Here is a 54,795-nt window from a genome sequence, read left to right on the forward strand (position 1 = left end):
CATCAGGTCGGGGTTGTTGGTGACCATGTACGGCCACAGGAAGTTGTTCCAGGAGCTGATGAAGGTGAAGATGCCGACCGCGGCGAGGGACGGGCGGGACAGCGGCACGATGATCGTGAAGAACACCCGCCAGCGGCCCGCGCCGTCGATGAACGCGGCCTCCTCCAGCTCGCGCGGCACGCCCTGGAAGAACTTGTAGAGGATGTAGACCATCGCGGCGGGCGCGCACTGCGGCAGGATCATGCCCCAGTAGGTGTCGACCATGCCGAGCTGCTGCACGGTGGTGAACAGGGGCACGCCGAGCACGGCCGGGGAGACCATCAGGCCGGCCATCACCACGCCCATCAGCACCGCCCGGCCGCGGAACTCGGTGCGGGCGAAGCCGTATCCGGCGAGGGCGCCGACCAGCAGCACGACGGCCGTGACGCACACCGACACCACGAGGGAGTTCACGAACCAGTTGGTGATGTCGCCGGTCTCGAGGACGGCCGTCCACGCCTGGCCGGTCCAGTCCTCGGGCAGCCAGTGCGGGGGCACCTGCACGGCCTCGGTCTCGGACTTCAGGGAGGTGAGCAGCGCCCAGGCGAGCGGCGCGAGGAACACCGCGGAGACGGCCGTGCCGAGCAGGGTGAGGACGATCTGGCCGGGGGTCCAGGGGCGGCGGGGGCGCGGTACGGCGGCGGTGGTCATCGGCCGTCCTCCTCACGGGTGCGCAGCAGCCACATCCGCACGAGGGCGACCGCCGCGATGAGCACGAAGAAGATGAGGGAGATCGCGGAGGCGTAGCCCACGCGGTAGCTGGTGAAGCCCTGTTCGAGGGTGTACTGCACGAAGGTGCGGGTGGAGCCCTCGGGGCCGGGTCCGAAGTCCTGCAGCACCACGGCCTGGTCGAAGACCTGGAGCGAGGCGAGGATCTGCAGCGTCACGACCAGTCCCGTGATGGCGCGCAGCATCGGCAGGGTGATGCGGACCGCGCGGTGCCAGGCGTTGGCGCCGTCCAGGGCGGCGGCCTCGTAGAGGTGCGCGGGGATGTTCTGCAGGGCGGCGAGGTAGAGCAGGAAGCTGAAGCCGACGGTCCACCACAGGGTGGTGACGACCACGGCGAGCATCGCGTACGACTTGTCGGTCAGCCAGGGCGTCTCCAGGCCGAGGACGTGGTTGACCATGCCGGTGCCGGGGTTGAACAGCCACTGCCACAGGTTGGCGGCGACGGTGGACGGCAGCAGGAACGGCGTGAAGAAGCACAGCCGCCACAGCCACTTCCCGCGCTCGATGTGGTGCGCGAGCATCGCGAGGAGGAACGCCAGGACGGTGATGCAGGGCACCACCAGCAGCGTGAAGTACGCGCTGTGGCCGAGGGCCTCCCACATCAGCGGGTCGTCCAGGGCCTCCCGGTAGTTGTCGAGGCCGACGAAGGAGGCGTGGTCCCCGGAGACGTTGGCGTCGGTGAAGCTGAGGTACAGGCCGCGCAGCAGCGGCCAGACGACGAAGAGGGCGAACAGGGCGAGGAACGGGGCGACGAACCAGCCGCCGTGCTGGAGGCCCTGTCCGCGGCGGACGGAGGTGGCGGGGGCGGCGGGGGCGGCGTCCCCGGTCCGGGCCGGGCGGAGGACGGTCCGTGCTCCGGTGGCGGTCATGCGGCGTCACCCGCCTCGGCGGCGGTGCGGCCGTCCATCGGGTTCCTGGAGGCGAGCAGGGCGGCGAGTTCGCTCCTCATCCGGCGGGCGGCGGCGTCGGGCCGGGCGGAGCCGGTGGTGGCGGAGACCACGATCGGGCCGACCCGCTGGGCGAGGATGCCGGTGGAGCCGGCGAACCACACCTTGGGCTCGGTGGCCTGGTGGTCCATCGCGGACACGTACTCGTTCTGCGGTTCGAGCGCGCGGTAGGCGGGGGTGGACAGGGTGGGGGTGTGGGCGGGGATGTGGCCGCCCGCGGCCCACTGCCGGGCGTGCCGGACGATGTACGCGGCGAGCCGGTGGGCGGCCTCGTCGGCGGCCCCGCCCCGGCCCGCCTGGTGCGGCAGCACGAAGGCGTGGGACTCGGCGTGGGTGGCGGGGCGGCCGAAGACCGGCGGCAGGGGGACGGCGCCGTACTCGGCCTTCGCGGAGTCGAAGACCGGCACGGACCAGTTGCCCTCCCACACGAACGGGGCGCCGTTGACGAACTGTTCGGCGCCCGCGCCGCCGCCGTAGCCGGGATCGGCGTACCCGTCGGTGAGGTGGCGGCGCAGGAACTGCAGGACCCGGGTGGCGCGTTCGGTGTCGAAGGTGACGCGCGCGTTGGCGTCGTCGAACCAGGTGCCGCCGAGCTGGGTGTAGAAGGCGACGAAGAACCACCACTGGAAGTTCTGGTCGTTGTGCCACAGGCCGATGGTCTGGAGCCCTTTCCTCGTCGCCCCCCTGGCCTCCCTCAGCACGTCGAACCACTCCTCGGCGGACGTCACCGGCGCCATGCGGCCGTCGGGGCCGAGCAGGCCGGCGCGGTCCAGGACGTCCTTGCGGTAGAAGCAGAGCTGGACGTGGATGTCGAGCGGGAGGGCGTAGAGCCTGCCGTCGACGACGGCGCGCCGCCACAGGTCGGCGTCGAAGTCGGCCTCGCGCACACCGAATCGGGCCAGCAGCTCCGTGTCCCAGGGGTCCAGGAGGCGGCCGGGCGAGAAGCCGGGGACCCGGCCGAGGTGCATGACGCCGAGTTCGGGGGCGCGGTTGCCCGCGGCGGCCATGGCGAGCTTGGTGTAGAAGGGGTTGCCCCACTGGAGCGTGGAGTCCTTCACCTCGATGCCGGGGTGGTGCGCCCGGAAGGCGTCCAGCATCGCGATCATGTTGTATCCGTCGCCGCCGCTGAAGAGGTTCCAGTAGCGCACCCGGGTGTCCGCGCCGGAGGCGAGCGCGTCGGCCCCCGTGCCGAGCGCCGCGAAGCCGAAGCTCCCGGCGACCGTCAGCCCGCCGAGCCCGGCGAGGAGTTGCCTGCGGTTCAGGCCAGGTCGTCCCATTCCCTGCCCCATCTGCTCATCGAGTGTCCGAGGTGTCGCTGTGTCCGAGGTGTCGCTGTGGTCGAGATGCCGCAGTGTGCGGAATGCCGCTGCGTTCGAAATTTCGGATGACGCCCGTAACTTCGAACGGGACCGTAGGTGCCGGGCGGGACCGCGTCAATGCCCCGGACAGAACTCGTCGCCGCGCACGGCCGTCCCGGGCCGTCCGGCGGGCACCGGATCGCGTGACGCGGACACGTCCGGCCGCGTAGGCTCGAACAGCCTGGGGTGCGGCGGTCGCACGGGCGAGAGGACCTGATGGATGGCGCGGGCGCACGGACGCGGGCCGTACGGCTCGCCTCGGCGCTGCGGCGGTCCCGCACCCGCGCCGCCCTGCGCCGCCTGGCCGGCGATCTCGCCACCGCGCTCCGCGCACGGCCCGGTCCCCTCACGGACGTCCGGGCGGTGTGCCGGGTGCTGTGCGAGGAGATGAGCTCGCGGCGCGGAGGACGGCCCGTGGTCCTGCGCTTCGAACGCTTCCCCGACGAGATCGAAGTGACCGGCCTGTGGGTGGAGTTCCAGGACTTCGACCTGGTCATCGTGGAGGAGCGAGCGGAGGCCATGCAGCAACTGGTCATCCTCGGACACGAGTTGTGGCACATGCACGCCGGGCACCGGCACCACGCCCCGGTGACGGCCCAGCGGGTCCTGACGGACGGCACACCGGACTGGGACGCCGCGCTCGCCATGGCCGCCCGCGACGGCTCCCGCGCGGCCGACGAGGCCGAGGCCGACGAGTTCGGGCACCGGATGGCCGCCGCCGTGCGCTCCCTCCTGGACGGCCGGGAGACCGACGCCGGTCCGCTGCAGCGGGCCCTGGGCTACCGCGGACGGCGAGGGACCCACCGGTGAACGCCCCGCTCGCCGCCACGCCCTCGGACGTCCTCGGCGACCTCTACATCTCCTTCTGGATCCCCACGGGCGTCCTCACCGCGGCCCTGATCATCAAACTGCCGACCATCGTCCGTCTGTGGCGGGACCCGCTGCTGCGCGCGGTGGGCGGGCTGCTCCTGCTCGCCTGCGCCGTCTTCGTCTTCGTGGCGCCCACCACCATCGCCCGGGTCAACCGCGTCACGGGGGTGCCGAACATCTCGGCGCCGTGGTGCTACTCCCTCCTCACCGCGTTCTGCGCCTCCTGCCTGCTGCTGATCATCGCCTGGCGCAACGGGCTGTCGGACCGCTCCGCCGCCACCCGGCGGGCGATGCGCTGGGTGATCTCCCTCTACTCCGGGGTGATCGTCGCCCTGTGGGTGCTGTTCTTCCTCGCGGACGCGTCCGTGGAGCGGCTGCGGGACCTGGACACGTACTACGCCACCACGCCGTTCATGCGCGAGCAGATCGTGCTCTACCTGCTCGCGCACACCGTCGCCGTCCTCATCACCTGCCGGCTGCTGTGGAACTGGGTGCAGACCGAGGGACTGGACGCCTTGCTGCGGTGGGGCCTGAAGTTCCTGGGCGTCGGCTACGCGCTGAACCTGGTCTTCGACGCCGCCAAGCTCACCGCCGTCGCCGCCCGCTGGACCGGGAACGACCTGGACTGGCTCAGCACCGACCTGGCGCCCCCCGTCGCCTGCCTGTCGGCCATCCTGATCGCGGTGGGCTTCATCCTCCCGCACGCCGGCCAGTACCTGCACGAGCGCTGGCACGTCCGGCTCGCCCTCCACCGGCTGCGGCCCCTGTACCTGCTGATGCGCTCGGCCAACGGCAGGGGTGTGCCGTTCCTGCTGCGCGCCACCCCGGAGCTGCGCCTGATCCGCCGGGAGACCTTCATCCGCGACGAACTGCTCCTGCTGGCCCGGCACATCGACGAGGAACGGCGTGACCGGACGCGCGAGGCCGCGCTCGGTCTCGGGTTCCCGCCGGAGCGTGCCGGGGCGCTGGCGAACGCCGTGTCGATCCTGGAGGCCGTCGAGGCCAGGCGCCATGCGCCGGACGAGGAGGGCACCCAGGACCCCGACACCACCGACCTGCTGCGGGAGATCGGCGCCGTCTCCCGGGAGCTGCGCCGCCCCCACACCGTGGAGGCGGTCCGTTCACGGGCCGCCGCCCTCGCGGCGGGCCCCCCGGCGGCCGTCTCCCGCGGCGCGTCCCCCGGGCACGGGGAACCGGCCCGGTGACCACCGCGACCGCCCCGCCGGACGGCGGGCGCGGGCCGGGGGAAGCCCCCTCACCGAGAACCCACGACAGGTCAGGAGAACGAAGAGCGTGCCCGCCGTCCCAGAGAGAAAACGTCCGTCCATGAGCGGACGTCCCGCCACCGCCGTCGTGCTCGGCGGATCCGTCGCCGGGCTGCTCGCCGCGCGGGCCCTGGCCCCGTTCGCCCGGGTCACCGTGGTGGAGCGCGACGCGCTGCCCGCCGGTCCCGAGCCGCGGCGCGGCGTCCCGCAGGCACGGCACGCGCACCAGCTGTGGTCGGGCGGGGCGCGCGCCCTGGAGGAACTCGTGCCGGGCGTCACCGAGCGGCTGCGGGCGGCGGGGGCCCACCGCCAGCCGGTCACCACGAACATGGTGGTGCTGTCACCGCACGGCTGGTACCGGCGCTGGGACGAGTCCCACCACATGCTGCTGTGCACCCGTGACCTGCTGGAGGCGACCCTGCGGGCCCAGGTGCTCGGCGACCGGCGGATCGAGCTGCTCGACCGGACCGAGGTCCTCGCGCTCGACGGCGCCCGCACCGCCGTCACCGGCGTCCGGGTCCGGACGGACGACGGCGCCGAGCGCACGCTGCGGGCCGGTCTGGTGGTGGACGCCACGGGACGCGGTTCTCGCACCGCCCGGTGGCTGGCCGACGCCGGGCTGCCCGCTCCCGAGCGCCGGGAGGTCGACACCGGTCTGGTGTACGCGAGCCGTCTCTACCTCGCCCCGGAGGCGGCCCGGGACGGCTTCCCGGTCGTCAACGTGCAGCAGGACCCGCGGGCGGGGGGACCGGGCCGCGGCGGCGTGCTGCTGCCCGTGGAGGACGGGCGCTGGCTGGTCACCCTGTTCGGCACGCGGGGCGGCGAACCCACCGCCCGGGTGGCCGACTTCGAGCGTTTCGCCCGCGAGGAGCTGCGGCACCCGGTGATCGCCGACCTGCTCGGCGAGGCGGTCCCGCAGACGGAGGTGGCGCTCACCCGGGCCACCTCCAACCGCCGTTTCCTGTACGAGCGGATGACGGCGTGGCCGGAGAACCTGGTGGTGGCCGGGGACGCGCTCGCCGCGTTCAACCCCGTCTACGGCCACGGCATGGCGGTGGCGGCGCGCGGCGCGGCGGCGCTGCGCGCGACGGTGCGGCGGCACGGCTGGGGGTCGCCGGGACTGGCCCGCCGCGCGCAGCGCGCGGTGGCCCGGCCGGTGGGAGCGGCCTGGGACCTCGCCCTGGGCCAGGACGTGTTCTACCCGGGGCCGACCCACGACGGCCCGTCCGTGCGGGACCGGTGGCTGGCCGCGTACGTCGGCCGGCTGATGCGCACGGCCACCGGGAACGGGCGCGTCGCGCGGCGCGTCACCGACGTGACCTCGCTGGAGCGGGGCCCGGCGGTGCTGCTGACCCCGCGGATGCTCGTGGCGGCGCTGGCGGGGCCGCTGAAGCCCGCCCTGACGGCCCCGCCGCTGACGGCCGAGGAGCGCAAGGCGGCCGGCCTGTCGTGAGACCCGGCCGTCTCAGCCCGCGAAGGCGGGCTGGGCGACGCCCCGGCCCGCGCCCGGGACCACCAGCAGGGACCCGGCGAGCGGGTGCGGGGCGGCCAGGCCGACACGGGCCGTGGTGAGGTAGAGGTCGGTCAGCCCGACGCCGCCGAAGGCGCAGGCCGTGACCCGCGGGACGGGCAGCTCGATCACCCGGTCCAGTGCGCCGGACGGGGTGTAGCGGCGCACCGCCGACCCGTCCCACAGGGCCACCCAGACACAGCCGTCGGCGTCGACGGTGAGGCCGTCGGGGAAGCCGGCGCCCTCCTCGATCTCCGCGAGCGGGCGGCGGTTCGTGAACGTGCCGTCCTCGGCGACGTCGCACACGTCGACGCGGCGGGTGGGCGTGTCGATGTAGTACAGCAGCCGGCCGTCGGGGCTCCAGCCGGTGCCGTTGCTCACCGTCACGTCGTCGAGGAGCACGGTGACCGTGCCGTCGCCGGTCACCCGGGACAGGGTGCCGCCGCCGGGCGCCTCGTCGTAGCGCATGGTGCCCGCGAGGAGGCTGCCGTCGGGGGCGACGGCGGCGTCGTTGCCCCGGCGGCCGGGGACCGGCTCGCGGTGCAGCCAGCGGAAGGTGTCGTCGGGGTCGAGCAGGCCGATGCCGTCCCGCAGGTTCAGCACCAGGCCGCCGCCCGCGCGGGGCTTGACCGCGCCCACGTGCTGCTCGGTGCGGCGCACGGTGCGCCGGCCGGTGGCGGGATCGTAGGTGTGCACGCGGGAGCCCAGGATGTCGAGCCACAGCAGCCGGCCGGCCGCCGGGTCCCAGGTGGGGCCCTCGCCCAGCTCCGCCTCCGCGCGGACCGCGACGTCGAACGTGTGTGTCATGCCATGCTCCTGTGGCCCAGTCGCTCGGAGAGTTCGGCGGCGCCCTTCACGGCGAGCTGTTCCAGCTCGGCCCGGCGCTCGTCGCTCCAGCGGATCATCGGTACGGAAATGGACAGCGCGGCGACCACCTGTCCGGTGCGGTCGCGCACCGGGGCGGCGACGCACGAGACGTCCGGGTTGGATTCGCGGCTCTCCACCGCCACGCCCCGGGTGCGGATGTCCGCGAGGGCCTCGCGCAGGACGGCCGGGTCGGTGATGCTGTTCGGGGTCATCGCGGCCAGCTCCGCGCCGTCGGGGAAGCGCGCGGCCAGTTCCGGCTCGGGAAGGGAGGCCAGCAGCATCTTGCCGACGGAGGTGCAGTGCGCGGGGAGTCGGCGGCCGGCCGCCGACACCATCCGCACCGCGTGGGTGGAGTCCACCTTGGCGATGTAGATGACGTCGGTGTCCTCCAGGATCGCCACGTGCACGGTCTCGTCGCAGGTCTCGGCGACGGACCGGGCGACCTGCTGTCCCTCGGCGGCCAGGTCCAGGTGCTCGGCGTAGCGGGCGCCGAGCTGGTAGGGCCGTACGCCCAGCCGGTAGCGGCCCGGCTGGCCGGCGACCGGGACGAGGTACTTGCGGGCGGCGAGCGTGGTGACCAGCTCGTGGACGGTGGTGCGCGGCAGTTGCAGCGTGCGCACGATGTCGGGGGCGGAGAGCGTGCCGTCCCCGTCGAGGAAGAGCTCGAGTATGTCGAGCGCCCGGGTCACGGCTGGTACGAGTCGTCCCACGACCGGCCCCTCCTAGCGGTCTCGGCGCCTGCGTTCGAAATACCAACAGACGATCGGCATGACGAACACAGGCTAGCGACAGCCCGTCCGGACGGGCAACGCCCCCCAGGGGCGCGGGAAACCGCGCGGTCACCCGCGTACGCCGCCGCCCACGCACCGCCGCGCCGCCCCTGCCCCACGAGCGGCTCCGCGGCCCGCGCCTTCGCCCCGGACGCGGCGGGCGACCGTCACGAGGGGTCGCCGAGTTCCCCTGGGGCCTGCTCCAGCGGACGGCCGTCAGCGGCCGGCCGCCTCGATGATCCGCTCCACGACGACCGGCAGCGACTCCGGGTGCAGCCACAGGAACAGGTTCGGCTCGACCAGCTCCAGCTCCATCACCCGGGGCCGCCCGTCGTCACCGTCCACCAGGTCGACGCGTGCGTACAGCAGCTCGGGCGCCCCTGGAACGGCGGACAGCGCGGCGTCCGCGACGGCGAGCTCGTCCGCCGTGGGAGTCCAGGCGGTCAGTCCGGGGTGGGCCGTCTTCCGCTGGTCGTAGGGGGTGCCGGGGGCCAGTACCGGACCCTTCCTGCCGGCGTGCAGCAGCGTCCCGCCGAAGAACTGCAGCGCCCGCTCCCCGCCGCTGTCGATGGCCCGCACGTACGGCTGCACCATCGCCGTGAGCCCCTCGTCGTGCATGCGGCGCACATGCCGTACGGCGGTGTCGTGCTCGTCGGGGGTGTAGCGGGCGGCGAACCGGGCGCCGGCCCCGGAGGCCGGTTTGACCACGAACTCGTGGCCGTCCGGGAGGCCGACGGCGTCGCCGGGCGCCAGGTACCGCGTGTCCACCACGGGCACCCCGGCCCCGGCGAGGTCCGCGAGGTAGCGCTTGTCGGTGTTCCACCGCACCACGTCCGCCGGATTGGCCAGCCGGGTCAGCGCGCCGCACCGCTCCGCCCACGCGGTGAACTCGGCCGCCCGCCAGCTGTAGTCCCAGGTGGAGCGGATCACGGCGAGGTCGAACCGGCCCCAGTCGACGCGGCCGTCGTCCCACACCTCGGCGGACGCCTCCGCCCCGGCCTCGTTCAACGCCCGCACCAGCACCGGGAGGTCCCGGTCCTCCGACACGTCGGGCTGAGGCGCACAGGTCACAAGCGCGATACGGGGCACGGGCGACTCACTCCTCGCTCGAACGGCTGATCGACCGAGAGGCTAACAGTTCCGTCTCCGTACGGCGGGCTCGCCGTCGCGGCGGTGCCGGCGGCGGCGCGGCCGGTGACGGCGGCACCCGGCCGGGGGTGGTGAACTGCTGGCGGGTGACTGCGTACAGGCGCGTTCAAGCGTGCGTGTCCGGGCGTGCGGTACGTGCGCTGCGGGAGGCGGGAGCGCCCCCTGCCCACCGGAGTGGCGAGCAGGGGCATCGGACCGCTCGGGCCGCACCGGTGGCCCCGGGGCGTGCGGAAACCCGCCCCCGCGTCCCCGGACCACGGACACGGTCCCCGCGCGCCGGACGCGGAGCGAACGCGGGCGACCAGGACACCCCACACCGTCCGGGGCGTCCGGCTGCGCACGAGCCCCGGCGGCAGGCCCCGCTCCGCTCAGCCTCCAGGAAGGGTAGGACACCCTGGACGCAGCGGGCGGCACCCACCGGCCCCGGCCGCGCCACGGCGGCCGTCCGACGACAGCGACCCAAGGAGAACGACGCGTGTCCTCTCTCTTCCCGGCCCTCACCGACGACCCAGCCGGCCCCTTCGCCGGCCGTCCCGCCCTGCGCTTCGGCGAGCGCTCACTGACGTACGGGGAACTCGCCGCCGCGGCCGGCGCGGTGGCCGGAGACCTCGAGGGGGTGCGCCGGGCCGCCGTGTGGGCCACACCGGCCCTGGAGACGGCGGTCGCGGTCACGGCGGCCCTGCTCGCCGGGGTGGTGGTGGTCCCGCTCAACCCGAAGTCGGGCGAGCGGGAGCTGGGCCACGTCCTCGGCGACAGCGCCCCCGACGTGCTCCTCACCGCGCCCGGCACCCCGCTGCCCGCCGCGCCGGCCGCCCTGCCCCGCGTCGACGTGGACCCGGACCGCGGCGCCGGCCCGGGCTCCGTGCCCGACGACCGGGAGCGGGATCCCGAGGACCCCGCCCTGATCGTCTACACCTCCGGCACCACCGGCCCGCCCAAGGGCGCGGTCCTCCCCCGCCGTTCGGTCGCCTCGACGCTGGACGCCCTCGCCGACGCCTGGCGGTGGACCGACGGCGACGTGCTGGTGCACGGCCTGCCGCTGTTCCACGTGCACGGCCTGGTCCTCGGCACGCTCGGCCCGCTGCGCCGCGGCGGCTCGGTGCGCCACCTGGGCCGGTTCACCACCGAGGGCGTGGCCCGCGAGCTGAACGACGGCGCGACCATGCTGTTCGGCGTGCCGACGATGTACCACCGCATCGCGGAGGCGCTGCCCGCCGAGCCGGAGCTGGCGCGGGCGCTGTCCGGGGCGCGGCTGCTGGTGTCGGGGTCGGCCGCGCTGCCGGTGCACGACCACGAGCGGATCACGGCGGCGACCGGGGCCCGGGTCGTCGAGCGGTACGGCATGACGGAGACGCTGATGAACACCAGCGTCCGCGTCGGCGCCGCGTCCCGCCCCGGCTCGGTGGGCGTGCCCCTGCCCGGGGTCGGGCTGCGGCTGGTCGAGGAGGACGGCACCCCGGTGACGTCGTACGACGGCGAGACGGTGGGCGAGATCCAGGTGCGCGGGCCGAACCTCTTCACCGGGTACCTCGGCCGTCCGGACGCCACCGCCGAGGCGTTCACCGCCGACGGCTGGTTCCGCACCGGCGACATGGCGGTCCGCGACCCCGGCGGCGACGTCCGCATCGTCGGCCGCAAGGCCACCGACCTGATCAAGAGCGGCGGGTACAAGATCGGCGCGGGCGAGATCGAGAACGCGCTGCTGGAGCACCCCGGGGTGAAGGAGGCGGCCGTCACCGGGGAGCCGGACGCCGACCTGGGCGAGCGGATCGTGGCGTGGGTGGTGCCGGCCGACCCGCAGTCGCCGCCCGGCCTGGGGGAGCTGGCGGACCATGTGGCGGCGCGCCTCGCCCCGCACAAGCGGCCCCGGGCCGTCCGCCACCTCGACGTGCTGCCCCGCAACGACATGGGCAAGATCATGAAGCGGGCGCTGGCCCATGGCTGACCGCCCCTCGGCCCGCGAGGCCCTCGCCCTGGTCACCGACACGTTCACCGAACTGCCGCATCCGGAACGGCGGCCGAGGCCGGACGGCCCGCTCGGCTGGCCCGGCTACGACGCCTCCCGGGCCCGCGCCGCCGCACGCACCGGCGAGGACGAGTCGGTGGTCTGCGGGGTCGCGGACGTCGAGGGCACGCGGGCCGTGCTGATCGCGTTCGAGTTCGGCTTCCTCGGCGGCTCCCTCGGCGAGGGCACCGGCGACCGTCTGGAGGCGGCGTACGCGCACGCCGTCGCCCACCGGCTGCCGCTGGTGTCCCTGGTCGCCACCGGCGGCAGCCGGATGCAGGAGGGCATGCTCGCCCTGACCCAGCTGCAGCGGGTGGCGCGCGCGTCGGCGCGGGCCCGGGAGGCCGGGCTGCCCCGGATAGCCGTGCTGCGGGACCCCACGACCGGCGGCGGCTGGGCCACCCTCGGCGCGGGCGCGGACGTCGTCCTGGCCCTGCCCGGCGCGCAGGTCGGCTTCGCCGGCTCCCGGGTCCGCCCGCCGGACGCCGATCCCACGGCGTACACGGCCGAGGCGCAGGTCGCGGCGGGCACGGCGGACGCGCTGGTCCCGCCGGAGGAACTGCGCACCGTCCTCGGCCGCTGGCTGCGGCTGCTGGCCCGCCCCTGCGCCGAACCGGCCCCGCCGCCGCGCGCCCTGGGCGCGCCGGACCTGCCGGCCACCGGCTGGGACGCGGTCCGCCGGGCCCGCTCGCCCCGGCGCCCGCGCGCCGCCGCCTACCTGGACGCGTACTTCACCGCGCGCGTCACGCTCTCCGGCGACCGCTGCGGCGGCGCCGACCCCGACGGCATGCTCTGCGGCTTCGGCGACCACGAGGGCCGTACGGTCGCCTACGCGGCGCAGACCGGCACGGCCACCCGCCCCGCCGGCTACCGCACCGCCGCCCGCCTGGTCCGCCTCGCCGACCGCCTCGGCATACCGGTGCTGACCCTGGTGGACACCCCGGGCGCGGCCAACGGCGCGGAGGCGGAACGGCAGGGCGCGGGGGCGGCCATCGCGGACCTGTTCGACGCCGTCGCCACCGCCCGCACCCCGCTGACCACGCTGGTCATCGGCGAGGGCGGCTCAGGCGGCGCGCTGGCGCTCGCCGCGCCGGGCGACACCTGGGTCACCCCGGACAGTTACTTCTCGGTGATCGCCCCGGAACTGGCGGCGGCGATCCTCAAACGGCCGCCGAAGGAGGTGGAGGCCACGGCGGACGGTCTCCGCATCCGGCCGCAGGACCTGGTGGAGCTGGGAGTGGTGCGGGGGGTCGTGGGCCCGGGGGGAGCTTAGGCGGCCAACTCCGCCTGGGCGGCCGCGTTCTCACCGGGCAGGGGCTTTCCTGAGCGGTTCTTCACGAGTTCGACCTTCTCGACGAAGAGCTGGAAGAGGAGCTGGCTGGGGCCCAGGTCACGCACGGAGCCGTTGGCGCTGCCCTGCGCGATGCCGATGCTGTAGGGCTCCCTGTCCTCGGCCTTCACACCGATGTACCCGCCCAGGGTGCCCTCGTTCTTCGTCGCGTTCTGGTACGTCCCCTCCTTCTGGTTCGCTTGGCGGATCAGCTCGTTCTTGTAGCCCGGGCCGAGTGCCATGTGGTCCGGGTGGAAGAGGAGCTCGTGGGCTCCGGGCTTCAGGATGAACTTGAGCTGGACCGCGTAGGAGTCGCCCTTCATGTCGTAGTAGGCGTCCGCCTGCCCCTGATCGCCGAGATGGGCCCCGATCGTCAGCCCGGTGAACTTCTGCTGCCGGAAGTCCTTCGCCGTGCCGGCTCCGCCCGCTATGTACGCCGTGAGCGCGTCACGCGAGGCCTGGTCGCCCCAGTACGTCAGGGCGCTGTAGGCCTCCTCGTAGCTCATGGAACGGTAGAGCTCCATCCGTCCGGACGTTTCCGGCTTCTTCGCCAGCTCGGCGAGGAGCCGGGGGCCGACGACCGTGATGATGTCGTCGATCCTGCGCACCTTGCCGGCCTTGAAGCCCTTCGCCTTCTTCTTGGCCTCGGTCATCAACTGGTTCTTCGCCGTGGCGGACTTCTTGTCCTTCCCGCCGACCCCCGCCTTGTCCTCCCAGTACGTGTCCGTCAGGAGCTCCTGCTCGCTCCCCGCCCGCTGCACCGGGAGCGCGCCCCCCGCCGCGACGGGTGCCGCGCTCCGCTGCGCCTCCGCGGTCATCGCGGGGCCGGCGGCCATCACCCGCGCCGCGTTGGCCTCCGCCTCCCGCTCGAAGCGGTCCGACGGGTCGGAGACCTTGAGCCCCGCCCCGTTGTCGGTCCCGGCGACCGGCCCCTGCCGCTGCTGGATGACGTGCGTGAGCTCATGGGCGAGGGTGTGCCGGTCCCCGCCGCCGTCGCCGATGACGACATGGCTGCCGGAGGTGTAGGCGCGGGCGCCGACCTCCGCGGCGGACGCCCTGGCCGCGCCGTCGTCGTGGATGCGGACGTCGGGGAAGTCCGCGCCGAGGCGGGCCTCCATGTCGCTGCGGGTGGTGTCGTCCAGGGGACGTCCGGAGGTGCGCAGGACGTCGTGCACCGCCGACCGCTGCACGGGCCGCTCGCCGGCCGGGGCGTGACCGCACCCGTCGGTGTGCCGGTGCCGCTCCTCGTCGCGCAGGTGACCGGCCTGCCGGAGCATCTGCACGACCGCGGCGTTGCCGGCGCTCGCCTGAAGCCCTTTCAGCCCCACGGGCGCCGGGGCCGTACGGGACGTCACGGCAGGGCCGGGGGACAGCAGCGCCTGCTCGTCGGTCTTCTGCACCGAGCGGGGTTTCTTCGGACTCACGGGATCGCCTCTTCAGAACGTCGGGGCCGTCGCCCGTCGTGACCTGGGTTCTGCAGCATTATCAGGAGAGCCGCCGGCGCGGATCCGCCGTTCGGCGCCCGGCGGCCCGGTCTCTGCCCGGACGTCCACCGGGTCGTGCAGCGAACCTGCCCTTTGAGGCAGTTCCGGCCGCCCCGCGTCGTCGCGGACCGACGGGACCCCCGTTCGGCGGCCCCTCGCCTGGCCCCCCAGGAAAGGCGCCCGCCCCCGCCCGGCACACACGATGCTGTCAGGCCCGCCGCCCGGCGGACCTCCGGCCGCGCACTCGGGAGGAACTGCCGTGACCGCCAGTCTGGAGCAGCTGCGCCGCTGCCACTTCGCCGTCGACCTGGGCGCGGCTCGCACCCGGGTGTACGTCAAGGGCGCCGGCCTCGTCGTCGACCAGCCGTCCGTCGCCGCCGTGAACACCCGTACCGGAGCGCTGATCGCGGTCGGTGAGTTCGCCGAGAAGATGACCGGGCGCACCCCCGACTACATCCGCGTCGTCCGGCCCGTGTCCGGCGGCACCGTCGTCGACATCGAGATGGCGCAGCGGATGCTGCGTCAGCTCATCGGCGACCGCACCCGCCGCGCCCTGCGCCGCAGGCCCCGGCTGCGGGCGGCCGCCTGCACCCCCCACGACGCGGACCCGCTCGCCCAGCGCGCCGCGATCGAGACGCTGGTCGGTCTCGGCGCCCGCCGGGTGGAGCTGGTGGACACGTTGATCGCGGCGGCCGTGGGCTGCGGGCTCCCGGTGGAGCGGCCCGAGGCCACCATGATCATGGTGTGCGGCGCGGCGGCCACGCAGGTGGCCGTGCTGTCGCTCGGCTCGATCGTGCGGGCCGAGCGGATCCCGGTGGGCGGCGAGGCGGTGGACGCGGCGATCGTGCAGCACCTGCGCCACCAGCACGAACTGATGCTCCCGAGCCAGTCCGTCCGCCCGCTGCAGCTCGCGCTGGAGGGGAACGGGCTGACCCCGGAGGGGCCGGAGGTCACGGAGATCCACGGCCGGGACGTCGCCACCGGGCTCGCCCGGTCGGTCAAGGTGGACACGGCGGCGGTGCGACGGGCCATCCAGACGCCGCTCACCGCCGTCCTCGACGGCATCGGCAAGGTGCTGCGGGGCTGCCCGCCCGACCTGGTCGCCGACCTCGCCGACCGCGGCATCATGATGGTCGGCGGCAGCGCCCTGCTGCCGGGCCTGGACCAGATGCTGCGCAAGGCGACCGGCATGCCGGTGCACATCGCGGAGCGCCCCGAGCTGTGCGCCGTGGAAGGGCTCGGCGCCATGCTGGAAGGACGTATCGCCCCGATGGTCCTGGACCCGCTGGGCGCCTGAGACGCCCCGCGGCCCCGTGCCCTCCCCTCCCCCGGCCTGCCCGCGTCCGTGCGGGCAGGCCGTCGCGCATTCCCGGTCATTACGGGGCACGGTGTGTGTACCGCGGTCCAGGGCGGGCAGGCGCATCCGCAGCGCAGCAGTACCGTGCGCAGCCTCTCGTGCGGGCGCCGGCGGCGGCCGGGGCCGCCGGGACGGCCGGGCCACCCACGAGCACCGACAGGGCGGTGACATGACTTCCGCGGCATCGTTCCCCCCGGGGAGACAGGAGACCTTGGTCATCAGCGGTCGCATGGACGCGGACCGGGCGCTGCTCACCCCGTGCGGGGAACTGGTCCGCGGCTGCGCCCAGGCGCTGGCCGAGAAGCTGGCCCAGCTGCCCGCCGGCACGGCGCGGGTCGACCTGGACATGAGCGGCGTGCACTTCATGGACACCGCGGGGCTGGAGTTCCTGGAGGTGCTGCGCGACCACGCCCGCCGGCGTGCCATGCCGGTCACCACGGCCCGCTGGAGCGGCCAGCCGCGCCGCATCCTGGAGCTGGCCGGGCTGGACACCGCGGACCCGCTGCGCTCCCCCGCGCCGCGCCCGTCGCCCGCGGGGTCGGCGGTGGCCCTGGAGCGCCAGGAGCGGCTGCGCCTGCTCCAGGAGGAGGTCGAGCAGCTGCGGCAGGCCATCGCCTCCCGCCCGGTCATCGACCAGGCGCGCGGCATCCTGATGGCGACGCACGGCTGCACCTCGGACGAGGCCTGGCACATCCTGCGGGAGGCGTCCCAGCTGTCCAACACCAAGCTGCGCGTCGTCGCCGAGTCGCTGACGGCCTGCGCGGGGGCGGAGGGCGCTCCCCCGCCCCCGGAGGTGCGCACGGCGCTGGCCCGCGCCCTCGCCCGCCGCGCGGCACGGTGACATCGCCGCGCGCGGGGTACCCGTGTCGCCGGACGGACGGGACCCGCGACAGGAAGGCGGCACGATGAGCGAGCACACTCCGTCCCAGGCCGAGGGCGACCGGGACGACAGCGAATGGACCACCCCCGACGTGGTGCACACCACGCCCTCGCAGGCGGAAGGGGAACGCGACCCGTCGGACGCGCCGACGCAGTCCGACGACAACGCCGTACAGGGGACCCCCGGAGCCGGATGACCCGGCTCGGGGGGCGGCGGTTCCGGGGGAACCGTGAGGGGTGGGGCGGGTGGGACTCGAACCCACGGCCGACGGATTATGAGTCCGTTGCTCTAACCGGCTGAGCTACCGCCCCATGGCGGCGTGTCGCGTACATGTGTGCGCGCCGTCTGCCGCAGCATAGCCGCTCATACGATCTCCTGCTTCGGACGGTCGGCTGCGTACGGCCCTGTTGACCATGAGGACCGCGCCGCGCCGCGCGCGGTTCCACCGGACATGAAAAAGGACCCCCACGGGGGTCCTCGTTCAGCATGCTCCCCCGACTGGACTCGAACCAGTAACCTGCCGGTTAACAGCCGGCTGCTCTGCCAATTGAGCTACGGAGGACCGAGCTCCCCCGACTGGACTCGAACCAGTAACCTGCCGGTTAACAGCCGGCTGCTCTGCCAATTGAGCTACGGAGGAATGCCTCGTTCTGCATCGAACGCACCTGCCTGGGTATCCGCCAGGGGGCGCGCGCTCGCTGCGACACATACATTAGCGCAAGCAGGGGGGTGCTCCGCCAATCGGTACTCCCCGGCCCGTCGCCGCGCCGGATACCCATGCAGACTGGAACAACGGGAAGGGTGGCCGCCAATGCGTTACCGGCTCACGTTCGTCGTCGGAGCAGCTCTTGGTTACGTGCTGGGCACGAAAGCCGGGCGCGAGCGCTACGAGCAGATGAAGAGGTCCGCGCTGCGGCTGGCGCAGAACCCCGCGGTCCGCAACACCGCCGAGACCGCGGCCCAGCAGAGCCGTGAGTTCGCCGACAAGGCCTACCACGTGGTGAGCGACAAGGTCGGCGACCGCATGCCCGACTCCGTCGCCCAGCGCGTCCACGCGCTGCGCGAGCGCTCCGCCCACGGCCCGGCCGAGGACGACTGGGGCACGAGCAACACCTGACGCACACCCCATCCCTCCCCATGCGGCAAAATCACCGTATGGGGATAGTCGCCGGGCTGGACAGTGCGCCCGATTTCACTCGCATCGTCGTCTGCGACACGGACACCGGGGCCGTGCTCAGGCAGGGGTACGCCCCGCACCCGGTGCAGGGTCCCGACGGCGGCCGCTCCTCGGACGTCGACCCGCAGGCCTGGCTGCTGTCACTCGGCGAGGCCGCGGGCGGCGGACTGCTGGAGGGCGTGCAGGCCATCGGCGTGTCGGCGCAGGCGGGCGCGCTGGTCCCGCTGGACGCGCAGGGCGGCACGGTCCGCCCGGCGATGACCGGGGGCGACAAGCGCGCCCAGGTCGCGGCGGCCGATCTGGTCGACGCGTTCGGCGGGCGGGAGGCGTGGGCGCAGGCCGTGGGCTGTGTGCCGGGCGCCGCGCAGCCGGTGACCAAGCTGCGCTGGATGGCCCGTACCGAACCGGAGAACGCGGCACGGACGGCCGTGCTGCTGCAGGCCCACGACTGGCTGGTGTGGCAGTTGCTGGGCCGGCCGGTGCGCCGGACCACCGACCGGGGCGGCGCCTCCGGCACCGGCTACTGGTCGGCGGCCACCGGCGGTTACCGGCCCGACCTGGTGGAGCTGGCGCTCGGGCACCAGGCGATGCTGCCCGAGGTGATCGGTCCGGCGGACGCGGCCGGCACCACCCCCGAGGGGCTGATGATCTCCGCCGGCACGGCGGACACGATGGCCGCGGCGTTCGGCCTCGGCATCGGGCTCGGCGACGCGGTGGTGTCGCTGGGCGCGTCCGGCTCGGTGATGGCCGTGCACCCCGAGGCGCTCGTCGACCGCACCGGCATGATCACCTCGCTGGCCGACGCCACCGGCATGCACCTGCCCGTCGTCACCACGCTGAACGCGGTGCGGGCGCTGCGCGGCACCGCGGAACTGCTCGGGCTGCCGGACCTGGAGAGCCTGTCCGACCTGGCGATGAAGTCGACGCCGGGTGCGCACGGGCTGGTGCTGCTGCCGTACCTGGAGGGCGAGCGCACCCCGAACCTGCCGCACACCGCCGGGACCCTGGCCGGGCTGCGGCGGGAGTCGATGAAGCCGGAGCACCTGGCCCGGGCGGCGTTCGAGGGGATGCTGTGCGGCCTCGCGGACGCGCTGGACGTGCTGCGCGGCCGGGGCGTGGAGGTGCGGCGGGTGTTCCTGCTCGGTCCCGCTGCCGAACTGCCCGCCGTGCAGGCGGCGGCGCCCGCGCTGTTCGGCGCGCAGGTCGTCGTGCCGCAGCCCGCGGACTACGCGGCGACGGGCGCGGCCCGGCAGGCGGCCTGGGCGCTCGGGGTGTCGCAGGGCGCCCTCGACCCGCGGACCCCGCCGGTCTGGCCGGGTCCGGTGGCGCAGGTGCTGGACCCGGGCGAGGAGCTGGCGGTGGGTCAGGCCGTGCGCCAGCAGTACGTGGCGGTGCGCGAGCAGACCCACCCGGGGGCGTTCCCGCGGTAGGCGGCCGCGCGGAGGGACGGCGCGCCGGGGCCCGTAAATGACTTGAGGTAACGCCGGTGGAGTGCCCGACGATAGGGGCCACGGGCGACCGCATGGCCCCGCCGTCCACTCCGAGAGAAGCAGCGTGCTCATACGACTTCTGCGTGACCGTCTACGGCCCTACAAAAGACCTCTCGCTCTGCTGGTGGCCCTGCAGTTGCTGCAGACCTGCGCCACGCTCTACCTGCCCACGCTGAACGCGGACATCATCGACAACGGTGTCGTCCGAGGTGACACGGGTTACATCCTCGGTTACGGCGGCCTGATGACCGGCATCTCGCTGGCGCAGGTCGTCTGCAACGTCGGCGCCGTGTACTACGGGGCCCGGACCGCGGCGGCCCTGGGACGGGACGTGCGCGCCGCCGTCTTCGACCGGGTGCAGTCCTTCTCCGCCCGTGAGGTGGGGCACTTCGGCGCGCCGTCGCTGATCACACGGACGACGAACGACGTCCAGCAGATCCAGATGCTCACCCTGATGACGTTCACCCTGATGGTGTCGGCGCCGATCATGTGCGTGGGCGGGGTGGTGCTGGCGCTCGGACTCGACGTGCCGCTGTCCGGGGTGCTGGTCGCGGTGGTGCCGGTGCTGGGCGTCTGCGTGACGCTGATCGTGCGCCGGCTGCGGCCGCTGTTCCGCACCATGCAGGAGCGGCTGGACACGGTGAACCGGGTGCTGCGCGAGCAGATCACCGGCAACCGGGTCATCCGCGCGTTCGTGCGGGACGCCTACGAGCAGAGGCGGTTCCACGGGTCCAACACCGAGCTGACCGATGTGTCGCTGCGCACCGGCAACCTGCTCGCACTGATGTTCCCGGTGGTCATGACGGTGGTGAACCTGTCGTCCATCGCGGTGGTGTGGTTCGGCGCGCACCGCATCGACAGCGGCGGGATGCAGATCGGCGACCTGACGGCGTTCCTCGCCTACCTGATGCAGATCGTCATGTCCGTGATGATGGCCACGTTCATGTTCATGATGGTGCCGCGCGCCGAGGTGTGCGCCGAGCGCATCCAGGAGGTGCTGGACACCTCCTCGAGCGTGGTGCCGCCCTCCGCGCCCGTCACCGAGCTGCGCCGGCACGGGCATCTGGAGATCCGGGGCGCGGGCTTCCGCTATCCGGGCGCCGAGGAGCCGGTGCTGCGGGCGGTCGACCTGGTGGCACGGCCCGGCGAGGTCACCGCCGTGATCGGCCCCACCGGCAGCGGCAAGTCCACGCTGCTGGGGCTGGTGCCGCGGCTGTTCGACGCGACCGACGGCGAGGTGCTGGTCGACGGGGTGCCGGTGGCGGACATCGACCCGGCGCTGCTCGCCCGTACCGTCGGGCTGGTGCCGCAGAAGCCGTACCTGTTCGCGGGCACGGTGGCGACCAATCTGCGCTACGGCAACCCGGACGCCACGGACGAGGAGCTGTGGCACGCGCTGGAGCTGGCGCAGGGCAGGGACTTCGTGGAGCGGCTGGAGGGCGGGCTCGACGCGCCGATCGCGCAGGGCGGGACGAACGTCTCCGGCGGCCAGCGCCAACGCCTGGCGATCGCCCGGACGCTGGTGCGGCGCCCGGAGATCTACCTCTTCGACGACTCCTTCTCCGCGCTCGACTACGCCACCGACGCGGCCCTGCGCGCGGCGCTCGCGCGGGAGACGGCCGAGGCGACGGTGGTGATCGTCGCCCAGCGGGTGGCGACCATCCGCGACGCCGACCGGATCGTGGTGCTGGAGGAGGGCCGGGTCGTCGGCACCGGGCGGCACCACGAACTGATGGCGGACAACGAGACCTACCGGGAGATCGTGCTCTCCCAGCTGACGGAAGCGGAGGCGGCCTGATGGCGGGACCAGGGGGCCGGATGACGGCCGGGGTCGCCCCCGGCCAGCGGTCGATCGACTTCAAGGGGTCCAGCAAGCGGCTGCTCGCCCGCTTCGGGCCGGAACGCCTCACCCTGTACGGGCTGCTGTCCTGTGTCGTGGTGAGCGTGGCGCTCAGCGTGGTCGGGCCGAAGATCCTGGGCCGGGCCACCGACCTGGTGTTCGCGGGCATCGTCGGCCGCGACATGCCGGAGGGCGCCACCAAGGAACAGGTGCTGGAGTCGATGCGGGAACGCGGCGACGGCGACGTCGCCGACATGCTCCGCTCCACGGACTTCACGCCGGGTCAGGGCATCGACTTCACCGCGGTGGGGAACGTCCTGCTGCTCGCGCTGGCGGTGTTCGGTGCGGCCGGGCTGCTGATGGCGGTGGCGACCCGGCTGGTGAACCGGGCCGTGAACCGCACCATGTTCCGGATGCGCGAGGACGTGCAGACGAAGCTGTCGCGGCTGCCGCTGTCGTACTTCGACCGGCGGCAGCGCGGTGAGGTGCTGAGCCGGGCGACGAACGACATCGACAACATCGGGCAGACGCTCCAGCAGTCGATGGGGCAGCTGATCAACTCGCTGCTCACCATCATCGGCGTGCTCGCGATGATGTTCTACGTCTCCTGGATCCTGGCGCTGGTCGCCCTGGTGACGGTGCCCCTGTCGTTCGTCGTCGCCACGCGGGTCGGCAAGCGGTCGCAGCCGCACTTCGTGCAGCAGTGGCGCTCCACCGGCACGCTCAACGCGCACGTCGAGGAGATGTACACCGGGCACGCCCTGGTGAAGGTGTTCGGGCGGCAGGAGGAGTCGGCGCGGAAGTTCGCCGAGGAGAACGAGGCGCTCTACGAGGCCGGGTTCAAGGCGCAGTTCACCAGCGGCGTCATGCAGCCGCTGATGATGTTCGTGTCGAACCTCAACTACGTGCTGGTCGCGGTCGTCGGCGGCCTGCGGGTCGCCTCCGGGGCGCTGTCCATCGGGGACGTGCAGGCGTTCATCCAGTACTCGCGGCAGTTCTCGATGCCGCTGACGCAGGTCGCGTCGATGGCGAACCTGGTGCAGTCGGGCGTCGCCTCCGCCGAGCGGGTCTTCGAGGTGCTCGACGCCGAGGAGCAGCAGGCCGACCCGTCGCCCGCCGAGCGGCCGGAGCGGCTGCGCGGACGGGTGGCGCTGGAGCACGTGTCGTTCCGCTACGACCCGGAGAAGCCGCTGATCGAGGACCTGTCGCTGACGGTCGAGCCGGGCCGCACGGTGGCCATCGTCGGACCGACCGGCGCCGGCAAGACCACGCTGGTCAACCTGCTGATGCGGTTCTACGAGGTGTCCGGCGGGCGGATCACCCTGGACGGCGTGGACATCGCGCGGATGACGCGGGACGAGCTGCGCTCCGGGATCGGCATGGTGCTGCAGGACACGTGGCTGTTCGGCGGCACCATCGCGGAGAACATCGCGTACGGCGCGTCCCGTGAGGTCACCCGGGAGGAGATCGAGGAGGCGGCCCGGGCGGCGCACGCCGACCGGTTCATCCGCACCCTGCCCGACGGGTACGACACCGTCATCGACGACGAGGGCAGCGGGGTCAGCGCGGGCGAGAAGCAGCTCATCACGATCGCGCGGGCGTTCCTGTCCGACCCGGTGATCCTGGTCCTGGACGAGGCCACGAGTTCCGTGGACACCCGTACCGAGGTGCTGATCCAGAAGGCGATGGCCGAGCTGGCGCACGGGCGGACGTCCTTCGTCATCGCGCACCGGCTGTCGACGATCCGTGACGCGGACACCATCCTGGTGATGGAGAACGGCGCGATCGTCGAACAGGGCGCGCACGACAAGCTGCTGGCGGCGGACGGCGCGTACGCCCGGCTGTACCAGGCGCAGTTCGCGCAGGCGGTCGCCGAGGTCGACTGACGCCCCGGGTGCCGGCGGGACCGGCTCACGGTCCCTCCGGCACCCGGGCGATCAGTCGAGGTACCCGCGCAGCTGGTCCGCGTAGGCGTGGTCCCGGAGCTTGTTGAGCGTCTTGGACTCGATCTGGCGTATGCGTTCCCGCGTCACGCCGAAGATGCGGCCGATCTCCTCCAGCGTGCGGGGCCGCCCGTCGGCCAGCCCGTAGCGCAGCTGCACCACCTTGCGTTCGCGCTCCCCCAGTGTGGACAGCACCGCCTCCAGGTGCTGCCGCAGCAGCAGGAACGCCGCCGACTCCGCGGGGCTGGCGGCGTCCCCGTCCTCGATGAGGTCGCCGAGCGCGACGTCGTCCTCCTCGCCCACGGGCGCGTGCAGCGACACCGGCTCCTGGGCCAGCCGCAGCACCTCGCCCACCCGCTCGGGCGGCAGGTCCAGGTGGGCGGCGACCTCCTGCGGCGTCGGCTCGCAGCCGCGCTCCTGGAGCATCCGCCGCTGCACGCGCACCACGCGGTTGATCAGTTCCACGACGTGCACCGGCACGCGGATGGTGCGGGCCTGGTCGGCGAGCGCCCGGGACATGGCCTGCCGGATCCACCAGGTCGCGTACGTGGAGAACTTGAAGCCGCGCGCGTAGTCGAACTTCTCCACGGCCCGGATCAGGCCGAGGTTGCCCTCCTGGACCAGGTCGAGCATGGTCAGCCCGCGGCCCACGTACCGCTTGGCCACGGAGACGACCAGCCGCAGGTTCGCCTCGATCAGGCGGCGTTTGGCCATGCGGCCCGCGACGACGAGCCGGTCCAGGTCGTGCGCGAGCCGGCTGTCCAGGTCGGGGGTGAGGCGCAGCTTCTCCTCGGCGAACAGGCCGGCCTCGACCCGGCGGGCGAGCTCCACCTCCTCGGCGGCGGTGAGCAGCGGGATGCGGCCGATCTCCCGCAGGTACTGGCGGAACAGGTCGGAGGAGGGGCCGCCGGTCTCGGGCCGCACCGGCGGACCGGCCGGCTCGGCCGGCCCCACGACGTCCGGCGGCCCGGCCTCGACGGGATCCTCCGCGGACCGGGGCTCCACCGGCGCGAGCGGCTCCGGACCCGTCCCGGGGCGCTGCCCGGCGCGGCTGCGCGCGGGCATCGCGACCAGCAGATCCGCGTCCGGCGCGGCGCCGACGACGTCGGTGTCGGTCTGGGTGAGGGGCTGGGTGAGGGTCCGGGTCTGCACGGGGGCGACCTCCAGGATGATCGCTGCCTGGGGGTGGGGCAGCGGTTCTTCAGGGGCGGAGTCGACGGCCTCGCCGCTGTCCGTCCCGTACGCGAGGGGCGGAACCGCGGGGGTGTGCGGCCCGTCGCCGACGGGCCGGCCGCGCTCCGAGGACTCAGGCACCGCCCCCAGTGTGGGGTACGGCACATCGTCCTCACGAGGGGCGTGCGATGACTTTTTGCGTCCGCGCCGTCACCGACCGGTCATCCGGGAGGCCGACGGCCCTGGCGGGTGGGCGCGTCCGCGGAGGGACGCGGTGGCTACAGGGCCGCCGCGCCGTGTTCGCGCAGGGCCTGGTCGTACTGCTGGAGGACCCACAACTCGTTCTGCACGGCGGCGAGTTCGCTCGGTTCGCCGTGGTTGCCGAGGCGGGTGAGGCGACTGGTGATGTCGCGGATGCGGCGTTCGACGGCGCGGCGGCGGACGGTGACGAGCTGGGCGCCCGCGTAGGTCTCGTCGACGTCCTTGACGCCCCGGTGCAGCATGATCGCCTCGACCGCCAGCTCCGTGACCATGGCGCGGACCGTGTCATCGGGGGCCGCGTCGCGGACCCGGATCAGATACTCCTGCGGGTCGTGGACGCCGTGCTCGGCGCCGCCCGCGTCCAGGATCGCCTGGCGCACGGCCGCGTAGGGCGGGGCGGTGAACTCGTCGACGCCGTACGCGTCGAAGGCGGGCGAGACCAGCTCCGGGCGCTGGAGGGCGAGCTTGAGCAGTTCGCGCTCGGTGGCGAAGACCGGGTTGCGGAGGTTCAGGGCGGGGCCGCGCGGGGCGGCCGGCGCGGCGGCGTACTGCTGGGGGCCGCCGGCGGGACGGCGGTGCTCGGGGGCCGGGCCCTTGCCGCCGCGGTCGCGGGCCCAGCGGGCGAGCTGGGCGACCCGCTTCACGACGAACTGCGTGTCGAGGATGCCGAGCATCCCGGCGAGCTGGACGGCGACCTCGTGCTGGGCGCCGCTGTTCTTGATCCGGGCCACGACCGGGGCGGCCTCGTCGAGGGCGGCGGCGCGGCCGGCCGGGGTGTCCAGGTCGTAGCGGCCGACGATCTGGCGGAGCGCGAACTCGAACAGCGGGGTGCGCGGCTCGACCAGGTCGGCGACCGCCTCGTCGCCCTTGGCGAGCCGCAGGTCGCAGGGGTCCATGCCGTCGGGCGCGATGGCGATGTACGTCTCGGCGGCGAACTTCTGGTCGTCCTCGAAGGCGCGCAGGGCGGCCTTCTGGCCGGCCGCGTCGCCGTCGAAGGTGAAGATGACGCGCGCCGAGCCGTTGTCCATCAGCAGGCGGCGCAGGATCTTGATGTGGTCGCCGCCGAAGGCGGTGCCACAGGTGGCGATGGCCGTCGTCACGCCCGCGAGGTGGCAGGCCATGACGTCGGTGTAGCCCTCGACGACGACCGCGCGGGAGGACTTCGCGATGTCCTTCTTCGCCAGGTCGATGCCGTAGAGGACCTGGGACTTCTTGTAGATCGCCGTCTCGGGCGTGTTGAGGTACTTGGGGCCGTTGTCCGCGTCGTGGAGCTTGCGGGCGCCGAAGCCGACGACGTCGCCGCCGATGTCGCGGACGGGCCACATCAGCCGGCCGCGGAAGCGGTCGATGGGGCCGCGGCGGCCCTCCTGGGCGAGTCCGGAGAGCACCAGCTCCTTGTCGCTGAAGCCCTTGCCGCGCAGGAAGCGGGTGAGGTGGTCCCAGCCCTGGGGGCTGTAGCCGACGCCGAAGTGCACGGCGGCGGCCTGGTCGAAGCCGCGCTCGGCGAGGAAGAGGCGGCCGGTCTCCGCCTCGGGGCTGGTCGCGAGCTGTTCCGCGTACCACTCGGCGGCCAGCTTGTGCGCCTCGACCAGCCGGATGCGCTCCCCGCGCTGGTGGGCCGGGTTGTACCCGCCCTCCTCGTAGCGCAGGGTGATGCCGGCCTGACCGGCCAGGCGCTCGACCGCCTCCGAGAAGGAGAGGTGGTCGATCTTCATCACGAAGGTGAGGGTGTCGCCGCCCTCCTGGCAGCCGAAGCAGTGGAAGAGTCCCTTGCTCGGGCTGACCTGGAAGGACGGCGACTTCTCGTCGTGGAACGGACAGAGGCCCTTCAGGTTGCCGCCGCCCGCGTTGCGCAGCTGGAGGTACTCGGACACCACGGCGTCGATCGGGACCGCGTCCCGTACCGCCTTCACGTCCTCGTCATTGATCCGTCCTGCCACGCGTAGATTCTACGGGTGCGCCATGACATCCCCGGGGCGCGGAGCGCCCCGGAAGGGGACCGGCACTGTGACATGCGCGGCACGCCCTCACCGGGCGGAGGGCTCGACGCCCTCGCGGGCGGCGCGGTGCCGGACGCCTCGTCCGCGCGGCCGTCGTCGCGGGTCGGTCAGGGGCGTGCGCGGGCGGCCGGGACGTTCAGGCAGAGGGCGATGTTCCGGACCGCGGCGGTGAGTTCCTCGATCACCCGGGCTGCCTGCTCCGCGTTGTGGAAGGCCGGGTCCCCGGCCAGGGACCGGTGCAGTTCCTCCGCCGCCCGGAGGGCCGGATCGGCGGCCTCGGCGGGGGGAGGGGCCGGGACGTGCGCGGACGCCTCGGCCGGGGCGGGCGGGGGCGGAGCCTGCGGGGCGGTCCGGGACGGCACGGCCGGGTCCGCCCCGGCGGTGCCGGACGCCGCGGGTCCGCCGGAGGGGCCGGGGGCCGGCCGGGGGGCGGGTCCGGGGGCGGCCGGAGCCGGGGGGCCGGCCGGCACCGTGCCGTCCTCCCTTTCCCCCGGGCTTTCCCCGGGGGGCCCGTCGGCCTCCCGCCGGTACTCCCTGAGCGGGGTGCGGAAGACGCCGGAGACGCCGGTCACGGAGAAGCAGCCCTGCTGTCCCGGCCGCGCCGGCGCGGCCGGGACAGCAGGGGCGGCGGGGGCAGGGGCGGACGGGGCCGGGCGGGAGTCCTGGGGGAGCCGCTCGACGTGCGGGGTGTGATCGCGGTCCGGCGCGCTGCGCGTCCGGGGCAGCACGATGTGCTCGAAACCCGGGAACGCCAGGGTGGTGGAGCGCGTGGCGGGGCGCGCGTCGTACTCGGTCTGCCACTGCGCGCGGTAGCAGTCGACCTGGTCGGCGCAGGCGGCGCGGGCGTGGAAGACCGCCGTGTCCTCCCCCAGGTTCGGGTACCAGAGGTTCGGCCCGGGGAAGCGCACGGTGCGCATCCGCGGCCTGATCGGCTCGGCGCACCCCATGCAGCAGCCCTCCGGGACCATGAGGGGGATGCCGGCGTTCTGTTCCGGCCGGCGGGGACCGCCCTCCCAGCGGTACTCCCCGTGGTGGCAGGGCGGCAGTTCACCGCAGGCGCGGCAGACCGCGTAGTGCTCCGGGAGGACCTGCCAGTCGTGGCTGGCGGGAGCGCACCAGTGCTTCGGCGTGGAGCGGGGCAGGTTTTCGTCGCGCAGCACGAGGACCACCGGGCGCTTGTAGAACTCGGACCGCTCGGGGGCCGGCTTGGCCGCCCGGTTGTTGGCCCGCAGCAGTCCGTTGGCGTGCCACCACAGTTCCACGTGGTCGCGCCAGGCCTTCTCGTAGCAGTCCGGCCACCGGTCGCCCGGGTAGCCGTTGATCTCCAGGATCCGCCATGCCTGACGGTCCAGTACCACGATGGAGCCGGCCCGCAGTCGCATGTACGTGCCGTCGTCGCCCTCGTCCGGCCAGTCGTGCCGGCCGATCCGAGTGGGCTGGTCTGGGAGCCACCTGCGAACGTGCATGTCATGCTCCTCGGTACGAAACTTCATAGTTTCAACTGGGGCAGTTGACGACATTCTGAACAATCAGGACGTTTACCTCGGTGTAGACACGCGCGCTGTCGGGGTAAGTCGTCCGGAAGCGCCCTTCCCGGCCCCGGTCCCTTCCGGAAACACCGTCGGACCGGGGCTTTTCACTCCCCGGGCCGGCCGGCGCCCGCCCGTGCCGGGCGAGGGGGCGACGGGGTCTCCGGGCCGGTCCGGCGTGTCCTCACACCTCCGTCGCCCGGACGTGCCCGTACCGGTCGCTGCCGCCGTACGCCGGGTCGTGGTCCGGGTCGTGCTTCCACTCGCTCCCGGTGACCTCGAAGTTCGCGCCCGGCATCAGCAGCACCTCCGCCTCGTAGCCCTGGTACTGGTGGAAGGGGTCGATGTCACGGCCGTACTTCCCGGTGAGCGTCAGCTCCAGGAGGATCCGGTGCGTCTTCGTGCCGGAGACCCGCTGGCCGCGCATGAAGTCCAGGGCCACGCCCTTGTCCCTGCTGGTGCTGTCGAAGGAGCTCGTGAAGACGGATCCCGGCCGGTGGTTCGGCGCGGCCTGCTTGCCGAGGCGGTGGACCGACTCGTCCCCGCCGAGGTTCCAGTCGCCCCGGAAGACGGTGCCGGTGACGGGAGGCAGCCGGTCCAGCGCCTCCCTCGTCATGTCGGCGTGCGCCTTGAGCTCCTCGAAGAGCACGGGGGCGAGGACCTCGATCCGCGCCTCGACGGCGTCCATCGCCTCCTTGGCCACCGGGTCCGAGCCCCGGGCGGCCGCGAGCCACGGCCCGATCACCGGATCCTCGTCGAGGGTGGGCACCCACTCCTGGCCGGGGCCGTCGTTCCGGGCGGCCCGGCGGAGCTGTCCCTTGATCTGCCGCAGGGAGACGGCCTCGGCGCCGGCGGTGGCCACGCCGACGGTGCCGTACGGCGCGTACCCGCCGGGCCCTCCGGGCTTTCCGGCCTCACGTCCCCTGCCCGAAAGGGAACTCGCGCCGCACCGGGACCGTCGGCGACCCCGCCGGGCGGATCGTGGCCTCCTAGGCGACCAGGCTCTCCAGCGGCACGTGCGGATCCGCCAGCGCCTCCGTGTCCACCGCCTCCCGGGACCGGATCAGCCGCTGGACCGTGTCCGTGACGTCCCACACGTTCACGTTCATCCCGGCCAGCACGCGTCCCTCGCGCACCCAGAACGCGATGAACTCCCGCTTGCCCGCGTCGCCCCGGACGACCACCTGGTCGTAGGACCCGGGCGGCGCCCAGCCGGAGTACTCCATGCCGAGGTCGTACTGGTCGGTGAAGAAGTACGGGACACGGTCGTAGACCTCGTCGCGGCCGAGCATGGCGCGGGCCGCCGCCGGGCCGCCGTTGAGCGCGTTGGCCCAGTGCTCCACCCGCAGCCGGGTGCCGAACAGGCCGTGCGGGAAGGACGCGACGTCCCCGGCCGCGTAGATGTCCGGGTCGGACGTGCGCAGCCGTTCGTCGACGAGGACGCCCCCGCCGGACGCGGCGTCGGCGATCTCCAGGCCCGCCGCCTCCGCGAGGGAGGTCCGCGGGGCCGCGCCGATCGCGGCGAGCACGGCGTGCGCCGGGTGCTCCTCGCCGTCGTCGGTGCGGGCGGCGAGGACCATGCCGTCCTGGCCGGTGATCTCGGTGAGCGTGGCGCCGAAGTGGAAGCGCACGCCGTGCTCGCTGTGCAGCTCGGCGAAGAGCTGCCCCAGTTCGGGGCCGAGGACCGAGTGCAGCGGGGCCTGCCCCCGGTGGACGACGGTGACCTCCGCGCCGTACTGCCGGGCCGCCGCCGCGGTCTCCAGGCCGATCCAGCCCGCGCCGGCGATCACCAGGTGGCCGTTGTCCCGGCCGAGGGCGGTGAGGACGCCCTTGAGGCGCTCGGAGTGGGCGAGGCGGCGCAGGTGGTGGACGCCCACCAGGTCGGTGCCCGGGACGTCGAGCCGGCGGGGCTCGGCGCCGGTGGCGAGCAGCAGCTTGTCGTAGCGGACGGTGGTGCCGTCCTCACCGAAGCGGACGGTCCTCGCGGCGCGGTCCACGGCGGCGACGGTCTGCCCCAGGTGCAGTTCGACGTCGTGCTGCGCGTACCAGCCGGGCTCGTGCACGAAGACGCTGCCGCGCTCCGCCGAGCCGAGGAGGCACCCCTTGGACAGCGGCGGACGCTCGTAGGGGCGGTCGCGCTCGTCGCAGATCAGTATCACGCGGCCGGTGAAGCCCTCCGCTCTCAGCGTCTCGGCCGCCTTCGCGCCGGCCAGGCCGCCTCCGACGATGACGAAAGTCTGATCCGCGTCGACCACGTGATGCCTCCTTCGAGCGTTGCCACCAGCGAGCCTCCCGCAAGCGGAAGGCCGCGGGAAGGGGGAGTGACCCGATCAGGCCACCTGTTTCACGTCCGGCCGGTGAGCCGGGCGTGCAGGAAGCGGGCCGAGGCATCCGTCAGGGACGCGATCTGGTCCACGACGACCCGCTTGCGGGCGCGGTCGTCCGGCGCCCGGTCGAACAGCCTGCGGAACTGCGGGTCCAGCCCGTCGGGGGCGCGGGCGGTCAGCGCCTCCGCCAGCTCCAGCACGACGACGCGCTGGTCGGCGCGGAGCCGCTCCTGCTCGGCGCGCTGCATGACGTACCGGTCGGCGACCGCCTTGAGGACCGCGCACTCCATGCGCGTGGAGCGCGGGACGACCAGCTCGGCCCCGTACCGGGTGAGGCGGCCGCCGCCCCAGGCCTGCCGGGTGGCGCTCTCGGCGGCGAGGCAGAAACGGCCGATGAGCTGGCTGGTGGCGTCCTTGAGGCGGGCCTGGGCGACGGCGGTGCCGTCGTAGCCGTGCGGCCACCACTCCTGGGCGAGCAGCCGGTCGAGGGCCTCGGCGAGCTCGGCGGGGTCGGTGTCCGCCGGGACGTACCGGCGGGCGGCGACCGCGAAGACGGCCTCCCGCTCCGGGTCGGCGTGCAGGCAGTTGGGGTCGATGTGCCCCGCGTGCAGGCCGTCCTCCACGTCGTGGACCGAGTACGCCACGTCGTCCGCCCAGTCCATGACCTGCGCCTCGAAGCAGGTGCGGGTGCCGGGGGCGTCCTTGCGGAGCCACTCGAAGACCGGCCGGTCGTCGTCGTAGACGCCGAACTTCACCGACGCCGGGTCGGTGGGGTGGGCGCCGCGCGGCCAGGGGTACTTGGTGGCCGCGTCGAGGGCCGCCCGGGTGAGGTTGAGGCCGACGGAGCCCTCGGGGGTGAACCGCTTGGGCTCGATGCGGGTGAGCAGCCGCAGCGACTGCGCGTTGCCCTCGAAGCCGCCGCAGTCCTCGGCGAACTCGTTCAGCGCCTGTTCGCCGTTGTGCCCGAACGGCGGGTGGCCGAGGTCGTGGGAGAGGCAGGCGGCCTCCACCAGGTCGGGGTCGCAGCCGAGGGCGGCGCCCAGTTCCCGGCCCACCTGGGCGCATTCGAGGGAGTGGGTGAGGCGGGTGCGGGGGCTGGCGTCCCACACCTGGCTGTGCGCGCCGGGGGTGACGACCTGCGTCTTGCCGGCGAGGCGGCGCAGCGCGGCGGAGTGCAGCACGCGCGCCCGGTCGCGCTGGAAGGCGGTGCGGCCCGGCCGCTTGTCGGGCTCGGCGGCCCAGCGCTCGACGGCCGGCGGGTCGTACCCGGCGGGCGGGAGGTGGTGCGCGGACGGGTCGGACGTGCCGGACGTGATGCCTTCCATGATCCGACAGTAGCTCCGGCCGGTGACGTCCCGGACACCGGTGGCCGTGTCACGCGGGGGCGAGGGCGGCCACTCCGGCGACCGGGGACACGGTGCGCAGCGCCCGGTCGTAGCGGTGGAGGAGCAGGCGGGCCAGCGCGGGGTGGGTGCCGAGCGGGCCGGCGACGGTGCCGGGCGCCGCCTTCGCGCACGCGGCGGCGAACCGGCCGGGGGCGGTGAAGCAGGAGGCGACGGCGACCCGGGTGCGGCCGCGGGCGGCGAGGGCGCGCACCGCCTCGGGCACGGTGGGCGCGGCGGCGGAGGCGTAGGCGGGGACGACGGGCACGCCGAGCCGGGCGGCGAGCAGCCCGGCGATGCGCTCGGTGTCGGCGCGGGAGGCGGGCGCGCGGGACCCGGCGGAGGCCAGCACCACGGCGCCGGTGCGGCGGCCCTCCGCGTCCCGGGGTGCCTGCCAGCCCGCCTCGGTGAGCCGTGCGTGCAGGGCGTCCACGAGCAGGGGGTGCGCCCCGAGCGGGCCGGCGACCCGGGTGGGCAGCGGCGCCGCCGCGGCGGCGCCGGGGATGTCCCGGGTGACGTGGTGGCCGCGGCCGAACAGCAGCGGGACGAGCACGGCGGACCCGGCGCCGTGCGTGGCCAGCTCGTCGAGGGTGTCGGGCAGCAGCGGGGCGTTCAGCTCGATGTGGCCGAGGTGCACCGGCAGGCCGGGGCGCAGCGCGCGGACCCGTTCCAGGAGCCGCCGCACGGTGGCCGGGGCGCGCGGGTCGCGGCTGCCGTGGGCCACCACGACGAGGGCGGGGGGCGGGGCGACCGGGCGGGGCCGGGCGCCGGGGTGCGTCGGATACGCCGTCATGCAGCGAGCGTGACCGGACGAGGTTGCCCTGCCGTTGCGTCGGGGTCACGCGTGTTTGCGGGGTGTTCACGCGGGGGTGCGGGGCGGTGTGAGGCGGCGGGTCCCCCGTTCCCGGAACGCCGGAGTACCGTGAGACCGGTCACACGGTGCGAACCGCGGGCCCCGGCGGGGCGTCCTACCGGGTCCAGGAGCGACCGGGGAGGCCGTCCGATGCGCCGTTTCGCGTTTCACCGCCCGCGGCTGCCGCGCACCCGCGCGGGGCAGCGGCGGCTGGTGCGGGCCGTGGTGGCGGCGTGCGTGCTGGCGCTGCTGCCGGCGACCTGGCTGCGGCTGAGCACCGGCGACCGGCTGCGCACCGTCGCCGACGTGCCGCGCACCGAGGTGGCCGTGGTGTTCGGCGCGGGGCTGTGGGACGGGGAGCCGTCGCCCTACCTCGCGCACCGGCTGGACGCGGCGGCGGAGCTGTACCGCGCGGGGCGGATCCGGGTGGTGCTGGTCACCGGTGACAACAGCCGGGAGGAGTACGACGAGCCCGACGCGATGCGCGCCTACCTGACCCGGCACGGGGTGCCCGACGCGCGGATCGTCAGCGACTACGCGGGCTTCGACACCTGGGACTCCTGCGTCCGCGCCCGGAAGATCTTCGGCGTGGACCGGGCGGTGCTGATCAGCCAGGGCTTCCACATCCGGCGGGCGGTGGCGCTGTGCGAGGCGGCGGGCGTCACGTCGTACGGCGTCGGCGTGGCCGACCGCCACGACGTCACCTGGTACTACGGCGGCGCCCGCGAGGTCCTCGCGGCCGGGAAGGCGGCCCTGGACGCGGTGTTCCGGCCGGACCCGCACTTCCTCGGGCCCGAGGAGGCGGGGGTGCGGCGGGCGCTGGCGGACGCCCGCGGTTCCGGCGGGCCGGACTGACGGGCCGGCCGGACCCGGTGGCCGTACTGACGTCCGGCACCGACGACACGGCACGGCTGTGCGGCGACCGTGTCCGGCTCGTCGGCGTCCGAGCGGGGCGCGCCGGCGCCTCACCGTGGGCGGCGGTCGGCGGAGAGGGGGCCGTGTCCGGGGTGTAACAGCGGCCGGCGCGGTGCGTAACACCGACGGCGCAGCCTGGTCCGTATGCGAAGCACCGTGACGTCCACGCACTGCCCCTACTGCGCGCTGCAGTGCGGCATGAACCTGACGCCGGCCGCCGACGGGCGGACCGTCGAGGTGAGCGAGCGCGCGGACTTCCCGGTGAACCGGGGGGCGCTGTGCGGGAAGGGGCGGACCGCGCCGGCCGTGCTGTCCCCGGCCGTGCGGCTGACCTCGCCGCTGGTGCGGTCGGCGGCGGGCACGCTGGAGCCGGCCTCCTGGGAGGAGGCGCTGGACCGGGTCGCCGAAGGGATCGGAAACGCTCGCGCGCACCACGGCGCGGACGCGGTCGGGGTGTTCGGCGGGGGCGGGCTCACCAACGAGAAGGCGTACTCCCTGGGGAAGTTCGCGCGGGTGGTGCTGGGCACCTCGCAGATCGACTACAACGGGCGGTTCTGCATGTCGTCGGCCGCCGCCGCGGGAGGCAGGGCGTTCGGCCTCGACCGGGGTCTGCCGTTCCCGCTGGAGGACATCCCGAGGACCGGCTGTGTGATCCTCGTCGGCGCCAACCCCGCCGAGACCATGCCCCCGGCCCTGCGCTACTTCACCGAGCTGAAGGAGAACGGCGGCACCCTGATCGTCGTCGACCCGCGCCGCACGCGCACCGCCGAGCAGGCCGACCTGCACCTGGCGCCGCGCCCCGGCACCGATCTCGCGCTGGCTCTGGGCCTGCTGCACCTGGTCGTCGCCGAGGGGCGCACCGACGAGGAGTACATCCGGGAGCGCACGGCCGGCTGGGAGGAGACCCGGGCCTCGGCGATGGCGCACTGGCCGGAGTACGTGGAACGCGTCACCGGCGTGCCCGTGCCGCGACTCCGCGAGGCCGTACGGCTGTTCTGCGGGCCCGAGTCCGCGATGGTGCTCACCGCGCGGGGGCCCGAGCAGCAGTCCAAGGGCACCGACACGGTGAGCGCGTGGATCAACCTGGCCCTGGCGACCGGCCGGCCCGGCCGCCCGCTGTCCGGGTACGGCTGTCTGACCGGGCAGGGCAACGGGCAGGGCGGGCGCGAACACGGCCAGAAGGCCGACCAGTTGCCCGGTTACCGCAAGCTGACCGACCCGGCGGCGCGGGCGCACGTGGCGGAGGTCTGGGGCGTCGCCCCGGACAGTCTGCCCGGACCGGGCCGCAGCGCGTACGAGCTGCTGGACGCGCTGGGCACGGACATCCGCGCGCTGCTGCTGATGGGCTCCAACCCGGTGGTGTCGGCGCCGCGCGCCGCGCACGTCGAGGAGCGCGTCCGCTCGCTGGACTTCCTGGCGGTGTGCGACGTGGTGCTGTCGGAGACGGCCGAACTCGCCGACGTCGTGCTGCCGGTGACGCAGTGGGCGGAGGAGACGGGCACCACCACCAGTCTGGAGGGCAGGGTGCTGCTGCGCCGCCGGGCCGTCACCCCGCCGGCGGGCGTGCGCGGCGACCTGGAGGTGCTGCACGAGCTCGCCGCGCGGCTGGGCGGCGAGGGCAGCCCGGAGAAGCGCTTCCCGACCGACCCCGAGGAGGTCTTCGAGGAGCTGCGCCGGGCCAGCGCGGGCGGCCCCGCGGACTACTCGGGGATCACCTACCGGCGGCTGGCGGAGGGGAACGGGGTGTTCTGGCCGTGCCCCTCCCCCGAGGCTCCCGGTGAGGACGCCGGGACCGTCCACCCCGGCACCCCCCGCCTCTTCCTGGACCGGTTCGCCACCGAGGACGGCCGGGCGCGGTTCGTTCCGGTGTCGCACCGGGCGATCGCCGAGGAGCCCGACGAGGAGTACCCGGTGCTGCTCACCACCGGGCGGGTCGTGGCGCAGTACCAGTCCGGCGCGCAGACACGGCGCGTGGACGAACTGAACGCCGCCGCGCCCGGCCCGTTCGTGGAGCTGCACCCCCGGCTCGCGCAGCGGCTCGGCGCCCGCGAGGGCGACCCGGTGGCCGTGGTGTCCCGGCGCGGCCGGGCGGTCGCCCCGGCCCGGATCACCACCGCGATCCGCCCCGACACGGTGTTCATGCCGTTCCACTGGGCCGGTGAGGGCCGCGCCAACACCCTCACCAACCCGGCCCTCGACCCGACGTCCCGGATGCCGGAGTTCAAGGCGTGCGCGGTACGGCTCGAGGCGGTACGCCCGTGAGCGCACCGCCTCGTGAGTGCCGTGAGCACCGTGCGGGCGGTCGGCCCACGCCCACCGCGCGTCGGACGGTCCCCGGGACTCGGGGCGTCCCGGGCGGCCCCCGCGTGGGTGTACGACGCCGCCCCGGCCCGCCCGCGGGCGCGCGGGACGCAGGGAACGACCTGAGGCGCCCGGCGTCCCGAGGGGCGCCCTCGCCCGGTCAGCCCTTCGCAGCCCCGCCCGGCCCAATGCGGCCGCACGCCGCTCGCCTGCTCACGTCCGCGTCGGTGACCTGCTGAAACGCGGGGCGGACCGAGGGCTGCCGGGGTCGCCTGACACCCGTTCAGCCGGTGCCCTGACGCCTCCTCAGGGAGCGGTGGCGGCCCGGGGCGACTTACCTCGGAGGGGCAGGGACGCGGTCGACGGCGGCACATGGGGGTGCCGCGGGCCGGGTCCCCTCCGTGAGCTCGAGGGAGCATCGATGCGACGTACCGCCCGGCTGCTGACCGGCACGACCGGCACCGCACTCGCCGTGGCCACCGCGGGGCTGCTCGCCGCCCCCGCGTACGCCGGGGAGGCCCCCGGCCCGTCGACCGCCGGTCTGCGCATGTACCCGTCGTCCGTCGCCCCGGGCGCGCAGGTCTCCGCGAACACCGCGGCGTGCGGTGACGAGGGGACGGTGGCGGGCGACGCCTCCGCGGTCGGCGCCGGCCGGTTCACGCTGGCGCCGAGCACGCACGAGGGGGAGGCGATCGGGCAGTTCCAGGTGCCGCCGAGCGCGCAGCCGGGGACGTACGAGATCGTCGTCGCCTGTGCCGGGAGCGGGCGCCGGGTGAGCGGGGACCTCGTGGTGACGCTGACGCCCGACGCGGAGCAGGTGGTTCCCCGGGGAAGCGTGAAGACGGGGGTCGGTGGCGCGCTGGGCCCCGACCCCGTACAGACCGCGGCCGGCGTGACGGCCCTCGCCGTCGCCGCCGCGGGCGGTACCTGGTTCCTGCATCGCCGGGCGAGAGGCGACGGGATCTGACGGGCATCCTCCGCCGCCCGTCCCACAGGTACCGCACGTCCCCTCCCCCCTCCGGGCCCGACGCCCCTCGCGGCCCGGAGGGGGGCACGGGGCCGACTCGAGGTGAGGTCACCCCATGCGCCGCAGGTTCCGCCGGCCCCGGAGTCCGGGCAACGCGGCGATGGCCGCCGTCACGGTGTGCGCCCTGTGCACAGGGGCCGTGCTGCTGCGGAACGGCGGGGGCGACGCCCCGCCGCAGCCGTCCGCCGCGCAGGCGCACTCCGCACTCGACGCGCACGGCCCGGCACGGTCCGCGGCCCCCGCGCTGCCGCCGTCACCGCCCGACCGGGTGCGCATTCCGGCGATCGGCGTGGACGCGCCGCTGACCGGCCTGGGGCTGACCCCGGCCGGCTCCCTCGACGTGCCGCCCGCCGACCGCCCGGACCTGGCCGGCTGGTACGAGGCCGGCACCACTCCCGGCGAGCGGGGCACGGCGATCGTCGCGGGCCACGTCGACAACGCCGACGGCCCGGCCGTCTTCTACTCGCTCGGCGCCCTGCACAAGGGCAGCACGGTCGAGGTGGCCCGGCGCGACGGCACGGTCGCCGTGTTCACGGTGGACGCCGTCGAGGCGTACGACGCCCGGGACTTCCCCGACGAGAAGGTCTACGGCCCGGCCGGCCGCCCGGAGCTCCGCGTCATCACCTGCGGCGCCGGCTACTCCCCCGCCACCGGCTACCGCGGCAACGTGGTCGTCTACGCCCACCTGACGGGGACCCGCTGACGGGCGCCGGGGTCCGCGGGCGGCCTCCGTCCCGGGGGCCGGCCCCATGAGGTCGGCCGCCGCCCGGACCGCGGGGTCCGTGGGCGCCCGCCCCCTCAAGGCGCTCCGCGCCCCGTGTCAGGACACAGGGGCGGCCGCCGCCGGGGAAGCGGGCGGAGCCGGCCGGTCAGCTCTGCCAGAGGAACGCGCCTTCCGCGCACGGCACGCAGGCGAAGGCGTACCCGCAGCCGCCACCGCCGAAGTTCATCGCGGTCCCCTCGTCGCGGCCCTCCTCGAGCTGGGCGACGAAGCTCATCGCCCGCGCGCACGACGGGCACACCGGCGTCTCGTCGCCCTGGAGCCACGCGGGAGCGCCGCCCAGGCCCCCGAGGACGTCCCGCACGGGACGGCCGCTCGCCTGCGCCCAGCGGTCGCGGGCCTCGGAGTAGGAGACCGCGTCGACCGTCGTGCGGTCGACGCCACAGGTCTCCGGCAGCAGGGTCTCGCCCTCCTCCGGCACCGGGGCGGGCGCGAGTCCGGCACGGGGGAACACCAGCGCCCGGTTGCCGCCCGCGACCGGATCCCACTCGTCGCACAGCCCCGGGTCGTTCTGGCACATGAAGACGGAGACGACGTACGCGTCCTCCTCGGTACCGGGGGCGTCCGCCGGCACCTGCGCGAGGAACTGCATCGGCCCCGCGCACTCCGCGCACCGCGGCCAGGTGAACCCGGCCGGCACCAGCGGCACGCCGCCGGTGCGGGTCACCGGCGCATGGTCGTCGGCCGGCCCGGCATACGTCATCAAGGTGGTGGTCACGGTCGGGAAGCCTAGATCAGCCCCGCCTCCCCTCTGCCGGGACCTACGCCATCCACTGCTCGTACGCCAGGTTCGCCACCAGGGCGAAGACCACCGTCAGCAGGACCACGCGGACGAAGCCGCTGCCGCGCTTCAGGGCGGTACGGGCGCCGAGCATGCCGCCCGCCAGGTTGAAGACCGCCATCAGGGCCGCCAGGTGCCACAGGACCGCGCCCTGCCAGGCGAAGGTGGCGAGGGCGCCCGCGTTGGTGCAGCAGTTGACGATCTTGGCGGTGGCGGAGGCGGTGACCAGGTCGAGGTGGAGCACGGCGGTGAGCGCCAGGACGAGGAACGTGCCGGTGCCGGGGCCGATCAGGCCGTCGTAGAAGCCGATGCCGAGGCCGGCCAGGCCGATCGCGGCGAGGATCCGCCGGCGGGTGGCCGGGCCCGGCGCGGGTGCGGTGCCGAAGGCGGGCCGCAGGATGACGAAGGCGGCCACCGCGAGCAGCACCACCATGATGACCGGCTTGAGCACCTCGGTGCTCATCCCGGCCGCGAGGAACGCACCGCCGGACGACCCGGCGAGGGCGGCCAGCCCGATCCGCACCGCCGTCCGCACGTCCACCGGCGCCTTGCGGGCGTACGTCACCGCCGCACCCGTGGTGCCCACGATCGCGACCGCCTTGTTGGTGCCCAGCGCGTGCGCGGCCGGGGTGCCGGCGGGCAGACCGAGCAGCAGCGCCGGCAGGAGCAGCAGCCCGCCGCCGCCCACCACGGCGTCGATCCAGCCGGCGACGAGCGCGGCCACGCAGAGCAGGACGACCGTGGTCAGCGGGATGTCGGGCATGGCCGCGAGCCTACGGAGGCGAAAGATGTCACGTCCATCAAGATGAGCGTTTGTTGAGGTTGGCCTCCTCACACCCGCCAGGCGGCCGCCCCCGGAAGCCTCACACCCGGCGTCCGCGACCGCTGAGGGCAGCGTTCCGCGCGGGAAACAGAGGGGATGCCACCGGGTAACACCCGCCCCGCACGCTCGGGACATGACCTCGAACGAGCGTGTGGTGGTGATCGGCTCCGGCCTCGCGGGCGTACGTCTCGCCCGGCGGCTCGGCGAGCTGGGCACGCCCGTGACGCTGATCGGCGAGGAGGAGCACCCGCCGTACAACCGGGTGCTGCTCGCCGAGGTGCTCGCCGGGCGCTACCGGCCCGAGGTGATCGCCCTGCCCGCCCCCGCGGAGCTGGTCCGCGCCCGGGTCACCGGCATCGACCGGGACCGGCGGACCGTCGTCCGCGCGGACGGCTCGGAGACCGCCTACGGGCGGCTGGTGCTGGCCACCGGCTCCAACCCCGTCCTGCCGCCGCTGCGCGGCCTGTTCACGAAGGACCGTGAGCTGCCCCGGGGCGTGCACGCGTTCCGCACCCTGGACGACTGCCTGGGCCTGTCCGCCGAGGTGCGGCCGGGCGTGCGGGCGGTGGTGATCGGCGGCGGGCTGCTCGGCGTGTCCGCGGCCCGCGCGCTGGCCGTGCGCGGGGCGCGGGTGGTCCTCGCCCAGCAGGCCGAGCGGCTCATGGAACGCCAGCTCGACCCGGCCGCCTCCGCGCTGGTCCGGCGCCATCTGACCGGGCTCGGCGTGGAGGTGCACACCGAGTGCCGGGTGCGGGACGTGCGCTGCGTCGGCGGCGCGGTCCGCTCGGTGGAGCTGGCCGACGGCTACGCCCTGGACGCCGACCTCGTGGTGCTGGCCTGCGGGGTGCGCCCGAGGGTCTCCCTCGCGCAGGCCGCCGGGCTCGACGTGGCCGAGGGCGTCGTCGTCGACGACGAGCTGCGCACCTCCGACCCGTGCGTCCACGCGGTCGGCGACTGCGTCCAGCACGCCGGCACCGTCTACGGGCTGGCCGCGCCGGCCCTGGAACAGGCCGACGCGCTCGCCGCGCTGCTCGCCGGGGACGCCGCCGCCCGCTACACCGGCACCCGCTCGCTCACCCGGCTCACCCTGACCGGCCCGGACGGCCCCTTCGACCTGGCCGCGTTCGGCGAGACCGAGGGGCTGCCGGGCGACGACGTCGTGCGGCTCGCCGACGCCACCCGCGGCACCTACCGCAAGGTCGTGGTCCGCGGCGACCGCCTGGTCGGCGGCGTGCTGGTCGGCGAACTCGGCACCGTCGGCGCCCTCGCGCGCGCCTGGGAGGGAGCGGAGCCGCTCCCGTCCGACGGCGGGCCCCTGCTCCACCTGCTCACCCACGACGGAGGCTCCTGATGCCCACGGACACCCCGACCATCGTGCTCGTCGGCCACGGCATGGTCGGCCAGCGCTTCCTGGAGGCGCTCGCCGAGCGCGGCCTGACCGCCACGCACCGCGTGGTCGTGCTGTGCGAGGAGCCGCGTCCGGCCTACGACCGCGTGCAGCTCACCTCGTACTTCTCGGGCCGGACGCCCGAGGACCTGTCGCTGACGGACCCGGCGTTCCTCGCGGACCACGGCATCGAGCTGCACGTCGGCGACCCGGCCGAGCGCGTGGACCGGGAGGCGCGCACGGTGACCGCCCGCTCCGGGCTGGTCGTCGGCTACGACGTGCTGGTGCTGGCGACCGGCTCCTACCCGTTCGTGCCGCCGGTGCCGAACAAGGACGCCGAGGGCTGCTTCGTCTACCGCACCGTCGAGGACCTGCTCGCCATCGAGGAGTACGCGCGGAGCAGGGCGAGGACGGGCGCGGTGGTGGGCGGCGGTCTGCTCGGTCTCGAGGCGGCCGGCGCGCTCAAGGGCCTCGGACTCGCCTCGCACATCGTGGAGTTCGCACCGCGGCTGATGCCGGTGCAGGTCGACGAGGGCGGCGGCGCGGCGCTGCAGCGCACCGTCGAGGACATGGGACTGACCGTCCACACCGGCGTCGGCACCCAGGAGATCGTGGTCGACGAGGCGGGCGCCGTCACCGGCATGAAGCTGTCCGACGGCTCCGAACTCGCCACCGACCTGGTGGTGTTCTCCGCCGGCGTCCGCCCCCGCGACCAGCTCGCCCGCGACTGCGGTCTGGCGGTCGGCGAGCGCGGCGGGATCGCCGTGGACGAGCAGTGCCGTACGGTCACCGATCCGCGCGTGTTCGCGGTCGGCGAGTGCGCGCTGACCGCCGACGGCCGGGTGTACGGCCTGGTCGCGCCCGGCTATGAGCAGGCCGAGACGGCCGCCGCGGCCATCGCCGGGGACGAGGCCGCCTTCACCGGCGCCGACCTGTCCACCAAGCTGAAGCTGCTCGGCGTGGACGTGGCGTCCTTCGGCGACGCGCACGGCACCGCCGACGACTGCCTGGACGTCGTCTACTCCGACTCCCGCGCGGGCCTGTACAAGAAACTGGTGATCGGCCGGGACGGCACGCTGCTCGGCGGCATCCTGGTCGGCGACGCGGAGGCGTACGGCACGCTGCGGGCGTTCACCGGCTCGGTGCCGCCGGTCGCGCCGGAGTCGCTGGTGCTGCCCGCCGGCGCCGGGGCCCCGGCCGCGCTCGGCCCGTCCGCGCTGCCGGACGACGCGGTGATCTGCTCCTGCCACAACGTCACCAAGGGCACGATCCGCGGCGCGGTCACCGGCCACCGGTGCACCACTGTGCCCGAGGTGAGGAAGTGCACCAAGGCCGGTACGGGCTGCGGCAGTTGCGTCAAGGTGCTGGGCCAGCTGCTGGACGCCGAGCTGGAGGCGAACGGCGTCGAGGTCGACAAGGGCCTGTGCGGCTGCTTCTCCCAGACCCGCGAGGAGCTGTACGAGACCGTCCTCGCCCTGCGCATCACCTCCCACCGCGAACTGCTGGACCGGTACGGCCGCGAGGAGGCGCGCGGCGGCGACGGCTGCGAGGTGTGCAAGCCGACCGTCGGCTCGATCGTCGCGTCCCTCGCGCCGGCGATCGGCGCGAGCACCTATGTGCTGGACGGCGAGCAGGCGGCCCTCCAGGACACCAACGACCACTTCCTGGCCAACCTGCAGAGGAACGGCTCGTACTCGGTGGTGCCGCGCATCCCCGGCGGGGAGATCGCGCCGGAGAAACTGATCGTGATCGGCGAGATCGCCCGCGACTTCGGGCTCTACACGAAGATCACCGGCGGCCAGCGGATCGACATGTTCGGCGCGCGGGTCGAACAGCTCCCCCTGATCTGGACCCGGCTGGTCGACGCCGGCTTCGAGTCGGGCCACGCGTACGGCAAGTCGCTGCGCACGGTGAAGTCCTGCGTCGGACGGACCTGGTGCCGCTACGGCGTCCAGGACTCGGTGCGCATGGCGATCGACCTGGAGCTGCGCTACCGGGGCCTGCGCTCCCCGCACAAGCTGAAGTCGGCGGTGTCCGGCTGCCAGCGCGAGTGCGCGGAGGCCCGGTCGAAGGACTTCGGCGTCATCGCCACCGCGGCCGGCTGGAACCTGTACGTCGGCGGCAACGGCGGCGCCACCCCGCGCCACGCCGACCTGCTGGCGCAGGACCTCTCCGACGCCGAACTGATCCGCCTGATCGACCGGTTCCTGATGTTCTACATCCGCACCGCCGACCGGCTGGAGCGCACCTCCGCCTGGCTGGAGCGCGTCCCCGGCGGCCTGGACCACGTACGGGACGTGGTGGTGCACGACTCGCTGGGCATCTGCGACGAACTGGAGGCGCTGATGGCCGCGCACGTCGCGCACTACCGCGACGAGTGGGCGGAGACCGTCGACGACCCGGAGAAGCTGGCCCGGTTCGTGTCCTTCGTGAACGCCCCGGACACCCCCGACCCGGTGGTCGCCTTCGTCCCCGAACGCGACCAGATCAAGCCCGACCTGCCCCTGCTGAGCATCGGCCCGCGTCCCGCCGACGACGTCCTGGAAGGAACCGCACAGCGATGACCCTGGCACTCGAGACGACCACCGGCCTGACCGTACGGCTCCGCCTGGCGGACGGCTGGTTCGAGGTCTGCGGCCTCGACCGGCTGATCCCGGGACGGGGCGTGGCCGCCCTGCTGCCCGACGGCCGGCAGGCCGCGGTGTTCACCGACCGCGCGGGCCGCCTGTACGCCCTCGACAACCGTGACCCGTTCACGGGCGCGGCGGTCCTCTCCCGCGGCCTCACCGGCACCCACCGGGGCCGCCCGTTCGTCGCCTCCCCGCTCCTGAAGCAGCGCTTCGACCTGGAGACGGGCCGGTGCCTGGACGACGACACGGTCCGCGTGACGGCGTACGAGGCGGAGGCGGCCTGACCCACCCGGAGCGGCGTGCACGGCGGTGCGGACACCCGCTGTGCACGCCGCTCCGTCATCCGCCGGTTCGTCCGCGGTCACGAGGCGTCCACCCGGCTCCCCTAGGTTCGCTGCTCGCACGCCCCCGCCGCCGACCGGCGGCAGGACGGTCACAGGACCTTTGGAGCGACAGTGGAACGTCGTACCTTCCTTCGTGCGACCGCCGTCGGCGGCACCGCCTCCGTGCTCGGCGGGACCTTGTGGCGCGGCGCGGCAGCGGCCGCCCCCGCCCAGCCGGGCAGCGGCCCGTACGGTCCGCTCGGGGCGGCGGACGCCAACGGCGTCAGCCTGCCCGCCGGCTTCACCAGCCGCGTCGTCGCCCGTTCCGGCAGAACGGTCCCGGGCACCTCCTACACCTGGCACGACGCCCCCGACGGCGGCGCCTGCTACGCCGACGGCCCGGGCTGGATCTACGTCTCCAACTCGGAGATCAACCCCTCCGGCGGGGCGAGCGCGCTGAAGTTCTCGGCCACCGGCACGGTCACGGGCGCGTACCGCGTCCTGTCCGGCACCCGGCAGAACTGCGCGGGCGGGAAGACCCCGTGGAACACCTGGCTGTCCTGCGAGGAGGTGGACCGCGGGTACGTCTACGAGACCGACCCGTGGGGCGTCAGGGCGGCCGTCCGCCGGGACGCGATGGGGCGCTTCAAGCACGAGGCGGCGGCGGCCGACCCGGTGCGCAAGGTGGTGTACCTGACGGAGGACGTGTCGGACGGCTGCTTCTACCGCTTCCGCCCCACCACGTGGGGCGACCTGTCGTCGGGCACGCTGGAGGTGCTGGTCGGCGGCAGCGGCGCCAACGGCCCGGTGAGCTGGACGCGGGTCCCCGACCCGTCCGGCGCCACCGCCACCCGCAACCAGGTGTCGGGGGCCAAGCGCTTCAACGGCGGCGAGGGCTGCTACTACGCGGACGACACCTGCTGGTTCACCACGAAGGGCGACAACCGCGTCTGGCAGTACGACGCGTCCGCCCAGACCATCGCACTCGCCTACGACGACTCCCTGGTGACGGGCGGATCCGCTCCGCTGACGGGCGTCGACAACGTCACCGGCGCAGCTTCCGGCGACCTCTTCGTGGCCGAGGACGGCGGGAACATGGAGATCTGCGTCATCACGCCCGACGGCGTGGTCGCCCCGTTCCTCCGCGTCAGCGGCCAGTCCGGCTCGGAGATCACCGGCCCGGCCTTCTCCCCGGACGGGTCCCGCCTGTACTTCTCGAGCCAGCGTGGCACGAGCGGCCGTTCGTCGGGCGGGATCACGTACGAGGTACGGGGACCGTTCCGGTCCTAGCGGAGAGCTACCCTCCGGTCACGTCACGTTCGCATCACGGGAGTTCCGTATCCCCGACACATCTCCCGCGCCCCAGTAACTTCGTCAGCCTCGCACCGAGCACACGCTTTCGTCCGCACCTGGGGGGCTCCTCACCATGATTCCGTTCCGTACCTCAGCCGCCGCGCTGCTCGCCGCCGTCGCCCTGGCCGCCGTACCGGCCACCGCCGTGGCCCACGACGGCAGCCACCCGTTCGAGAACTGCACCGACGCGTACGACGACGGGTACAGCAACATCCCCGAGGGGGACGAGCACTACGGCGAGCACCTCGACCGGGACGGCGACGGCGTCGGCTGCGACCAGCCGCCCGCGGACTTCGTGCCGCGCGACGAGAGCGACGACGACGCCGGCGCGGGCGCCGGGACCGACGGCACCCAGGAGGAGAACGGCGGCGGCACCGACCTCGCCGAGACCGGCGGCAGCGGCACCACCCCGTACATCGCGGCGGGCGGCGCGGCCGTCGTCCTTCTCGGCGGCGGCCTGGTGATCGCCGCGCGCAAGCGCCGCGAGGACCGCTGATTCCCGCCCTCCGGGCGCCGGGGCCACGCCCCCGACGCCCGGAGGGTCACAGCGACAGCAGCAGGGACCCTTCCTTGCCCTGCCGGCGGCGCACATGCCCGCGCCAGCCCGCCACCGGCGTCATGAGCGTCCAGGCCGCGAGCCCGGCGACCGCCCCGCCGAGCCGCCCCGAGGGGTCCACCTCGTCCGCCCGCTCCATCGGCACCACGCCCTCCGGGTCGCGGACCACGTCGAGCCGCTCCCCCACCTGCGGACTCCACGCGTCCCCGTTGTAGGTCAGCCGCTCGTCCAGCTCCCGGCCGTCCTCGCCGCGCAGCGTGTACCGGTGGTTCTTGCCGCCCGTCCCCGCCGCGCTGTCCGCGACGATCACCACGCTCTCGCGCACGCCGCGCACCTCCAGCGCCAGTTCCGGCGCGTACTGGACGGCCCCGACGAGGACGAACAGGCCGGGCGCCAGGGACAGCAGGGCGATCCAGCCCGCGCGGTGCAGCCACATCAGCAGCCAGGCGAACGTCAGGCAGAGCAGGACGCCCACGACGATGGGCACGGCCACCCAGCGCAGCGCCAGGTAGGACACCCCGGCGGTGGCCAGCGCGGCGGCCCCTCCGCACAGCGTCACCCACACCGTGCGCCGCACCGACCGCCACGGGGAGACGCCTTCTCCGCCCGAGCGCCCGACCGCGCCCTCGCGTATCACCTCTGACACCGCTGCCCCCTTCACTCCCCGCCGCGGCGACCCGCGTCCGGCTCCGGACCCTACCGGCAGCCGTGACGTGTCGGTCAGCGCCCTCGGACGCTCCTGACCTGGTCCTCGCAGGTCCACCGCCAGGAAGCCATTCCTCCGTTCGTGGCGTTGTGCCACGGTTCCGTCACATCACGTTCACATCACAGGTCGCTCGCACCCCTCTGCAGCACCCCTGAACCGCCAGTAGCTTCATCACGCCACACCCCGGTTATCCGCACCCGCACCATCGGACAGGGGGGCATTTATCATGCACCTGACACGACACACCCTCACGCTCCTCGCCGCCCTCGCCCTGGCCGCCCTCCCCGCCACCGCGTCGGCCCACGACGGGGACCACCCGTTCACGAGCTGCTCGGAGGCGTACGACAACGGCTACGCGAGGATCTCCAGCGGGGACGACCACTACGGTCCCGGCCTGGACCCCGACGGCGACGGCATCGCCTGCGACGAGCCGCCCGCCGGCTTCGTCCCGCGCGACGACACCGAGGTCGACGGGAACACGACTCCCGTGGCCGACACCACCCAGGCCGCCACGAGCGACCGATCCGCCGGGTCGGACGACGACGTCACGACCTACGTGACCCTGGGCGTCGGTGCCGTGGTCCTCGCCGGAGGCACCGTGCTCCTCGCCTCCCGCCTGCGCCGCGGCCGCGGCTGACCGCCCCACCGGGCGCGTTCCGCGTACGCGTACGACGGGAGGGGCGGCACCCCCGCACGGGTGCCGCCCCTCCTTCGTGATCCGGAGCCGTCGCCGATCGGTGAGGGTGGTCGGGTGACAGACGACGGCCCCGGGGTCCGGCGCGCCCCGGAGGGCTCAGCGGTGGTCGCTGCCCGCCGAGGTGACGGCCGCGCGGCCGGCCTCGAGACGGGCCACCGGGATGCGGAACGGGGAGCAGGAGACGTAGTCCAGTCCCACCTCGTGGAAGAAGTGCACCGACTCCGGGTCGCCGCCGTGCTCGCCGCAGACGCCGAGCTTCAGGTCGGGCCGGGTGGCGCGGCCCGCCGCGGCGGCGGACTTCACCAGGGACCCCACGCCGTCCTTGTCGATCGTCTCGAACGGCGACACCCCGAAGATGCCCTTCTCCAGGTAGGCCGTGAAGAAGCTGGCCTCCACGTCGTCCCGGGAGAAGCCCCACACCGTCTGGGTGAGGTCGTTGGTGCCGAAGGAGAAGAACTCGGCGGCCTCCGCGATCTGACCGGCGGTCAGCGCGGCGCGCGGCAGCTCGATCATCGTGCCGATCGCCAGCCTGAGCCGCGTGCCGGTGGACTCCTCGACCTCCGCGACGACCCTGTCGGCCTCCTCGCGGACGATCTCCAGCTCCTGGACCGTGCCGACCAGCGGGATCATGATCTCCGCGCGCGGGTCGCCCTTGGCGTTCCGGCGCTCGGCCGCGGCCTCCGCGATGGCCCGCACCTGCATGGTGAACAGGCCCGGGATGACCAGGCCGAGGCGGACCCCGCGCAGGCCCAGCATCGGGTTCTGCTCGTGCAGCCGGTGCACGGCCTGGAGCAGCCGCAGTTCGTTCTCGTGCGGCTCCTGCCGGGACTCGGCGAGGGCGACGCGGACCGACAGCTCGGTGATGTCGGGCAGGAACTCGTGCAGCGGCGGGTCGAGCAGGCGGATGGTGACGGGCAGGCCGTCCATCGCCTCGAACAGCTCGACGAAGTCCTGCTTCTGCAGCGGCAGCAGCGCCTTCAGCGACTCCTCGCGCTCGGTCTCGGTGTCGGCCAGGATCAGCCGTTCCACCAGCTCGCGCCGGTCGCCGAGGAACATGTGCTCGGTGCGGCACAGGCCGATGCCCTGGGCGCCGAAGCGGCGGGCGCGCAGCGCGTCCTCGGCGTTGTCGGCGTTGGCGCGCACCCGCAGCCGGCGCTTGCGGTCGGCGAAGGCCATCATCCGGTGCACGGCCTCGACCAGCTCGTCGGCGTCGTCGGCGCCCGGGTGCATCCGGCCCTCGAAGTACTCCACGACCGGCGACGGCACGACCGGGACCTCGCCCAGGTAGACCTTGCCGCTGGAACCGTCGATGGAGATGAGGTCGCCCTCCTCCACGACGCGCCCGCCGGGCACGGTCATCCGGCGGCGCTTGGTGTCGACCTCCAGCTCCTCGGCGCCGCAGACACAGGTCTTGCCCATGCCGCGGGCGACGACGGCCGCGTGGGAGGTCTTGCCGCCGCGCGAGGTGAGGATGCCCTCGGCGGCGATCATGCCGTCCAGGTCGTCGGGGTTGGTCTCGCGGCGGATCAGGATGACCTTCTCGCCGGAGCGGGACCACTTCACGGCGGTGTAGGAGTCGAAGACCGCCTTGCCGACCGCGGCGCCCGGGGAGGCGGCGATGCCGCGTCCGACCTGCTCGACCTTGGCGCTCTCGTCGAAGCGCGGGAACATCAGCTGGGCGAGCTGGGCGCCGTTGACGCGGGTGAGCGCCTCGGCCTCGTCGATCAGGCCCTGGTCCACGAGCTGCGTGGCGATGCGGAAGGCCGCGCCCGCGGTGCGCTTGCCGACGCGGGTCTGCAGCATCCACAGCCGGCCGCGCTCGATGGTGAACTCGATGTCGCAGAGATCCTTGTAGTGGTTCTCCAGGGTCTCCATGATCTGCAGGAGCTGGTCGTACGACTTCTTGTCGATCTGCTCCAGCTCCGCGAGCGGGACGGTGTTGCGGATGCCCGCGACGACGTCCTCGCCCTGCGCGTTCTGCAGGTAGTCGCCGTAGACGCCCTGGTGGCCGGAGGCGGGGTCGCGGGTGAAGGCGACGCCGGTGCCGGAGTCGGGGCCGAGGTTGCCGAAGACCATCGAGCAGACGTTGACGGCGGTGCCCAGGTCGTGCGGGATGCGCTCCTGGCGGCGGTAGAGCTTGGCCCTCTCGCCGTTCCAGGAGTCGAAGACGGCCTTGATGGCGAGGTCCATCTGCTCGCGCGGGTCCTGCGGGAAGTCCCGGCCGCACTCGGTCTTGACGATCTTCTTGAACTTGGTGACGAGCTTCTTGAGGTCGGCGGCCTCCAGCTCGGTGTCGACCGTGACCTTCTTGGCCGCCTTGGCCGCCTCCAGCGCGTCCTCGAACAGCTCGCCGTCCACGCCGAGGACGGTCTTGCCGAACATCTGGATCAGGCGCCGGTAGGAGTCCCAGGCGAACCGGTCGTCGCCGGCCTGCTGGGCCAGGCCCCGCACGGACGTGTCGGACAGACCGATGTTGAGGACGGTGTCCATCATGCCGGGCATGGAGAACTTGGCGCCGGAACGGACCGACACGAGGAGGGGGTCGTCGGCCTGGCCGAGCTTCTTGCCCATCCGCTGCTCGAGGGCCTCGAGGTGCGCACTCACCTCGTCACGCAGTGCCGCGGGCTCCTCGCCGCTCTCCAGGTAGACCTTGCAGGCCTCCGTGGTGATGGTGAAGCCGGGTGGCACGGGGAGACCGAGGTTGGTCATCTCGGCGAGGTTGGCCCCCTTGCCGCCGAGCAGGTCCTTGAGGTCCTTGTTGCCCTCGGTGAAGTCGTAGACGAACTTCACGCTCTCAACGCTCGTGCCCGACCGAGCACCATGGTGATCTTTGTTTTCCGACACGGGTCTCGACTCCTCGAGGACGCGGTGGCTGCCCTGACGGCGAGGAATGTACCCAGATCAAAGGCGTCTGGGTACGTCCACTTGTGGGTCGTGCGCCTGTCACCGGCCGAGCGCCAGCGGATCGAAAGTCAAAGCTTGGCAAGCCGTCGGAGCCCGGTGTTTTCACTTCTTGAACGCGGAACGCCTCCAGCGACCGATCGGAACGCTCACCTGAGCATTAAGAGTCACGTTTGATTTCGCTCGATGAACGATCATCGAGTGGCACTGAGTGCCATCCTTTGAGAAGTGCAGCCTTCCATGATCCGCTCATCTGAGCGCAACCACTATCAGGGGTGGTGAGAATCACGCTGCCACACGGTGCCGGGTTCCACCATGCGGACCCGGGGGATGAACGCTCGGGCCCGGCCGCCCGTACGGAGGGGAGGCGGATCCGGACCCCCACGCCGGGTCCGCCCTCCCGCCTCCCCGGCCTCGGTACGGAAGGAACCTCCGGGTTGCCCGTCTTCACTCCCGTCCTCACGCGCCTGCGCGCCCTCCGTGTTCCCCTGCGCCCGCGGGACACCCGTCTCCTCGCGCGTCTGCGGCGCGCACGCGACGCACACCCCTCCGCCGGCCGCGCCCTGCGCCTCACGGTGCACGTCCTCGCCGCCGTCCTGGTGCTCGGCGCCCTGCTGATGCCGAACACCGCGCCGGGCCTGCGCCCCGACCGCTTCACCCGGATCCCCGCCGAGGCGATCGTCGGGGCGGTCCTGCTGCTCGCCCTGCCGCGCCGGCCGCGCGTGGTCCTCGCCGCGCTCTGCGGCACGGGCCTCGGCCTGCTGACCGTGCTCAACCTGCTGGACATCGGCTTCGGCGAGTACCTGGGCCGCGGCTTCAACCTGGTCCTCGACTGGGGCCTGCTGGACGACGCCCTGTCCTACGTGCGGGACTCCATGGGCGGCTTCGTCGCCACCGCCGCCGCCGTCGGCGCGGTCCTGCTCGCCGTGCTCGTGGTGGCCGTCATGGCGCTGGCCACGGTGCGGCTCGGCAACCTGCTGGCCCGGCACCGCTCCCGCGCGAGCCAGGGCGCCCTGATCGCGGGCACCGTGTGGATCACCTGCGCCTCGCTGGGCCTGCAGATCTCGGGCCTGCCGGTCGCCTCGGACCGCGCGGCGGACACCCTGCGCGGGCAGACCCGGCGGGTGGTGGACACCCTGCGCGACGAGGCGGCCTTCGCGAAGGAGGCGCGGACGGACGCCTTCGGCGCCACCCCGCCACGCCTGCTCCTGCCGGACCTGCGCGGCAAGGACGTCGTCATCGCGTTCATCGAGAGCTACGGCCGGGTGGCCGTCGAGGACCCGCTGATCGCGCCCGGCGTCACCCGCACCCTCGACGCCCGGGGCGCCGCGCTCGCCGCGGCCGGCTACCGGGCGCGCAGCGGATGGCTGACCTCGTCGACGTACGGCGGGAGCAGCTGGCTCGGGCACTCCACGACCCTGTCCGGCCTGTGGATCGACAACCAGCAGCGGTACCGCACCGCGACCAGCAGCGACCGCCTCACCCTCACCGCGGCCTTCCGGAAGTCCGGCGCGTGGGACACCGTCGGCGTCATGCCGGGCGTGCAGAAGGCCTGGCCGGAGGCGAAGTGGTACGGCCTGGACACGGTGTACGACGCCTTCGGGATGGGCTACGAGGGACCGAAGTTCAGCTGGTCCACCATGCCGGACCAGTACGCCCTGGAGGCGTTCGAGCGCCTGGAGCACGGCAGGGAGCGGGACCGGCCGCTGATGGCGGAGGTCATCCTCACCTCCAGCCACCAGCCGTGGGCGCCGGTCCCGGAGATGATCGACTGGGAGGACCTGGGTGACGGTTCGGTCTTCGACGCGATCGAGGAGGAGGGGCGGGAGGCGTCCGAGGTGATGGCCGACTCCGCGGAGTCCCGCAAGGAGTACGGCCGGTCCGTGTCGTACTCGGTGACCGCCCTCACCGCGTGGCTGGAGCGCTACGGCACCGACGACACCGTGCTGGTCTTCCTCGGCGACCACCAGCCCGTCGCCCGCGTCACCGGACACACCAGGAACCGGGACGTGCCGGTGACGGTCGTCGCCAAGGACCCTGAGGTGCTGCGGAAGACCGACGGCTGGAACTGGACACCCGGGCTCCGGCCCGCCGACGACGCCCCCGTGTGGAGGATGGACGCCTTCCGCGACCGCTTCCTGACCGCCTACGGGTCCGTGCCGCGGCCCACGAAGCGCTGATCAGCCGCCGGAGGTGTCCAGCTCGGCGTCCTCGCCGACGCCCGCGCAGTCGTAGGGGTCCCTCAGCCAGCCGTCCGGCAGCACCACGCGGTTGTTGCCGGACGTACGGCCGCGGGGGCCGTCGGCGCCGGCCGGCCAGGGCTGGTCCAGGTCCAGCTCGTCGAGCCCGGCCCGCAGCTCCTCCAGCGTGGAGGTGACGGCGAGCCGCCGGCGCATCTCGGAGCCGACCGCGAAGCCCTTCAGGTACCAGGCGACGTGCTTGCGGAAGTCGATCACGCCGCGCGACTCGTCGCCGATCCACTCGCCGAGCAGCGTGGCGTGCCGCACCATCACGTCGGCCACCTCGCGCAGGGTGGGCCGTACGTAGCCGTCCGGGCGGCCCTCGAAGGCGGCGACCAGGTCGGCGAAGAGCCACGGCCGGCCGAGGCAGCCGCGTCCGACGACCACGCCGTCGCAGCCGGTCTCGCGGACCATGCGCAGGGCGTCGTCGGCGGACCAGATGTCCCCGTTGCCGAGCACCGGGATCTCGGGGACGTGCTCCTTGAGCCGGGCGATCGCCGCCCAGTCGGCGGTGCCGCCGTAGTGCTGGGCGGCGGTGCGGCCGTGCAGCGCGATGGCGGTGACGCCCTCCTCGACGGCGATCCGGCCGGCGTCCAGGTAGGTCAGGTGGTCGTCGTCGATGCCCTTGCGCATCTTCATCGTGACCGGCAGGTCCCCGGCGCCGGCGACGGCCTCGCGCAGGATGGCGCGCAGCAGGTTCCGCTTGAAGGGGAGCGCCGAGCCGCCGCCCTTGCGGGTCACCTTGGGCACCGGGCAGCCGAAGTTGAGGTCGATGTGGTCGGCGAGGTCCTCCTCCGCGATCATGCGGACGGCCTTGCCGACGGTGGCCGGGTCGACGCCGTAGAGCTGGAGGGAGCGCGGCTGCTCGGCGGCGTCGAACCGGATGAGCTGCATGGTCTTCTCGTTGCGCTCGACCAGCGCCCGGGTGGTGATCATCTCGCTGACGAACAGCCCCTTGCCGCCGCTGAACTCCCGGCACAGGGTGCGGAAGGGCGCGTTGGTGATCCCGGCCATCGGGGCGAGCACGACGGGCGGTTGCACGGCGTGCGGGCCGATGGACAGGGTCGTGGTCACGGGCGTGCTCGGGGTCGGCGAGGGCGTGGGCATTCCCCCATTGTCCCGCATCGGCGGGACGCTCCGCACAATGACCGTGTAATGGTCATTAGTTAGTCGCACTATCGACGTGACGTACGATGGCCCGCATGCCCGAGCTCAGCCATGGCCGACGCATGCTGGTGCTCGCGATCTGCTGCATGAGCCTGCTGATCGTGAGCCTGGACAACACGGTCCTCAACGTCGCCCTGCCCGCCCTCCAGCGGGAGCTGGACGCGAGCACCTCGGGACTGCAGTGGACCATCGACGCCTACACGCTGGTGCTGGCCTCGCTGCTGATGCCGGCCGGCTCGACGGCCGACCGGATCGGCCGCAAACGGGTGTTCATGTCCGGCCTGACGGTCTTCACCCTGGGCTCGCTGCTGTGCTCGCTCGCCCCGGACCTGGAGTGGCTCGTCGTCTTCCGCATGGTGCAGGCGGTGGGCGGCTCCATGCTCAATCCGGTCGCCATGTCGATCATCACCAACACCTTCACCGACCCGCGCGAGCGCGCCCGCGCGATCGGCGTGTGGGGAGCCGTGGTCGGCCTGTCGATGGCCGCCGGACCGCTGGTCGGCGGGCTGCTGGTGGACTCGGTCGGCTGGCGCTCCATCTTCTGGGTCAACCTGCCGGTGGGCCTCGTCGCCCTGCTGCTGACCTGGCGCCTCGTCCCGGAGTCCCGCGCCCCGCGCGCCCGCCGCTCCGACCCGGTGGGCCAGATCCTGGTCATCACCCTGTTCGGCTCCCTCACCTACGCGATCATCGAGGCCCCGCACGGCTCCTGGCAGTCCACCGCGCCCTTCGCCGCGCTCGCGCTGATCGCCCTCCTGGCTCTCCTCCGCTACGAGCCACGCCGCCCGGAGCCGCTGATCGACCTGCGCTTCTTCCGCTCGGCGCCGTTCAGCGGGGCCACGGTGATCGCGGTGAGCGCCTTCGCGGCGCTCGGCGGATTCCTGTTCCTGTCCACGCTGTACCTGCAGAACGTGCGGGGGCTGAGCGCACTGGAGGCGGGACTGTGGATGCTGCCGATGGCCGTCCCGACGTTCCTGTGCGCCCCGTTGTCCGGACGTCTCGTCGGCAGCCGGGGCCCGCGGCTGCCGCTGCTGGTCGCGGGCGGCGCCATGACGGTGAGCGGGCTGCTGTTCGCTCTCTTCGAGGCGGAGACGTCGAACGTGACCCTGTTCGCCGGCTACGTCCTGTTCGGCGTCGGCTTCGGCTTCGTCAACGCCCCCATCACCAACACGGCGGTCTCCGGCATGCCCGCCGACCAGGCCGGGGTCGCCTCCGCGGTCGCCTCCACCAGCCGCCAGCTCGGCCAGACCCTGGGCGTGGCGGTCCTCGGCGCGGTCCTCGCGGCGGGGGTCGGCTCGTCCTCGTACGCCGACACCTTCGTGACGGCGTCCCGCCCCGGCTGGTGGGTCCTGGCCGGCTGCGGCGCGGCGGTCCTGGCGGTCGGCGCCCTCACGTCGGGAGCCTGGGCCCGTGGAACGGCGGAACGCGCGGCGCGGCGGCTGAAGACGGAGGAACAGGCCCGGCGCACGGGAGTCGACGCCTGAGCCGGCGGCACGCCGGGGAAGCCGGGCCGGGCGGGCGGTGGGGCTCTGTGTGCGGTCGCGCCCCCGTGCCGGGCGGCCCCCGGGCGCGCCCCGGCCGGCGGGGCCCCCCCAACGCCGGCCGGGGGCCCCCCCAACGGAAGAGCCGCGGGTAGGGTAATAGTGTTGTTGAGTGTGTTTTTATAAGTTGTGGC

The 54,795-nt window shown here is 73.9% G+C and carries 43 protein-coding genes and 3 tRNA genes (1 of these 46 cut by a window edge); 24 read left to right on the plus strand and 22 right to left on the minus strand.

Translation table 11 applies throughout. The annotated features are described in order from the left end of the window. The 3 genes in view from ACIQ8B_RS02480 to ACIQ8B_RS02490 are tightly spaced (each overlapping or abutting the next) and all read right to left on the minus strand, a layout consistent with a single transcriptional unit that may run on beyond the window. Nucleotides 1-690: the 5' portion of a carbohydrate ABC transporter permease gene (locus ACIQ8B_RS02480; protein ID WP_403544689.1), read on the minus strand. Its footprint begins 165 nt before the window's first position; 690 of the gene's 855 nt are visible here — the first part of the coding sequence; it begins with the start codon at nt 688-690; its stop codon lies off the left edge, out of view. Beyond that, nucleotides 687-1,637 (minus strand): carbohydrate ABC transporter permease, encoded by a 951-nt coding sequence (locus ACIQ8B_RS02485; protein ID WP_403544691.1) that lies wholly within the window; start codon nt 1,635-1,637, stop codon nt 687-689. Before ACIQ8B_RS02485 ends, ACIQ8B_RS02480 begins: the two co-directional genes overlap by 4 nt. Further along, entirely contained in the window at nt 1,634-2,992 is a 1,359-nt protein-coding gene (locus ACIQ8B_RS02490) for an extracellular solute-binding protein (RefSeq protein WP_403544693.1), read from the minus strand. Before ACIQ8B_RS02490 ends, ACIQ8B_RS02485 begins: the two co-directional genes overlap by 4 nt. Before the next feature lie 297 nt (nt 2,993-3,289). Here ACIQ8B_RS02490 and ACIQ8B_RS02495 point away from each other — a divergent pair, with 297 nt between their 5' ends. From ACIQ8B_RS02495 to ACIQ8B_RS02505, 3 genes are all read left to right on the plus strand, one after another. Beyond that, nucleotides 3,290-3,883 (plus strand): toxin-antitoxin system, toxin component family protein, encoded by a 594-nt coding sequence (locus tag ACIQ8B_RS02495; RefSeq protein ID WP_198602564.1) that lies wholly within the window; start codon nt 3,290-3,292, stop codon nt 3,881-3,883. After that, nucleotides 3,880-5,148, plus strand: a complete 1,269-nt coding sequence (locus ACIQ8B_RS02500; RefSeq protein ID WP_403544696.1) for an MAB_1171c family putative transporter — start codon at nt 3,880-3,882, stop codon at nt 5,146-5,148. The genes ACIQ8B_RS02495 and ACIQ8B_RS02500 overlap by 4 nt, the downstream gene beginning before the upstream one ends. A 121-nt stretch (nt 5,149-5,269) precedes the next feature. After that, nucleotides 5,270-6,661 carry an FAD-dependent oxidoreductase gene (locus ACIQ8B_RS02505; protein WP_403544698.1) on the plus strand — a complete coding sequence of 464 codons (1,392 nt, stop codon included), beginning with the start codon at nt 5,270-5,272 and terminating at the stop codon, nt 6,659-6,661. Between the two features lie 12 nt (nt 6,662-6,673). Here the strand turns inward: ACIQ8B_RS02505 and ACIQ8B_RS02510 are convergent, their stop codons facing one another. From ACIQ8B_RS02510 to ACIQ8B_RS02520, 3 genes are all read right to left on the minus strand, one after another. Next, nucleotides 6,674-7,525: an SMP-30/gluconolactonase/LRE family protein gene (locus ACIQ8B_RS02510; protein ID WP_290004699.1), complete on the minus strand. Its 852-nt coding sequence runs from the start codon at nt 7,523-7,525 to the stop codon at nt 6,674-6,676. Then, the gene (locus ACIQ8B_RS02515; protein WP_290004700.1) at nt 7,522-8,295 is read right to left on the minus strand and encodes an IclR family transcriptional regulator; all 774 of its coding nucleotides are present in this window, start codon (nt 8,293-8,295) and stop codon (nt 7,522-7,524) included. The genes ACIQ8B_RS02510 and ACIQ8B_RS02515 overlap by 4 nt, the downstream gene beginning before the upstream one ends. A gap of 276 nt (nt 8,296-8,571) precedes the next feature. Continuing rightward, nucleotides 8,572-9,444, minus strand: coding sequence for a RimK family alpha-L-glutamate ligase (locus ACIQ8B_RS02520; protein ID WP_403544701.1), 873 nt, complete (start codon nt 9,442-9,444; stop codon nt 8,572-8,574). A 535-nt stretch (nt 9,445-9,979) separates the two neighbouring features. Here ACIQ8B_RS02520 and ACIQ8B_RS02525 point away from each other — a divergent pair. Beyond that, complete coding sequence (locus ACIQ8B_RS02525) at nt 9,980-11,449, plus strand: acyl-CoA synthetase (RefSeq protein ID WP_403544703.1); 1,470 nt, start codon at nt 9,980-9,982, stop codon at nt 11,447-11,449. Continuing rightward, nucleotides 11,442-12,782, plus strand: a complete 1,341-nt coding sequence (locus ACIQ8B_RS02530; protein WP_403544705.1) for a carboxyl transferase domain-containing protein — start codon at nt 11,442-11,444, stop codon at nt 12,780-12,782. Before ACIQ8B_RS02525 ends, ACIQ8B_RS02530 begins: the two co-directional genes overlap by 8 nt. On the opposite strand, the gene ACIQ8B_RS02535 is transcribed toward ACIQ8B_RS02530, so the two are convergent. Then, nucleotides 12,779-14,263 (minus strand): DUF4157 domain-containing protein, encoded by a 1,485-nt coding sequence (locus ACIQ8B_RS02535; protein ID WP_403544707.1) that lies wholly within the window; start codon nt 14,261-14,263, stop codon nt 12,779-12,781. The genes ACIQ8B_RS02530 and ACIQ8B_RS02535 overlap by 4 nt on opposite strands. Before the next feature lie 319 nt (nt 14,264-14,582). Between ACIQ8B_RS02535 and ACIQ8B_RS02540 the strand changes: the two genes are divergently transcribed. The 3 genes from ACIQ8B_RS02540 to ACIQ8B_RS02550 all read left to right on the plus strand — a co-directional run bounded on the left by ACIQ8B_RS02540 (nt 14,583) and on the right by ACIQ8B_RS02550 (nt 16,756). After that, entirely contained in the window at nt 14,583-15,620 is a 1,038-nt protein-coding gene (locus tag ACIQ8B_RS02540) for a rod shape-determining protein (RefSeq protein WP_290004708.1), read from the plus strand. A gap of 229 nt (nt 15,621-15,849) precedes the next feature. Next, nucleotides 15,850-16,521, plus strand: coding sequence for an ANTAR domain-containing response regulator (locus ACIQ8B_RS02545; protein ID WP_403544709.1), 672 nt, complete (start codon nt 15,850-15,852; stop codon nt 16,519-16,521). Nucleotides 16,522-16,585: 64 nt separating this feature from the next. After that, complete coding sequence (locus tag ACIQ8B_RS02550; RefSeq protein ID WP_198602562.1) at nt 16,586-16,756, plus strand: hypothetical protein; 171 nt, start codon at nt 16,586-16,588, stop codon at nt 16,754-16,756. 41 nt (nt 16,757-16,797) lie between these two features. On the opposite strand, the gene ACIQ8B_RS02555 is transcribed toward ACIQ8B_RS02550, so the two are convergent. The 3 genes from ACIQ8B_RS02555 to ACIQ8B_RS02565 form a co-directional block, all read right to left on the minus strand. Beyond that, nucleotides 16,798-16,871, minus strand: a tRNA-Ile gene (locus ACIQ8B_RS02555). 178 nt (nt 16,872-17,049) lie between these two features. Next, nucleotides 17,050-17,122 (minus strand) — tRNA-Asn (locus ACIQ8B_RS02560). 5 nt (nt 17,123-17,127) lie between these two features. Beyond that, nucleotides 17,128-17,200 (minus strand) — tRNA-Asn (locus ACIQ8B_RS02565). Between the two features lie 171 nt (nt 17,201-17,371). Between ACIQ8B_RS02565 and ACIQ8B_RS02570 the strand changes: the two genes are divergently transcribed. From ACIQ8B_RS02570 to ACIQ8B_RS02585, 4 genes are all read left to right on the plus strand, one after another. Further along, nucleotides 17,372-17,677 carry a YtxH domain-containing protein gene (locus ACIQ8B_RS02570; protein WP_106414343.1) on the plus strand — a complete coding sequence of 102 codons (306 nt, stop codon included), beginning with the start codon at nt 17,372-17,374 and terminating at the stop codon, nt 17,675-17,677. A gap of 38 nt (nt 17,678-17,715) precedes the next feature. Next, nucleotides 17,716-19,167 (plus strand): FGGY-family carbohydrate kinase, encoded by a 1,452-nt coding sequence (locus ACIQ8B_RS02575; protein WP_290004712.1) that lies wholly within the window; start codon nt 17,716-17,718, stop codon nt 19,165-19,167. A 124-nt stretch (nt 19,168-19,291) separates the two neighbouring features. Next, nucleotides 19,292-21,025 (plus strand): ABC transporter ATP-binding protein, encoded by a 1,734-nt coding sequence (locus ACIQ8B_RS02580; protein WP_403544712.1) that lies wholly within the window; start codon nt 19,292-19,294, stop codon nt 21,023-21,025. Next, nucleotides 21,025-22,953: an ABC transporter ATP-binding protein gene (locus ACIQ8B_RS02585; RefSeq protein ID WP_290004714.1), complete on the plus strand. Its 1,929-nt coding sequence runs from the start codon at nt 21,025-21,027 to the stop codon at nt 22,951-22,953. Before ACIQ8B_RS02580 ends, ACIQ8B_RS02585 begins: the two co-directional genes overlap by 1 nt. Nucleotides 22,954-23,004: 51 nt before the next feature. On the opposite strand, the gene ACIQ8B_RS02590 is transcribed toward ACIQ8B_RS02585, so the two are convergent. The 7 genes from ACIQ8B_RS02590 to ACIQ8B_RS02620 form a co-directional block, all read right to left on the minus strand. Continuing rightward, on the minus strand, nt 23,005-24,324 hold the full coding sequence (locus ACIQ8B_RS02590) for a sigma-70 family RNA polymerase sigma factor (RefSeq protein WP_403544715.1): 1,320 nt from the start codon (nt 24,322-24,324) through the stop codon (nt 23,005-23,007). Nucleotides 24,325-24,461: 137 nt separating this feature from the next. Then, nucleotides 24,462-26,384 (minus strand): DNA primase, encoded by a 1,923-nt coding sequence (gene dnaG / locus ACIQ8B_RS02595; RefSeq protein WP_403544717.1) that lies wholly within the window; start codon nt 26,382-26,384, stop codon nt 24,462-24,464. 167 nt (nt 26,385-26,551) lie between these two features. Beyond that, nucleotides 26,552-27,910, minus strand: a complete 1,359-nt coding sequence (locus ACIQ8B_RS02600; protein ID WP_403544719.1) for a hypothetical protein — start codon at nt 27,908-27,910, stop codon at nt 26,552-26,554. A 247-nt stretch (nt 27,911-28,157) separates the two neighbouring features. Further along, complete coding sequence (locus ACIQ8B_RS02605; RefSeq protein WP_403544721.1) at nt 28,158-28,835, minus strand: hypothetical protein; 678 nt, start codon at nt 28,833-28,835, stop codon at nt 28,158-28,160. A 127-nt stretch (nt 28,836-28,962) separates the two neighbouring features. After that, complete coding sequence (locus ACIQ8B_RS02610) at nt 28,963-30,228, minus strand: NAD(P)/FAD-dependent oxidoreductase (RefSeq protein WP_403544723.1); 1,266 nt, start codon at nt 30,226-30,228, stop codon at nt 28,963-28,965. 89 nt (nt 30,229-30,317) lie between these two features. Beyond that, nucleotides 30,318-31,625 (minus strand): deoxyguanosinetriphosphate triphosphohydrolase, encoded by a 1,308-nt coding sequence (locus ACIQ8B_RS02615; RefSeq protein ID WP_290004721.1) that lies wholly within the window; start codon nt 31,623-31,625, stop codon nt 30,318-30,320. A 49-nt stretch (nt 31,626-31,674) separates the two neighbouring features. Continuing rightward, nucleotides 31,675-32,475 (minus strand): sirohydrochlorin chelatase, encoded by an 801-nt coding sequence (locus ACIQ8B_RS02620; protein WP_403544725.1) that lies wholly within the window; start codon nt 32,473-32,475, stop codon nt 31,675-31,677. A gap of 210 nt (nt 32,476-32,685) precedes the next feature. Between ACIQ8B_RS02620 and ACIQ8B_RS02625 the strand changes: the two genes are divergently transcribed. The 4 genes from ACIQ8B_RS02625 (at nt 32,686) to ACIQ8B_RS02640 (ending at nt 37,481) form a co-directional block, all read left to right on the plus strand. Further along, entirely contained in the window at nt 32,686-33,390 is a 705-nt protein-coding gene (locus ACIQ8B_RS02625) for a vancomycin high temperature exclusion protein (protein WP_290004725.1), read from the plus strand. A gap of 204 nt (nt 33,391-33,594) precedes the next feature. After that, nucleotides 33,595-35,712: a molybdopterin oxidoreductase family protein gene (locus tag ACIQ8B_RS02630; protein ID WP_290004727.1), complete on the plus strand. Its 2,118-nt coding sequence runs from the start codon at nt 33,595-33,597 to the stop codon at nt 35,710-35,712. 460 nt (nt 35,713-36,172) lie between these two features. Next, a complete protein-coding gene (locus tag ACIQ8B_RS02635; protein WP_403544728.1) occupies nt 36,173-36,718 on the plus strand; it encodes a hypothetical protein in 546 nt (181 codons plus the stop codon). A 115-nt stretch (nt 36,719-36,833) separates the two neighbouring features. After that, nucleotides 36,834-37,481, plus strand: coding sequence for a class F sortase (locus tag ACIQ8B_RS02640; RefSeq protein WP_290004729.1), 648 nt, complete (start codon nt 36,834-36,836; stop codon nt 37,479-37,481). A 166-nt stretch (nt 37,482-37,647) separates the two neighbouring features. On the opposite strand, the gene ACIQ8B_RS02645 is transcribed toward ACIQ8B_RS02640, so the two are convergent. Together ACIQ8B_RS02645 and ACIQ8B_RS02650 are read right to left on the minus strand one after the other, a co-directional pair. Continuing rightward, entirely contained in the window at nt 37,648-38,277 is a 630-nt protein-coding gene (locus tag ACIQ8B_RS02645) for a hypothetical protein (RefSeq protein ID WP_290004730.1), read from the minus strand. Between the two features lie 43 nt (nt 38,278-38,320). Beyond that, on the minus strand, nt 38,321-39,103 hold the full coding sequence (locus tag ACIQ8B_RS02650; RefSeq protein ID WP_403544731.1) for a sulfite exporter TauE/SafE family protein: 783 nt from the start codon (nt 39,101-39,103) through the stop codon (nt 38,321-38,323). Between the two features lie 193 nt (nt 39,104-39,296). Between ACIQ8B_RS02650 and ACIQ8B_RS02655 the strand changes: the two genes are divergently transcribed. The 5 genes from ACIQ8B_RS02655 to ACIQ8B_RS02675 all read left to right on the plus strand — a co-directional run bounded on the left by ACIQ8B_RS02655 (nt 39,297) and on the right by ACIQ8B_RS02675 (nt 45,352). Beyond that, nucleotides 39,297-40,514 carry an NAD(P)/FAD-dependent oxidoreductase gene (locus ACIQ8B_RS02655; RefSeq protein ID WP_403544733.1) on the plus strand — a complete coding sequence of 406 codons (1,218 nt, stop codon included), beginning with the start codon at nt 39,297-39,299 and terminating at the stop codon, nt 40,512-40,514. After that, the gene (nirB, locus tag ACIQ8B_RS02660) at nt 40,514-43,114 is read left to right on the plus strand and encodes a nitrite reductase large subunit NirB (protein WP_403544735.1); all 2,601 of its coding nucleotides are present in this window, start codon (nt 40,514-40,516) and stop codon (nt 43,112-43,114) included. The genes ACIQ8B_RS02655 and nirB overlap by 1 nt, the downstream gene beginning before the upstream one ends. Next, nucleotides 43,111-43,464 carry a nitrite reductase small subunit NirD gene (nirD, locus tag ACIQ8B_RS02665; protein ID WP_403544737.1) on the plus strand — a complete coding sequence of 118 codons (354 nt, stop codon included), beginning with the start codon at nt 43,111-43,113 and terminating at the stop codon, nt 43,462-43,464. Before nirB ends, nirD begins: the two co-directional genes overlap by 4 nt. Before the next feature lie 171 nt (nt 43,465-43,635). Further along, nucleotides 43,636-44,793: an alkaline phosphatase PhoX gene (locus ACIQ8B_RS02670; RefSeq protein WP_403544739.1), complete on the plus strand. Its 1,158-nt coding sequence runs from the start codon at nt 43,636-43,638 to the stop codon at nt 44,791-44,793. Nucleotides 44,794-44,929: 136 nt separating this feature from the next. Further along, complete coding sequence (locus tag ACIQ8B_RS02675; RefSeq protein ID WP_403544741.1) at nt 44,930-45,352, plus strand: LAETG motif-containing sortase-dependent surface protein; 423 nt, start codon at nt 44,930-44,932, stop codon at nt 45,350-45,352. A 46-nt stretch (nt 45,353-45,398) separates the two neighbouring features. Here the strand turns inward: ACIQ8B_RS02675 and ACIQ8B_RS02680 are convergent, their stop codons facing one another. Further along, on the minus strand, nt 45,399-46,058 hold the full coding sequence (locus ACIQ8B_RS02680; protein ID WP_403544743.1) for a hypothetical protein: 660 nt from the start codon (nt 46,056-46,058) through the stop codon (nt 45,399-45,401). A gap of 286 nt (nt 46,059-46,344) precedes the next feature. On the opposite strand from ACIQ8B_RS02680, the gene ACIQ8B_RS02685 reads away from it, so the two are divergent. Continuing rightward, nucleotides 46,345-46,755 (plus strand): excalibur calcium-binding domain-containing protein, encoded by a 411-nt coding sequence (locus ACIQ8B_RS02685; protein ID WP_290004741.1) that lies wholly within the window; start codon nt 46,345-46,347, stop codon nt 46,753-46,755. A gap of 156 nt (nt 46,756-46,911) precedes the next feature. On the opposite strand, the gene ppdK is transcribed toward ACIQ8B_RS02685, so the two are convergent. Continuing rightward, on the minus strand, nt 46,912-49,659 hold the full coding sequence (ppdK, locus tag ACIQ8B_RS02690) for a pyruvate, phosphate dikinase (RefSeq protein WP_403544745.1): 2,748 nt from the start codon (nt 49,657-49,659) through the stop codon (nt 46,912-46,914). A gap of 494 nt (nt 49,660-50,153) precedes the next feature. Between ppdK and ACIQ8B_RS02695 the strand changes: the two genes are divergently transcribed. Then, nucleotides 50,154-51,896 carry a CDP-alcohol phosphatidyltransferase gene (locus ACIQ8B_RS02695; RefSeq protein ID WP_403544747.1) on the plus strand — a complete coding sequence of 581 codons (1,743 nt, stop codon included), beginning with the start codon at nt 50,154-50,156 and terminating at the stop codon, nt 51,894-51,896. Here the strand turns inward: ACIQ8B_RS02695 and dusB are convergent, their stop codons facing one another. Next, a complete protein-coding gene (gene dusB / locus ACIQ8B_RS02700; RefSeq protein WP_403544749.1) occupies nt 51,897-53,063 on the minus strand; it encodes a tRNA dihydrouridine synthase DusB in 1,167 nt (388 codons plus the stop codon). It lies immediately after the preceding gene. Between the two features lie 95 nt (nt 53,064-53,158). Here dusB and ACIQ8B_RS02705 point away from each other — a divergent pair, with 95 nt between their 5' ends. Further along, nucleotides 53,159-54,604: an MFS transporter gene (locus ACIQ8B_RS02705; protein WP_403544751.1), complete on the plus strand. Its 1,446-nt coding sequence runs from the start codon at nt 53,159-53,161 to the stop codon at nt 54,602-54,604. Nucleotides 54,605-54,795: the final 191 nt, after the last annotated feature.

Source organism: Streptomyces sp. NPDC096105, assembly GCF_044763335.1.
Lineage (GTDB): Bacteria > Actinomycetota > Actinomycetes > Streptomycetales > Streptomycetaceae > Streptomyces.

What these genes read in the sequence shown, in the direction of transcription:
- ACIQ8B_RS02600 (WP_403544719.1), bottom strand. Translation starts at nt 27,910, where the DNA reads ATGCACGTTCGCAGGTGGCTCCCAGACCAGCCCACTCGGATCGGCCGG.
- ACIQ8B_RS02685 (WP_290004741.1), top strand. Translation starts at nt 46,345, where the DNA reads ATGCACCTGACACGACACACCCTCACGCTCCTCGCCGCCCTCGCCCTG.
- ACIQ8B_RS02650 (WP_403544731.1), bottom strand. Translation starts at nt 39,103, where the DNA reads ATGCCCGACATCCCGCTGACCACGGTCGTCCTGCTCTGCGTGGCCGCG.
- ACIQ8B_RS02570 (WP_106414343.1), top strand. Translation starts at nt 17,372, where the DNA reads ATGCGTTACCGGCTCACGTTCGTCGTCGGAGCAGCTCTTGGTTACGTG.
- ACIQ8B_RS02505 (WP_403544698.1), top strand. Translation starts at nt 5,270, where the DNA reads ATGAGCGGACGTCCCGCCACCGCCGTCGTGCTCGGCGGATCCGTCGCC.
- ACIQ8B_RS02490 (WP_403544693.1), bottom strand. Translation starts at nt 2,992, where the DNA reads ATGGGACGACCTGGCCTGAACCGCAGGCAACTCCTCGCCGGGCTCGGC.
- ACIQ8B_RS02530 (WP_403544705.1), top strand. Translation starts at nt 11,442, where the DNA reads ATGGCTGACCGCCCCTCGGCCCGCGAGGCCCTCGCCCTGGTCACCGAC.
- ACIQ8B_RS02620 (WP_403544725.1), bottom strand. Translation starts at nt 32,475, where the DNA reads ATGACGGCGTATCCGACGCACCCCGGCGCCCGGCCCCGCCCGGTCGCC.
- ACIQ8B_RS02485 (WP_403544691.1), bottom strand. Translation starts at nt 1,637, where the DNA reads ATGACCGCCACCGGAGCACGGACCGTCCTCCGCCCGGCCCGGACCGGG.
- ACIQ8B_RS02615 (WP_290004721.1), bottom strand. Translation starts at nt 31,625, where the DNA reads ATGGAAGGCATCACGTCCGGCACGTCCGACCCGTCCGCGCACCACCTC.
- dusB (WP_403544749.1), bottom strand. Translation starts at nt 53,063, where the DNA reads ATGCCCACGCCCTCGCCGACCCCGAGCACGCCCGTGACCACGACCCTG.
- ACIQ8B_RS02575 (WP_290004712.1), top strand. Translation starts at nt 17,716, where the DNA reads ATGGGGATAGTCGCCGGGCTGGACAGTGCGCCCGATTTCACTCGCATC.
- ACIQ8B_RS02585 (WP_290004714.1), top strand. Translation starts at nt 21,025, where the DNA reads ATGGCGGGACCAGGGGGCCGGATGACGGCCGGGGTCGCCCCCGGCCAG.
- ACIQ8B_RS02510 (WP_290004699.1), bottom strand. Translation starts at nt 7,525, where the DNA reads ATGACACACACGTTCGACGTCGCGGTCCGCGCGGAGGCGGAGCTGGGC.
- ACIQ8B_RS02545 (WP_403544709.1), top strand. Translation starts at nt 15,850, where the DNA reads ATGACTTCCGCGGCATCGTTCCCCCCGGGGAGACAGGAGACCTTGGTC.
- ACIQ8B_RS02495 (WP_198602564.1), top strand. Translation starts at nt 3,290, where the DNA reads ATGGATGGCGCGGGCGCACGGACGCGGGCCGTACGGCTCGCCTCGGCG.
- ACIQ8B_RS02635 (WP_403544728.1), top strand. Translation starts at nt 36,173, where the DNA reads ATGCGACGTACCGCCCGGCTGCTGACCGGCACGACCGGCACCGCACTC.
- ACIQ8B_RS02655 (WP_403544733.1), top strand. Translation starts at nt 39,297, where the DNA reads ATGACCTCGAACGAGCGTGTGGTGGTGATCGGCTCCGGCCTCGCGGGC.
- nirD (WP_403544737.1), top strand. Translation starts at nt 43,111, where the DNA reads ATGACCCTGGCACTCGAGACGACCACCGGCCTGACCGTACGGCTCCGC.
- ACIQ8B_RS02630 (WP_290004727.1), top strand. Translation starts at nt 33,595, where the DNA reads ATGCGAAGCACCGTGACGTCCACGCACTGCCCCTACTGCGCGCTGCAG.
- ACIQ8B_RS02550 (WP_198602562.1), top strand. Translation starts at nt 16,586, where the DNA reads ATGAGCGAGCACACTCCGTCCCAGGCCGAGGGCGACCGGGACGACAGC.
- nirB (WP_403544735.1), top strand. Translation starts at nt 40,514, where the DNA reads ATGCCCACGGACACCCCGACCATCGTGCTCGTCGGCCACGGCATGGTC.
- ACIQ8B_RS02640 (WP_290004729.1), top strand. Translation starts at nt 36,834, where the DNA reads ATGCGCCGCAGGTTCCGCCGGCCCCGGAGTCCGGGCAACGCGGCGATG.
- ACIQ8B_RS02705 (WP_403544751.1), top strand. Translation starts at nt 53,159, where the DNA reads ATGCCCGAGCTCAGCCATGGCCGACGCATGCTGGTGCTCGCGATCTGC.
- ACIQ8B_RS02625 (WP_290004725.1), top strand. Translation starts at nt 32,686, where the DNA reads ATGCGCCGTTTCGCGTTTCACCGCCCGCGGCTGCCGCGCACCCGCGCG.
- ACIQ8B_RS02675 (WP_403544741.1), top strand. Translation starts at nt 44,930, where the DNA reads ATGATTCCGTTCCGTACCTCAGCCGCCGCGCTGCTCGCCGCCGTCGCC.